The 57,671-nt window shown below is 54.8% G+C and carries 49 protein-coding genes and 6 pseudogenes (1 of these 55 running past the window's edge); 34 read left to right on the plus strand and 21 right to left on the minus strand.

What is annotated here, in order from left to right; all coding sequences use genetic code 11:
* The first annotated feature begins 46 nt into the window (after positions 1-46).
* Positions 47-586: a GGDEF domain-containing protein gene (locus tag BCA33_RS11215; RefSeq protein WP_302848223.1), complete on the plus strand. Its 540-nt coding sequence runs from the start codon at positions 47-49 to the stop codon at positions 584-586.
* Positions 587-602: 16 nt separating this feature from the next.
* On the opposite strand, the gene BCA33_RS11220 is transcribed toward BCA33_RS11215, so the two are convergent.
* Positions 603-1,517 carry an alpha/beta fold hydrolase gene (locus tag BCA33_RS11220; RefSeq protein ID WP_071265878.1) on the minus strand — a complete coding sequence of 305 codons (915 nt, stop codon included), beginning with the start codon at positions 1,515-1,517 and terminating at the stop codon, positions 603-605.
* A 252-nt stretch (positions 1,518-1,769) separates the two neighbouring features.
* On the opposite strand from BCA33_RS11220, the gene folE reads away from it, so the two are divergent.
* Entirely contained in the window at positions 1,770-2,339 is a 570-nt protein-coding gene (gene folE, locus BCA33_RS11225; protein WP_071265882.1) for a GTP cyclohydrolase I FolE, read from the plus strand.
* Between the two features lie 568 nt (positions 2,340-2,907).
* Here folE and BCA33_RS20500 read toward each other — a convergent pair.
* On the minus strand, positions 2,908-3,081 hold the full coding sequence (locus BCA33_RS20500) for a hypothetical protein (RefSeq protein WP_175469763.1): 174 nt from the start codon (positions 3,079-3,081) through the stop codon (positions 2,908-2,910).
* Between the two features lie 173 nt (positions 3,082-3,254).
* Between BCA33_RS20500 and BCA33_RS11230 the strand changes: the two genes are divergently transcribed.
* The 8 genes and pseudogenes from BCA33_RS11230 to BCA33_RS21810 all read left to right on the plus strand — a co-directional run bounded on the left by BCA33_RS11230 (position 3,255) and on the right by BCA33_RS21810 (position 12,686).
* Positions 3,255-3,692, plus strand: a complete 438-nt coding sequence (locus BCA33_RS11230; RefSeq protein ID WP_071265884.1) for a CoA-binding protein — start codon at positions 3,255-3,257, stop codon at positions 3,690-3,692.
* Positions 3,689-5,947 carry an EAL domain-containing protein gene (locus BCA33_RS11235; RefSeq protein WP_368087242.1) on the plus strand — a complete coding sequence of 753 codons (2,259 nt, stop codon included), beginning with the start codon at positions 3,689-3,691 and terminating at the stop codon, positions 5,945-5,947. Before BCA33_RS11230 ends, BCA33_RS11235 begins: the two co-directional genes overlap by 4 nt.
* 58 nt (positions 5,948-6,005) lie before the next feature.
* A complete protein-coding gene (locus tag BCA33_RS11240; protein ID WP_071265886.1) occupies positions 6,006-6,326 on the plus strand; it encodes a hypothetical protein in 321 nt (106 codons plus the stop codon).
* Between the two features lie 222 nt (positions 6,327-6,548).
* Positions 6,549-6,980, plus strand: a complete 432-nt coding sequence (locus BCA33_RS11245) for a MerR family DNA-binding protein (protein ID WP_071266024.1) — start codon at positions 6,549-6,551, stop codon at positions 6,978-6,980.
* Positions 6,981-6,986: 6 nt separating this feature from the next.
* Positions 6,987-9,607, plus strand: a pseudogene (locus tag BCA33_RS11250) (heavy metal translocating P-type ATPase).
* 141 nt (positions 9,608-9,748) lie between these two features.
* The gene (locus BCA33_RS11255; RefSeq protein ID WP_071265888.1) at positions 9,749-10,198 is read left to right on the plus strand and encodes a DUF411 domain-containing protein; all 450 of its coding nucleotides are present in this window, start codon (positions 9,749-9,751) and stop codon (positions 10,196-10,198) included.
* A 206-nt stretch (positions 10,199-10,404) separates the two neighbouring features.
* Positions 10,405-12,389: pseudogene (locus BCA33_RS11260) on the plus strand (ribonuclease R family protein).
* Between the two features lie 76 nt (positions 12,390-12,465).
* A pseudogene (locus BCA33_RS21810) lies at positions 12,466-12,686 on the plus strand (hypothetical protein).
* Between the two features lie 13 nt (positions 12,687-12,699).
* On the opposite strand, the gene BCA33_RS11265 reads toward BCA33_RS21810, so the two are convergent.
* Positions 12,700-13,593 (minus strand): acyltransferase, encoded by an 894-nt coding sequence (locus BCA33_RS11265; RefSeq protein WP_071265890.1) that lies wholly within the window; start codon positions 13,591-13,593, stop codon positions 12,700-12,702.
* A 167-nt stretch (positions 13,594-13,760) separates the two neighbouring features.
* Between BCA33_RS11265 and BCA33_RS11270 the strand changes: the two genes are divergently transcribed.
* The 5 genes from BCA33_RS11270 to BCA33_RS11290 all read left to right on the plus strand — a co-directional run bounded on the left by BCA33_RS11270 (position 13,761) and on the right by BCA33_RS11290 (position 19,217).
* Entirely contained in the window at positions 13,761-14,912 is a 1,152-nt protein-coding gene (locus tag BCA33_RS11270; protein WP_071265892.1) for an alpha/beta fold hydrolase, read from the plus strand.
* Positions 14,913-14,960: 48 nt separating this feature from the next.
* The gene (locus BCA33_RS11275; RefSeq protein WP_071266026.1) at positions 14,961-15,872 is read left to right on the plus strand and encodes a LysR family transcriptional regulator; all 912 of its coding nucleotides are present in this window, start codon (positions 14,961-14,963) and stop codon (positions 15,870-15,872) included.
* 107 nt (positions 15,873-15,979) lie between these two features.
* A complete protein-coding gene (locus BCA33_RS11280) occupies positions 15,980-17,191 on the plus strand; it encodes a Bcr/CflA family multidrug efflux MFS transporter (protein WP_071265894.1) in 1,212 nt (403 codons plus the stop codon).
* 69 nt (positions 17,192-17,260) lie between these two features.
* Complete coding sequence (gene tpx, locus BCA33_RS11285) at positions 17,261-17,758, plus strand: thiol peroxidase (RefSeq protein WP_071265896.1); 498 nt, start codon at positions 17,261-17,263, stop codon at positions 17,756-17,758.
* Positions 17,759-17,876: 118 nt separating this feature from the next.
* Positions 17,877-19,217 carry an MATE family efflux transporter gene (locus tag BCA33_RS11290; protein ID WP_254774347.1) on the plus strand — a complete coding sequence of 447 codons (1,341 nt, stop codon included), beginning with the start codon at positions 17,877-17,879 and terminating at the stop codon, positions 19,215-19,217.
* Here BCA33_RS11290 and BCA33_RS11295 read toward each other — a convergent pair.
* On the minus strand, positions 19,203-19,628 hold the full coding sequence (locus tag BCA33_RS11295) for a thioesterase family protein (protein WP_071266028.1): 426 nt from the start codon (positions 19,626-19,628) through the stop codon (positions 19,203-19,205). The two genes, BCA33_RS11290 and BCA33_RS11295, sit on opposite strands and share 15 nt — an antisense overlap.
* 164 nt (positions 19,629-19,792) lie before the next feature.
* On the opposite strand from BCA33_RS11295, the gene BCA33_RS11300 reads away from it, so the two are divergent.
* Positions 19,793-21,448 carry an MBL fold metallo-hydrolase gene (locus BCA33_RS11300; protein WP_071266032.1) on the plus strand — a complete coding sequence of 552 codons (1,656 nt, stop codon included), beginning with the start codon at positions 19,793-19,795 and terminating at the stop codon, positions 21,446-21,448.
* Between the two features lie 38 nt (positions 21,449-21,486).
* Here BCA33_RS11300 and BCA33_RS11305 read toward each other — a convergent pair.
* Positions 21,487-21,644 (minus strand): annotated as a pseudogene (locus BCA33_RS11305) (YqaE/Pmp3 family membrane protein).
* A gap of 201 nt (positions 21,645-21,845) precedes the next feature.
* Between BCA33_RS11305 and BCA33_RS11310 the strand changes: the two are divergent.
* Positions 21,846-23,198 (plus strand): succinylglutamate desuccinylase/aspartoacylase family protein, encoded by a 1,353-nt coding sequence (locus tag BCA33_RS11310; RefSeq protein ID WP_071265898.1) that lies wholly within the window; start codon positions 21,846-21,848, stop codon positions 23,196-23,198.
* Between the two features lie 54 nt (positions 23,199-23,252).
* Entirely contained in the window at positions 23,253-23,636 is a 384-nt protein-coding gene (locus tag BCA33_RS11315; protein ID WP_071265900.1) for a hypothetical protein, read from the plus strand.
* On the opposite strand, the gene BCA33_RS11320 is transcribed toward BCA33_RS11315, so the two are convergent.
* Positions 23,626-24,822: a MalY/PatB family protein gene (locus BCA33_RS11320; RefSeq protein WP_071265901.1), complete on the minus strand. Its 1,197-nt coding sequence runs from the start codon at positions 24,820-24,822 to the stop codon at positions 23,626-23,628. The two genes, BCA33_RS11315 and BCA33_RS11320, sit on opposite strands and share 11 nt — an antisense overlap.
* Positions 24,823-25,030: 208 nt before the next feature.
* Here BCA33_RS11320 and BCA33_RS11325 point away from each other — a divergent pair, with 208 nt between their 5' ends.
* The 11 genes and pseudogenes from BCA33_RS11325 to BCA33_RS11375 all read left to right on the plus strand — a co-directional run bounded on the left by BCA33_RS11325 (position 25,031) and on the right by BCA33_RS11375 (position 37,105).
* Positions 25,031-25,918: an AEC family transporter gene (locus BCA33_RS11325; protein ID WP_071265903.1), complete on the plus strand. Its 888-nt coding sequence runs from the start codon at positions 25,031-25,033 to the stop codon at positions 25,916-25,918.
* Positions 25,919-26,026: 108 nt separating this feature from the next.
* A pseudogene (locus BCA33_RS11330) lies at positions 26,027-28,527 on the plus strand (acyl-CoA dehydrogenase).
* Positions 28,528-28,752: 225 nt separating this feature from the next.
* Positions 28,753-29,526 (plus strand): ABC transporter ATP-binding protein, encoded by a 774-nt coding sequence (locus tag BCA33_RS11335; protein ID WP_071265905.1) that lies wholly within the window; start codon positions 28,753-28,755, stop codon positions 29,524-29,526.
* Complete coding sequence (locus tag BCA33_RS11340) at positions 29,523-30,506, plus strand: ABC transporter substrate-binding protein (protein WP_071265906.1); 984 nt, start codon at positions 29,523-29,525, stop codon at positions 30,504-30,506. Before BCA33_RS11335 ends, BCA33_RS11340 begins: the two co-directional genes overlap by 4 nt.
* Positions 30,507-30,508: 2 nt before the next feature.
* Positions 30,509-31,279: an ABC transporter permease gene (locus BCA33_RS11345; protein ID WP_071265908.1), complete on the plus strand. Its 771-nt coding sequence runs from the start codon at positions 30,509-30,511 to the stop codon at positions 31,277-31,279.
* A gap of 240 nt (positions 31,280-31,519) precedes the next feature.
* Positions 31,520-32,302 (plus strand): ABC transporter ATP-binding protein, encoded by a 783-nt coding sequence (locus BCA33_RS11350; RefSeq protein ID WP_071265910.1) that lies wholly within the window; start codon positions 31,520-31,522, stop codon positions 32,300-32,302.
* Entirely contained in the window at positions 32,292-33,011 is a 720-nt protein-coding gene (locus BCA33_RS11355) for an ABC transporter ATP-binding protein (RefSeq protein WP_071265912.1), read from the plus strand. The genes BCA33_RS11350 and BCA33_RS11355 overlap by 11 nt, the downstream gene beginning before the upstream one ends.
* Before the next feature lie 63 nt (positions 33,012-33,074).
* A complete protein-coding gene (locus BCA33_RS11360) occupies positions 33,075-34,295 on the plus strand; it encodes an ABC transporter substrate-binding protein (RefSeq protein ID WP_071265913.1) in 1,221 nt (406 codons plus the stop codon).
* A gap of 38 nt (positions 34,296-34,333) precedes the next feature.
* Positions 34,334-35,230: a branched-chain amino acid ABC transporter permease gene (locus BCA33_RS11365; RefSeq protein ID WP_071265915.1), complete on the plus strand. Its 897-nt coding sequence runs from the start codon at positions 34,334-34,336 to the stop codon at positions 35,228-35,230.
* Positions 35,231-35,237: 7 nt separating this feature from the next.
* Positions 35,238-36,158, plus strand: coding sequence for a branched-chain amino acid ABC transporter permease (locus BCA33_RS11370; RefSeq protein WP_071265917.1), 921 nt, complete (start codon positions 35,238-35,240; stop codon positions 36,156-36,158).
* Positions 36,159-36,163: 5 nt separating this feature from the next.
* Positions 36,164-37,105, plus strand: a complete 942-nt coding sequence (locus BCA33_RS11375; RefSeq protein ID WP_071265919.1) for an ornithine cyclodeaminase family protein — start codon at positions 36,164-36,166, stop codon at positions 37,103-37,105.
* A gap of 26 nt (positions 37,106-37,131) precedes the next feature.
* Here BCA33_RS11375 and BCA33_RS11380 read toward each other — a convergent pair whose 3' ends face one another.
* Complete coding sequence (locus BCA33_RS11380) at positions 37,132-38,079, minus strand: LysR family transcriptional regulator (protein ID WP_071265921.1); 948 nt, start codon at positions 38,077-38,079, stop codon at positions 37,132-37,134.
* Between the two features lie 123 nt (positions 38,080-38,202).
* On the opposite strand from BCA33_RS11380, the gene BCA33_RS11385 reads away from it, so the two are divergent.
* Positions 38,203-39,120: a DMT family transporter gene (locus tag BCA33_RS11385; RefSeq protein WP_071265923.1), complete on the plus strand. Its 918-nt coding sequence runs from the start codon at positions 38,203-38,205 to the stop codon at positions 39,118-39,120.
* A 15-nt stretch (positions 39,121-39,135) separates the two neighbouring features.
* Here BCA33_RS11385 and BCA33_RS11390 read toward each other — a convergent pair whose 3' ends face one another.
* From BCA33_RS11390 to BCA33_RS22810, 3 genes are read right to left on the minus strand one after another with little or no spacing between them, the layout of a single operon-like run.
* Positions 39,136-39,699: a gamma-glutamylcyclotransferase gene (locus tag BCA33_RS11390; protein WP_071265925.1), complete on the minus strand. Its 564-nt coding sequence runs from the start codon at positions 39,697-39,699 to the stop codon at positions 39,136-39,138.
* An 8-nt stretch (positions 39,700-39,707) separates the two neighbouring features.
* Positions 39,708-39,965, minus strand: a complete 258-nt coding sequence (locus BCA33_RS22805; protein ID WP_368087244.1) for a MarC family protein — start codon at positions 39,963-39,965, stop codon at positions 39,708-39,710.
* On the minus strand, positions 39,893-40,183 hold the full coding sequence (locus tag BCA33_RS22810) for a MarC family protein (protein WP_368087243.1): 291 nt from the start codon (positions 40,181-40,183) through the stop codon (positions 39,893-39,895). The genes BCA33_RS22805 and BCA33_RS22810 overlap by 73 nt, the downstream gene beginning before the upstream one ends.
* Positions 40,184-40,499: 316 nt before the next feature.
* Here BCA33_RS22810 and BCA33_RS11400 point away from each other — a divergent pair, with 316 nt between their 5' ends.
* A complete protein-coding gene (locus BCA33_RS11400; RefSeq protein WP_071265927.1) occupies positions 40,500-42,077 on the plus strand; it encodes a Re/Si-specific NAD(P)(+) transhydrogenase subunit alpha in 1,578 nt (525 codons plus the stop codon).
* A 13-nt stretch (positions 42,078-42,090) separates the two neighbouring features.
* Positions 42,091-43,487: pseudogene (pntB, locus tag BCA33_RS11405) on the plus strand (Re/Si-specific NAD(P)(+) transhydrogenase subunit beta).
* 73 nt (positions 43,488-43,560) lie between these two features.
* Here pntB and BCA33_RS11410 read toward each other — a convergent pair.
* From BCA33_RS11410 to BCA33_RS11420, 3 genes are all read right to left on the minus strand, one after another.
* Complete coding sequence (locus BCA33_RS11410; RefSeq protein WP_071265929.1) at positions 43,561-44,100, minus strand: hypothetical protein; 540 nt, start codon at positions 44,098-44,100, stop codon at positions 43,561-43,563.
* Between the two features lie 87 nt (positions 44,101-44,187).
* Positions 44,188-44,496 (minus strand): outer membrane protein assembly factor BamE, encoded by a 309-nt coding sequence (bamE, locus tag BCA33_RS11415; RefSeq protein WP_071265931.1) that lies wholly within the window; start codon positions 44,494-44,496, stop codon positions 44,188-44,190.
* A gap of 100 nt (positions 44,497-44,596) precedes the next feature.
* On the minus strand, positions 44,597-45,709 hold the full coding sequence (locus BCA33_RS11420; protein ID WP_071265933.1) for an NADH:flavin oxidoreductase: 1,113 nt from the start codon (positions 45,707-45,709) through the stop codon (positions 44,597-44,599).
* 85 nt (positions 45,710-45,794) lie between these two features.
* Here BCA33_RS11420 and BCA33_RS11425 point away from each other — a divergent pair, with 85 nt between their 5' ends.
* Positions 45,795-46,265 carry a helix-turn-helix domain-containing protein gene (locus BCA33_RS11425; protein WP_071265935.1) on the plus strand — a complete coding sequence of 157 codons (471 nt, stop codon included), beginning with the start codon at positions 45,795-45,797 and terminating at the stop codon, positions 46,263-46,265.
* A 157-nt stretch (positions 46,266-46,422) separates the two neighbouring features.
* The gene (locus BCA33_RS11430; protein WP_071265937.1) at positions 46,423-47,082 is read left to right on the plus strand and encodes an OmpW family protein; all 660 of its coding nucleotides are present in this window, start codon (positions 46,423-46,425) and stop codon (positions 47,080-47,082) included.
* Between the two features lie 69 nt (positions 47,083-47,151).
* Here the strand turns inward: BCA33_RS11430 and BCA33_RS11435 are convergent, their stop codons facing one another.
* From BCA33_RS11435 to BCA33_RS11470, 8 genes are all read right to left on the minus strand, one after another.
* Positions 47,152-48,471: a DEAD/DEAH box helicase gene (locus BCA33_RS11435; RefSeq protein ID WP_071265939.1), complete on the minus strand. Its 1,320-nt coding sequence runs from the start codon at positions 48,469-48,471 to the stop codon at positions 47,152-47,154.
* Positions 48,472-48,781: 310 nt separating this feature from the next.
* Positions 48,782-49,561, minus strand: a complete 780-nt coding sequence (locus BCA33_RS11440; RefSeq protein WP_071265941.1) for an IclR family transcriptional regulator C-terminal domain-containing protein — start codon at positions 49,559-49,561, stop codon at positions 48,782-48,784.
* A gap of 404 nt (positions 49,562-49,965) precedes the next feature.
* The gene (locus BCA33_RS11445) at positions 49,966-51,447 is read right to left on the minus strand and encodes a tripartite tricarboxylate transporter permease (protein ID WP_071265943.1); all 1,482 of its coding nucleotides are present in this window, start codon (positions 51,445-51,447) and stop codon (positions 49,966-49,968) included.
* An 82-nt stretch (positions 51,448-51,529) separates the two neighbouring features.
* Positions 51,530-52,066, minus strand: a complete 537-nt coding sequence (locus tag BCA33_RS11450) for a tripartite tricarboxylate transporter TctB family protein (protein ID WP_071265945.1) — start codon at positions 52,064-52,066, stop codon at positions 51,530-51,532.
* An 82-nt stretch (positions 52,067-52,148) separates the two neighbouring features.
* Positions 52,149-53,129, minus strand: a complete 981-nt coding sequence (locus BCA33_RS11455; protein ID WP_254774348.1) for a tripartite tricarboxylate transporter substrate binding protein — start codon at positions 53,127-53,129, stop codon at positions 52,149-52,151.
* A gap of 324 nt (positions 53,130-53,453) precedes the next feature.
* Positions 53,454-54,218 (minus strand): IclR family transcriptional regulator C-terminal domain-containing protein, encoded by a 765-nt coding sequence (locus BCA33_RS11460; protein ID WP_071265949.1) that lies wholly within the window; start codon positions 54,216-54,218, stop codon positions 53,454-53,456.
* Between the two features lie 192 nt (positions 54,219-54,410).
* Positions 54,411-56,510, minus strand: coding sequence for a 3-hydroxyacyl-CoA dehydrogenase NAD-binding domain-containing protein (locus BCA33_RS11465; protein ID WP_071265951.1), 2,100 nt, complete (start codon positions 56,508-56,510; stop codon positions 54,411-54,413).
* Between the two features lie 83 nt (positions 56,511-56,593).
* A protein-coding gene (locus BCA33_RS11470; protein ID WP_071265952.1) for a CaiB/BaiF CoA-transferase family protein crosses the window boundary here: on the minus strand, positions 56,594-57,671 show its 3' portion. The gene runs 146 nt beyond the window's last position; the window shows 1,078 of its 1,224 coding nt (coding positions 147-1,224); its start codon lies off the right edge, out of view; it ends in the stop codon at positions 56,594-56,596.

Raw genomic sequence — 57,671 nt, forward strand, 5'->3', positions numbered from 1 at the left:
ATGATTTCGCCTGGCTGGTGGAAAACTTCAGAATGAGCTGACCCGGCTGGCAACCACAGACCCACTTACCGGCTGCCTCAACCGGTCACAACTGGCCGACATCCTGAACAGCCAAATCCAGATGCGTGAACGCTATGAGCGAGTATCCAGCCTGATTCTGCTGGACCTGGATTATTTCAAGCTCATCAATGATCAGTGGGGGCACCTGGCAGGCGACAAGGTGCTGAAAGAGATGACTTTAAGGCTGCGCAAGCGTCTCAGAGAAAGCGACCAGCTTTTTCGGATTGGCGGTGAGGAGTTCATGATCGTGTTGCCTGAGACCAGTCAGCAAGAAGGCAATCTCCTGGCGCACCAGCTGCTGACCAGCATCAGTGCACGGCCGTTTCTTGAGGATATAAAGGTGACCGCCAGCGCCAGTATAGCCGAAGTAAGCAAGGGCGAAACCTGGTCGGTATGGCTGAATCGTGCGGATCAGGCGCTGTACGAAGCCAAATCACAGGGCCGTAATCAAGTGATAAGCGCTGCGGGACAACTGGAACCAGATAGCCAGGGCCTGGGCGAGCCTATGCCCCCCGTTACCAGCTGACGCGCATACCCTTACCTTATCGACGCTTGCGAAACTCCCTGTATGCGCCGAACACCTCCCAAGGGCTCTCAAAGTGCGGGTAATGCCCGACGCTTCTCAGCTGCACCACATCTGCATCTGGAATCATCTCCTGGTAGCGCTGCGCCATGGCTGCACCCGACACAGGGTCTGCGGTACCGGAAATAAGACGCATGGGTTGTCTGGCATTCTGTAGCGCCGACACCCAACGATGGCGATGGCATCTGCGTTCTTCCATAAATTGTATCAAATGATGCAGGATGCCACGGCCGTTGTTATAGGTGAGCAGATACCAAAAATTGTCCATATCCTGCTGGCTCGGGAGGTGTTTGCTGCCAAACAACTTCAAGAAACTGCGCTCAAAACTGCGTCGGGTCAAAGCCCGGCTAAGCAGCCCACCCAGCGGACTGCTCAACAATTTCTGAATCATCAAAGGGTTATGCACTTCCGGGAACAATGCTCCATTCAGGAAGCAGACACTGGCGATCTGGAAGGGCAGCACCCCCTCCTGTTCACGGGCCAGCAGTTCCTGGGCAACACTGCATCCGTAGTCATGAGCAAAAATGTGCACCGACCCAAGCCCAAGGCCTTCCAGCAGCCCCTGCATCAAATCTGCCTGGTCTTCAATGCTGTAGGCATGCCCCCGGGGCTTGTCAGAAAAGCCAAACCCCAACATATCCAGAGCCAACACATTATGACTCTGAACCAGCATGGGCCATATCCGGCTCCAGTCCCAACTTGCCGTGGGAAATCCGTGCATCAGCACCAGCGGCTCTCCTCTACCCGCCATGCGGCTGAATATCGCGTGGCCCTCGTAGCTGAACCATTTTCCGCCCTGCTGCCACTCCTCCAGCAAAGCAACCTCACCGCTGCCCACTGTTACGTCCTGGATGCCAGGTACTTGCTGTCCCATGCGCTGTCACCGATAAATCCTTCACAGCCTGCGACTGTAGAATAAACCCGGCTCTCCCGCCAGAGCTGGGTAAGAGCACTGCGTAAACTGCAAACTGGAGCGGGTCTTTTCAGAGAGCTTCATCGCAAACCGTAGAGATACGGCGCAAATTCACTTAAGCTTTAGCCCTCGCTTAACACCATTACGCCTTATCATTGCGCTTTATCATTATTCTTGATCACCCTGTACCCTTTAAAGAGACCGGAAAAGACTATGACCAAACTCCTTGACGACCTGACGGGCCACTACCGCGCCATCATCGACGGGCTGGGCGAAGACTCCAGCCGCGAAGGTCTGCAAGACACCCCCAAGCGTGCCGCTAAAGCCATGCAGTTCCTTACCCAGGGCTACCAGCAGAATCTTGGCGATCTCGTTAACAATGCGGTGTTTGAATCCGCCATGGATGAGATGGTTGTAGTACAAGATATCGAGTTGTACAGCATGTGCGAGCACCACATGCTGCCGTTTATCGGCAAATGCCACATTGCCTACTTGCCCCAGGGCCGGGTTTTGGGCTTATCGAAATTTGCCCGCATTGTGGATATGTATGCCCGTCGCCTGCAAATTCAGGAAAACCTGACGCGCCAGATCGCCGAAGCCGTAGAGAGTGTTACCGGTGCTAAAGGCGTTGCCGTGGTTATCGAAGCCCAGCACATGTGCATGATGATGCGCGGTGTCGAGAAGCAGAACTCAAAAATGAAAACCTCCATGATGCTGGGGCAGTTCCGTAAATCCCAGGCCACGCGGACTGAGTTCCTGCAACTTGTGAGCAACCGCGCCTAACGTTAAAGCGCGCGCGACTCAACCAGGCAGCTATCGCAACCGCTTTCGAATGTAAGCGCGGCGGGCCCAGCTCCGGGCTTTCCAACTCGAGCATCCATGCGTGCCCCAAGCCGGGTGACTCATTAGCTGGCGCCTCATCCTGTTTGGCCAACAATTGCACGGGGGTCTCAAACGTTCCGTTCAAGGCCAGACACCCTCTGAGGCTCATTTCGTTCAGCCAAAACATGTCATCACTGCCTCGCGTGCCAAACTCCAAGAACACAGAGCAAGCCTGCACACCACGCAAGGACACGCCCCCGGCGCCACTGAAATTACAGCCAAAAAACACACAGCTGCCGGATAGGACGGGTATCACCGCTGAACAGTAGGTGTTCGTTAATCATCAGCCCGTATGAGGGCTTGTCGGGTGTGTACTGGTTTTGAAAATGGGACAGACGCACGCCTTCAAACTCGAACGGATTGTCATCCAACTTGCCCCATCACGCCTTTCAGTGTTTGCTCCCAAAGCTCTTCGTAGACCCCAGGCGGCAAATAAAGCGTAGGCTTGAACCCATGTTGAAACCGGCACTCATAACCGATGCGCTCCAAACCAAAACAGTGATCCGCGATCTCGCAACGCAAATTTGATGGTATAACCTGCATCAATCAACAGGCGCCGGCCACCAGATTCAATCATTGCGTTGTTATTCCAATGATCCATCGCCTCGGAGTGACCTACCCCAAGCATCGTCAATACCGCCATTTATAGTTTCCCTCCCTATTCATGCATTCCACCCGTAGCGTCTTTGCGGTCAGATTTGATGATCCAACCTGGTGGGCGTATATTTCAATCACAGACCAATGTGCGCCACCATGCGCGTCATTGTGGCTAGTTGCAGACGATCAGACCACTCCTATAAAAGCAGTATCGGTAATATGCCAACTCAAGACCCAAATTGCATTCGCAACATACTCACCTCTGTCCGCACCATTGCGCTTGTGGGTGCTAGCGAGAAGACCCACCGGCCCTCCCATGAAGTCATGGTGTTCATGCAAGCGCACGGGTACCGAGTTATTCCCGTCAATCCCCGTCTGGCCGGTCAACAACTGCTGGGTGAGGCTGTATACGCCGACATCACCGCCCTGCCCGAGCCCGTCGACATGGTAGAGCTTTTCCTTGCCCCAGAGCGCACCGATGCAGTGATCGACCAAGCCATCGAGCTGAAGGTACCCATCATCTGGATGCAAATTGGCGTGATCAATGAAGAGGGTGCAGCCAGAGCCGAAGCGGCTGGAGTAACGGTTGTGATGGACCTCTGTCCGAAGCAAGAGATCCCAAGACAGGGTATACCCCCGATTGGTTCTGGAGAGTGAGCAAAAAATCAGGGCCCTTGGTTAGGCGACTGTTACATCCCGCCTTCCCAGCGGTGATATTCCTTGTTTTTCTTGCCATGGCAGCTGGGCTTCGTTATGGCCTGATCCAACAGTACACAGGCCAGATACAGGCCAATCTTGAAAACGAAGCCCGAAGCATGGCCAACTCCATGGAGCGGGAGTTTATGGTTCACGCAGATTCCATCCGGCGCATGGCCAGCCGGCTGCAAAAAAATCCGCAAATGTCGGAGCGCGAATGGCGTGAGGATGCCCGTAACTATCTTGTAGACTTCCGCATTTATCAGGCCATAGAGTGGATCGACAGCGACCTTATTATTCGTTGGCTAGAACCCCTTGAGGCCAATGAGAACGTCCTTGGCTTTAACACGGCGTTTAATCAAAACCGTCGCAGCGCACTGGAGTCCGCCAAGCAATCCGGTAACTACGACATTTCCGGCGTGCTGGATCTGCGCCAGGGTGGCAAAGGTATAGTCATCTATGCGCCGGTAGGCACTGGCCTCGACAACAGCGGTTTTATAGCCGGGGTCTTCAGAATGGAAACTCTGGCCCAACAGCTGTTGGCATCTCGGGAGCCGGCCATGTTTCGGATAGCGCTCCACAGCAAAGGTGCTCTGGTGCATACCCTGAGTGACTTTGAAGGTGCCAGCGCGCCCATGTCCCACACCGTGCCGGTGAGTCCTCCCTCGCTGGAATGGCAGATTACTGTTGAACCATCGCCCGCATGGGTCAACAAACAGCGCAGCCCCTGGCCGCGCTGGACGTTCATTACGCTTCTTTTCATGGGCCTGCTGACCAGCCTCACAACTCTTATGCTGCAGATCATATTCAAGCGCAACCAGGTTCTGCTGGCAACCCGCCAGGAACTGGATGAGGAAATTACGCAGCGCAAAACCATTCAGCAAGACCTTGAGCGGCTCGAATCCACAGACATTCTCACGGGCCTGGCGAACCGACGCTTTTTTATGGAGGATCTGGCCCATGCGCTGACCATTGCAGAGCGCATGACGCGGCAAGTCGCTCTGGTGATGCTCGATCTCGATCGCTTCCAGATGCTCAACGACTCCATGGGGCATCAGTTTGGTGACGAGCTTCTGGTCCAGGTTTCCGGGCGCTTGAACCAACTGAGTAATGAACGCATTTTGGTGGCCTATTCCGGCGGTGACGAGTTTATGATCTGCCAGCAGTATGTGGAGGATATTGACGACGTCATTTACCTGTTGGGACGGATCAAACAGTGTTTTGGCGCGCCTTATGTGGTTCAGGGTGAAGCCCACAGTGTTACCGCAACTCTGGGTGTTGCCGTGTACCCCCAAAGCGGCCAGGATGCCGATACTTTACTGCGCAACTCGGATATTGCGCTGTATCGGGCCAAAGAGCAGGGCCGCAACACTTACCAGTTTTATACCGAGGGCATGCAGGAGCGGGAGGTGCTGCGGCTAGAGCTGGAGAAAGATCTTAGTCAGGCTCTGGCCAACAACGAATTTGTACTGCATTACCAGCCGCAGCTGAACCTGGACAACGGCGAAATCACCAGCGTTGAGGCACTCATTCGCTGGCAACACCCCCGCCGGGGCCTGCTAGCACCCGGTGAATTCATACCTCTGGCTGAGGAAAGCGGTCGTATAACCGATATAGGGCAATGGGTGGTCATGGCCGCCTGCCAACAACTGGCCGCATGGAAAGGAACGCGCTTCGAAAACCTTCGGGTGGCCGTGAATCTTTCCGGGCGGGAGTTGGACGACGAAAATCTGGTTGAACGTATACGCAAGGCGCTGGAAACAGAAGGCATCCCCGCCGACCGGCTTGAGGTTGAGCTGACCGAGGAGATTTTCATTCAGAATATCGAACACAATCTTGGGCAGCTGTCGCGCCTGCATGATCTTGGGGTACATCTGGCCATTGATGATTTTGGTGTTGGCTATTCTTCTTTGGCGTACCTCAGAGACTTCCCGGTGGATCTTCTGAAGATCGATCGTTCGTTTATTACCAACGTGACGGAGCGCCACGACGATGCTGTGATTACCCGAGCGGTGATTAATCTTGCCCATAACCTTGGTTTGCGGGTCGTTGCAGAGGGCGTGGAGACCCAGGCGCAGCTGGATTTCCTCAAGAATCATCGCTGCAACATGGCTCAGGGTTATTTGATCAGCCGTCCGGTTTCGGCCGCAGACCTGGAACAAGCTCTGGGTAGCGGCGTGCCAGAAACGCTCACACTGACTGAGCCAGATTTGTAATCGGCCTCTGTCACCCCCAACACAGTAATAGCAGCAATTGATTTTCAGGTGAGACTTTATGACCACGGGTTATCTAACACCGGAACAGAACAGTAAGCTTCGTCGGTGGGAACGCTGGAATCGGAACTATTTCATTTTTGCGTTTGTGGCTCTGGTTATCATTCTGGTTTTCAGTAGCCAGCTCGGGCTTTCCAGCGGTGACGACTGGGGGCCTTTGGGGCTTTTGCTTGCGGCGCTGGTTACTCCGATTATTATTTTTCAGTTGCGCCTGGCCTGCCCAGCTTGTGGCGTGAAGATTGGCTGGCAGGCCAAGCTGATGGCGCCAGATCAGTGCAAAAGCTGCGACACCTTCCTTCGGGCCAAAGGCTCCTCCTCCTGAAAACCTTTGACCTGTGAGTAGGTCATAGGTTTTAAGCTATCCTTAATCAATACATTGTCGGCCTTTTACTTCGGTGCGGGCCGCGACGGTGTGGATGGCTTGTCCGAAAACCGCTGTGAATACGTCCATGTACGCTTGCTCTGCGCCTTCACATGGCTCCGAGCATTTTCGGACAAGCCATCCACACCGTCGCTCGTTAACAATTGGCGGATACTGCTGGATATGAAAGTTAAAGAACTTGCTACCTCTGCGGGGGTGAATCCGGACACAGTCCGTTTTTACACCCGGGAAAGACTGCTTAAACCCTCTCGGAATCCGGATAACAATTATCAGCAATACGACACTGAGGATCTTCGGCGCCTGCGTTTTGCCCGCAAGGCACGGCAGTTAGGTTTTTCATTGCCCGAGATTCGGCAGATTCTGGATCAGGCGGATGACCACCACTCGCCCTGCCCCATGGTTCGGGATGTGTTTCAGCAGCGGCTGGCCGAGGTGGAGCGGGAGATTGGCGAGTTACAGCAACTTCGCAAGCGAATGAAAACAGCGCTGGTCGCCTGGCAGGATATGCCGGACGGCACGCCGGATGGTCGTACCATCTGTCGGCTGATTGAGCACTGGGACGATAGCAAGCCCAGCAAACAGGCTGAGGAGTAAACCACTATGAACGATGCACCTTTGTTACATACCAGTCTCAGCATTTCCGGCGCCACCTGTCAGGGCTGCGCCAAAAAGATTCGCAATGCCCTGGAGCCGCTAACCGGTGATACCGACCTGGTAGAGGTAAATCTGGAAGACCAGACCGTCGCGTTGCCGGAAGGCATCGATACCACGAAAGCGGCCAGGATTGTGACGGAAGCGGGTTACCCGGCAGAGCCGGTGGCTGATTCTGTAACTGAAAAGCCCGCCAGCTGCTGCTCGCCCAAGTCACAAAAGCCGGATTCAGAACCCGATGCAGGCGAGCAGGCCACGGCTTCTGAAAACAAACCTGAAAAACCGGCAACGCCGGCCCAAAGCGACGATCAGGTGTATCTGGCAGTAACCGGTGCTACCTGTGCTTCTTGCGTCAATACCATTGAAAAAGCACTGAAGTCTGTGCCCGGCGTTACCCATGCTCACATGAACCTCGCGGACAATACCGCCACGGCAACGGGCGAGGCAGACCCGCAAGCCTTGATCCAGGCGGTGGAAAGCTCCGGTTACGGCGCCAGTGTGATTGAAGATGCGGATGCTGCAGACGACCAAAAGCAGCAAGAAGACAAAAAACGCTACAAAACCCTTCTGGTGAAAATGGCGATCAGCCTGGGCCTGGGCGTTGGCCTGATGGCCTGGGGCATGGGGTTCGGCTCCATGACGGTAACCGAGGCGAACCAGGGCATCTGGTTTGGTCTGGGCCTGCTCACTCTGGTGGTTATGGCCGGTACCGGCGGGCATTTCTACACCGGCGCCTGGAAGGCCTTCCGGCACCACAACGCCAATATGGACACCCTGATTGCTCTGGGTACCGGCACTGCATGGCTGTACTCCATAACGGTCGTGAGCATTCCCGATGCCTTACCCGAGATGGCACGGCATGTGTACTTTGAGGCCTCGGCCATGATTATCGGCCTGATCAACCTGGGCCAAGCCCTGGAACTCCGGGCCAAAGGCAAAACATCCGAGGCGGTTCGTCGGCTACTGGACTTGCGAGCGAAAACCGCACGGGTTATCCGCGATGGGCAAGAGCAGGATATCCCGGTGGAAGACGTGCGCAAAGGCGATCACATCCGGGTTCGCCCTGGCGAGAATTTACCGGTAGACGGGCGCGTCGTTGAGGGCAGCACCCGTATCGACGAAAGCATGCTCACCGGCGAGCCCATGCCCGTGAGTAAAGCGGTGGACGATGAGGTTTCCGCCGGCACGCTCAATACCCATGGAGGAATCGTCTACGAGGCAACACGGGTGGGTAGTGAAACCGCATTAGCCCAGATTATCCACTTGGTGAAGAAAGCCCAGGGCTCGAAACCTGCCATTGGGCGGCTGGCAGACAAAATATCGTCGGTGTTCGTGCCCAGCGTGATGCTGATCGCGGTAGCCGCCGCATTGGTCTGGTACAACCTCGGGCCTGAGCCTGCGGCTGTACACATGATGGTTGCGGCCACGACCATACTAATCATTGCTTGCCCCTGTGCGCTAGGCTTGGCTACGCCCATGTCGGTAATGGTAGGCGTTGGCAAGGCGGCGGAATACGGCGCTCTGATTCGCCAGGGCGATGCCCTGCAAACCGCGGGCAAGCTGGATCTGGTGATTCTGGATAAAACCGGCACCATCACCGAAGGTCACCCGGCGGTAACAAGCGTGCACGCGGTGAATGGCGATGAACAGCAATTGCTGGCCTTGGCAGCAGGCCTGGAACAACATTCCGAACACCCGCTTGCGGAAGCCATTATTAACAAGGCGAAAGAGCAAAACGCACAGCCACTCAACGTCACCGGTTTTAAAGCGCTGAACGGCAAAGGCGTGGCAGGTGAGTTTGAAGGTGAGCTGGTTCGGCTGGGCAACCGCCGGTGGCTGGAAGCCGAAGGCGTTTCGTTAAATGACATGGCCGATGCGGAAAAAGCCATTACCGAGCAGGCTGGCACCCCGCTATTCCTTGCCCGGGGCACTGAATTGCTAGGCGTTATGGGGGTTGCCGATGCCATCAAGTCAGATTCGCAGGCCGCCATCCGGCGCCTGCACGATGCCGGCATCAGGGTAATGATGGTCACTGGCGATATCGACGCCACCGCCAAAGCCATTGCCGCCAAAACCGGCATCGACGATTACCGTGCCGAAGTCCTGCCTGAAGACAAATCCGACGTAGTGAACGAAATGCGCGGCAAAGGCTACACCGTGGCTATGGTGGGTGACGGCATTAACGACGCACCGGCGCTTGCCGCCGCTGATGTGGCTTCGCCATAGGCACAGGCACCGACGTAGCCATCGAAAGCGCTGCGATCACTCTGATGCGCGGTTCCCTGCACGGCGTACCGGATGCCATCGAGATTTCCCGGGCCACCGTGTCGAATATTCACCAGAACCTTTTCGGCGCCTTTATTTACAACAGCCTGGGCATTCCCATTGCCGCAGGCCTTCTGTACCCGGTATGGGGCATACTGATGAGCCCCATTCTCGCTGGCGCTGCCATGTCGTTATCTTCGGTAACCGTTGTTACCAACGCTAACCGGCTACGTCTGTTTAAATCCAGTCACAAGCCAGCTCAATCGCCAAACCAAGGCCAAAAATCAAAACAGGAGCGGAACTGATGGAAACAATATTGGTCAATGCCGGAGGGCTTGTTCTAATGGCCGCAACCATCTGGTGGTTCTGGCTTTCTTCATCGGATAGCGACGCGCCTGCACAAGATCACAGCGATCACTGAACACGACATTAAAGAGAGCAAAACCATGAAAAAACAGATTCTCGGATTGGCCCTTGGTGCAACCCTCGGCTTCAGCACCCCACTTTTGGCGGCAGGTGCTGCTCAAAGTATCCACGTCTACAAGTCGCCCACATGCGGTTGTTGCACAGACTGGGTCGATCACCTTGAAAGCAACGGCTTTAAGGTGGAAGTTACAGACACTCAGGACATAAATCGCGTCAAAATGGAAGCCGGGCTCACCCCCAACCTGACCAGCTGTCACACCGCTTTCGTGGGTGACTACGTGATCGAGGGCCACGTGCCCGCGGATGACATTCACAGCCTCATAGCCCGCGCCCCGAAAGCCAAAGGCCTGGCCGTTCCCGGCATGCCCGCTGGCTCACCGGGCATGGAAATGGGCGACCGCAAAGACCACTACCAGGTACTGATGTTCAACGAGAAAGGCCAGACCAAGGTGTTTTCCGAACATAACTAGGCTGAACAGCCCAGCAGGGCTAGCCTCTACCTGAATATCAGACAGCCCGGTACCCCTCCCGTACCGGGCCAGGAACAATGGCTGCAACTGCGTTTGTATCACGGCCCTGAAAAATACCGCAATTAACCCCGCGTAACAGGTCTGACTCATACCGCTATAACCGTTATACTTCGCTCCATCATTCATTTTTTCAGCCAGGTTCACCCATGCTCAATGCCGACGCTATCAACCAGTTGCGCCAGCTAAAAACTGATATTGAGGAAAGCAAAGTTGTTTTCCCAGGGAAGGTTAAAGCCACCAACGGCCGCTTCGGGTTCGTCACGCTAGATGAAGGTCGGGATGTTTTTCTGCCGCCAGAAGAAATGCAAAAGGTGCTTCCAGGCGACAGGGTTAATGTGTCCGAACAGGAAGTAGACAAAGGCAAAACCCAAGGCGTTGTGGACGAGCTTCTAGAAAGCCCTCTAAGCACCTTTGTTGGGCGTTATCTGGTGAAGGGCAAAGGACATTTTGTGGTGCCGGAAACGCCGGGCATCAATCGCTGGATTTTTATCCCGCCTAAAGAGCGCATGAATGCGCAGCCCGACGATTATATTTACTGCTGCATTCACAAGCACCCGATTAAAGACGGAAAGGGCCAGGCAAAGATTCTTCGGGTTATTGGCAAGGCAGGCGAGCCAGGAATAGAGCGAGCCCTCACCCTGGCCACCTTCGATCTGGCAGATGCTTGGCCCGCGCCCGTTATAGAGCAAGCGGATAGTCTGAACGAAGCCAGCATTACGGCCTGCGAAACCAGCCGGGAAGACCGCACTGAGCGCGCTTACGTAACCATCGATAGCCCCGCCACCCAGGATATGGACGATGCACTGCTGGCGGAACCCAATGTAACTGGCTGGTCGCTATCCATTGCGATTGCCGATCCATCCGCACTCATTGGGCCCGAAAGCCCAGCGGAGGTTGAAGCTTTCAACCGGGCAACGGCTATTTATTTTCCGGGTGAACCTTTGCCCATGCTCCCTGATAGCATCAGTACCCGGCTGTGCTCGCTGATGCCAGACATGAACCGCCTAGCTCTGGTGTGCGACCTGCAGGTCAATAACGATGGCAGCCTGGGCGATTACAGTTTTCATCAAGCGGTCATCCGCTCCAAGGCCAAGCTCAGTTACGACCTTGTATCCAATCTGATTGAAGGGCGCGAAGACGAAGATATCAAAGCCTTGCCAGACTCGGTTTCCAACAGCCTGGACCAGCTCCATCAAGTGGCAACCGCTCTGCGAAAATGGCGCAGTGAACACGCACTGCTAAGTGGCGACCGGCCCGAATTCCGGCTTAGGCTGGATGAAAACCGGCGCATTCGTGCCATTGAACCGTCGATACAAAACGAGGCACACCGCCTAGTGGAAGAGTGCATGGTTGCAGCCAACCGGTGTGCTGCAGATTTTTTGGCCAAACAACCTTCTGGCCTATTCATCCAACACCCTGGGCTTCGAGATGATCGAGCGGACAATACCCGTGCTCTGATTAAAGGCTATGCGCCCCACCTTGCGGAATTTGACCCCAGCACTGCCGATGGCTTTCGGGAAATAATGAAGCAGACCTCCGAGCTGGAAGCGGAAGTACCCGTGAAAACCATCCTCTCGCGCCAACTGGCCCGGCTGAACTGGCATTTTCTGCCGCACCACACCAAGGCATGGGCCTTAGCGCCTACACCACCTTCACATCGCCCCTGCGCAAGTATTCCGACCTTTATGTTCACCGGGTTATCAAAGCAGCACTGTGGGACACCCCCATGATGGCGCTGAGCGGAGACAAGCTACTGGCACTTCAGGGCGCACAGTTCAAAGCTCGCCAAGCTGCGAACAGCCTGGAAACCTGGCTCAAAAGCGACTTTGCCAAAACCCTGAGCGAGGAACCTATGGACGGCATTATAAGCCGAACCATCCCCGCCGGCTTTTTCGTACGCTTGGAAGCAAACGGGTTGGAAGGGTTTATCAGCTGCAAAGATCTGAATGGCAAGTACAGCTTTGACCCAGTGACTCTGCGCCTGACTCACAACAAGAATGGCCGTATCTTCCAGCTGGATCAGGCAGTGAAAGTCAGTTTTTCAGGCGTGGATGACGAGCGCCGGCAGATCAACTTCAAACTGGTAGAGACAGCGGAAACCCCGGTCGCCGCCAACGCCGGAGCCGGTTGAAAAACCATCAGATCAGGCGCATCTTACTAACAGTAGAGTAGCTCAGGGTATCCCTGATCCTTAAAGGAGGTGCGCCATGCCCATCACCCCGGATGAGTTTCTGAAAAACATGGTTTCGACAAGGAAGACGAAACGCCGGATCACAGTCTTCGCCACAACGCGATAGAGCACGCCAAACACCTGCGCCGGCCCAATGCCGGCACACCTCACGATTGGGAAGATTGGGAGCGCTACCAGCGCGAGCATCCAGACGATATAGAAGGTGATGACAAGAAGAGCGACGACAGCGAACGCTGACGTCGTTCCTGCGTTACGAGCGGAGCATTTTCTCCAGGCGGGCGTCTTTGGCTTGCCACTGCTCCGCCAGCCAGTTCTTCACGTTGCGCCTGTGTTCACCATCGGTGGAATAATCCCGCCCTTTCAGGTGCTCGGGAATGGTCACGGTGTGAATCTCCATTTTCACTTCACTTATCCGTCCGCACATAAAATCCCAAAACGACGGCGCTCCGCCAGGGTAGGCAATAGTTACGTCAACGAGCGTTTGTATCGAATCACCCATGGTGTCCAGTACAAAAGCGGCGCCGCCAGCTTTTGGCGTAAGCAAGTGGGTGTAACGTGATTTCTGCTTATCGTGCTTGGCCTGGGTGAACCGCGTGCCTTCCACAAAGTTCATCACGCTCACAGGGGTGTAGCGAAACTTCTCACAGGCACGGCGGGTGGCTTTCAGGTCTTCCCCGCGTTTCTCCGGGTGCTTGATCAAGTACTCTCGGGTGTAACGCTTCATGAAGGGGAAATCCAGGCCCCACCAGGCAAGCCCGATGACCGGTACCCAAATAAGTTGCTGTTTCAGAAAAAACTTCAGAAAAGGCGCACGGCGGTTGAATTCCCGCTGCATGGCAAAGATATCTACCCAGCTTTGATGATTGCTGAGCACAAGATACCAGCTTTCACGGCGGAGATTTTCCGCGCCAGTGACATGCCATTGCGTGCCATGGGTTAGCTTCATCCAGCCGGTATTGCACGCCACCCAGGATTCCGAGATCCAGATAATGATGCGGGTACACAAAACCCGGAAGCCCTTGTGGGGGATAATGAGTTTCAACAGCGCCGGAATATAGAGCAACAGGCACCAAAAAAGTGTGTTAACTCCCAGTAAAATGGAATTGAGTACGCCGATAACGGGAGCAGGTAGGAAGCTGAGCATGCGGTTCCTGTTGTGATTATTTAGCCAGTGGTGAGCAATCATACCAATCACCGCCGGCTATGGGCAGTGGCTGATTGTGACCACATTGCCATCTAATAGTGACAGTACTGCCATAGCGCGGCCAGGCGCTGCAAGATAGCCTCCATTTTTAACCATGGAATTTTTTGATGCCCGACCTCACTCAAGCCGCGACCGAAAAAGCCGCAAAGCTGGCACGGCAGACAAAGCTTTATGCTGGCAACGCCTTTGATCGTGTATTCCGCGCCTCAAGCCTGGTGCAGGCAGGGCAAACACCCTTTGAAACACTTCATTCAGACGGGCTGGTCAGCCTGCGTTATTACCCGCCTCTCAAAGAAGATTTCATCGACCTGGATGGCAGAACCATTACAGTTGAACGAAAAAGCCATCGAACCCCTGTGGTGATTGTGCCGCCGCTGGCGGTGAATATGCTGATCTATGATCTTTTCCCCCAGCGCAGCCTGGTAAGATTTCTACGTGCCAAAGGTTTTGAGGTTTACCTCATTGACTGGGGCACACCAACCCGGGCACACAGCCATTACAACTTGCATACCTATGTAGCAGAACTCCTGCCCGCCTCCCTAAACCGGGTGCGCGAACACAGTGGCCAGCAGGAATTGTCGCTGCACGGCTGGAGCATGGGTGGCATGTTTACCCTGTTTTATTCGGCCCTGAGCAAAGACCAACATGTGCGTAACGCCATTGTGCTGGGATCGCCTATCGACAGCCATGCTTCCGGCGTTCTGGGGTTACTGAATCAGCGCCTGGCGGATGTGGCCGAATCTATCCGCAAACGTACCGGCTTCCGAATTCACGATCTCCGGCCGCACTGGTTCCACAGCCCGGGTTGGTTAAATACGATCGGCTTCAAACTGACCAACCCTGTCGGCAGTTTTATGGGTTACTGGGAGTTGATCATCCGGTTGGGAGATCGGGAGTTTGTAACCAGCCATGCCACAACATCTGCCTTCCTTGATCGCATGGTGGCCTACCCCGGCGGTGTCGTTCAGGACACGGTCGTGCGTATCTGGATCGACAACCAACTGTCCCGGGGCACAGTGCAGATTGGTGATGATCAAGTACAACTAAACAACGTCAGTGCCAACCTGTTTGCCGTAGCAGGCAGCGAGGACACCATAGTGACGCCTGCGGCGGCAGAACGGCTGATAGATCATGTCAGCTCAGAAGACACAGCCTTTCGCGTGGTCCCCGGCGGCCACATGGGCATTTTGGCGGGCAGCAAAGCGCCCCGGGAAAGCTGGCTGGACATGGCCCAGTGGCTGGCACAGCGTTCAGATTGATGGCGTGCCCGGTTCCGGGAATGGCGGTTGTGGATTACACTGCTATCCATGAACCTTATTGATACATTCAATCTTGATATTCGCGCGCTGCAGACCTTTGTCGCCGTTCTTGACGAGGGCAGTGTTTCCCGCGCGGCAGTCAAGCTTGGCGTCAGTCAGTCGGCAGTAAGCCACACGCTGGAGCGCCTACGGAACGCCCTGAGGGACCCCCTGTTCGTTAAATCCGGGCGCGGCATAACACCCACGCGCTACGCAGTACAGGCAGGCCCCCACGTTCGCCAGATTCTCGACGACATGCACTCCCTGGCCTCCGGCCCACCCTTCACGCCAGAAACCACCGAGTTCACCTTCACCATTGCCGCTAACGACTACGAACGGGACTTGCTCCTGCCCCCGCTGATGCAACGTCTGCGACAACAGGCTCCGGGCATAATGTTGCAGGTAATTGCATCAGGCATTCCCACTGCAGAGATGCTGCGCAAAGACATCTGCGACCTGATCATCTCACCTCACGCGCCGGAAGCCACCGACATTATGCAAAGAGGCCTAATGGCCGATCGCATGGTGGTTTTCTACGATCCAGGCCAGCGCGAAGCGCCAGAGACAGTCACCGAATACCTGAAAGCCGATCACATTGCCCTGGTATTTGGCAGCGGCGAGAAACCCGCCCTCGAAGCCGGACTTTCTGCCCGCGGGCTGACCCGCCGCAACGTGATTACCGTCTCCAACTTTTCCGGCCTGCCAGAATTTCTCCGAGGCAGCGACATGCTGGTTACCGCGCCTGAACGCATGAGCAAACACTTACTCCGGGATTTTGCCTGGGTGCCCTTACCCTTCAGCTTAAAGCCCTTTACCCTGCTGATGGTCTGGCACCGCCGCAACCAGAACGACCCTGCGCACCGGTGGTTACGAAACCAGGTGAACGCCGTAGCGGCCACCATGAATGGCCTCAACGAGTAACCTATCAATTTTGCTCATATATCCTATGAGCAGCACTGCCGTTATTTTTTGGCCCTTTAGCCCTAAAATCCACTCCACGCCCGCCCACCCCAAGGTATGGATGATAAATGCTCGCTTTAACCAGTATATGGACAACCATACTGCTCGCCGCCGCCGTTGCGCTGGGGCCACTGGCCACTGACATGTACCTGCCGGCACTGCCCCAAATCGGCAGCGATTTCGGCACCGGCACCAGCCAGGTTCAGCTAACCCTGAGCCTGTATATGGTCGGTTTTGCCATCGCACAACTGGTTTGTGGCCCGCTGGCGGATCGCTTTGGGCGTAAACCGATCATGATTGGCGGGTTTGTCCTGTTTGCCTTGGCCAGTATTGGCTGTGCTCTTGCCAGCAACATTGAAACTCTGATTCTGTGCCGTTTTTTGCAGGCCTTGGGCGGATCGGCCGGGCCAGTTCTGGGCCGCGCCGCCATCCGGGATATTTACACTCCCCGGGAGGCAGCAAAAATCATGGCGCTTCTTGCCAGCATCATGGCCCTGGCGCCCGCCATCGCACCCACTCTGGGCGGCCTAATGGTAGCCGGCCTGGGTTGGCACTCTATTTTTCTCGCACTAGGGGGTTATGCCCTGATCATGGCCGTGGTGGTGGCTTTCGGCATCCCCGAACCCATGCGGCCAGAGTACCGCCAGCCCCTGAGACTCTGCAGCCTGCTGAGAAACTACCGCGCCATAGGCACAGATATCAGTTTTCTCGGCTACACCCTGACCAACGCGCTGCTATTCTCCGGGCTGTTTGCGTTTCTTTCGGGCTCCTCCTTCGTGCTGATTGATTTTCTTGAAGTGCCTCCACAGCAGTTCGGCCTGTATTTCGCCGGCATTGTAGTTGGCTATGTAACCGGCAACCTCACAGCGATCCGCCTTGGCAGTCGCCTGGTGCCAGATCAAATTCTGGTTCGTGGGCTGATCATTGCCGTTGCCGCCGGCGGCCTGATGGTGGCGCTGGCACTGGCGGAGGTCTTCAGTGTGTGGGCCGTTATCCTGCCCCAAGCACTGTTTATGGCGGGCACCGGTATGGTTATGCCCCAGACCATGGCAGGCGCCATGGCCAACTTCCCCCGTATGGCCGGCTCCGCCTCAGCACTGTTCGGCTTTGCCCAAATGGCCGTCGCAGCCTTTGCTGGCATGCTCGTGGGGCACTTGCACGACGGCACCTCGCTGGTAATGTCGGCCATCATCGCCATCTGCGCCGTTGCCGCCTTAGGCAGCTACTTGCTGCTGGTGCAGCGCCACCCAGCCGCGGGGTTCGAGCCACAAGCGGGGTGAAAACTCATCCAAAATGGTCTAAACAGAGTATGCTGTTTCTGAACATTTACGGATAACAAGGAGCAACCAATGAGCACAGTAACTCTCGACGGCAACCCCATTGAAGTGAGCGGCACGTTTCCGCAGAGCGGCGACACAGTGCCGCCCTTCACGCTGACCAACAGCGGCCTGGAAGACGTAAAACTTGATAATTGGGCAGGCAAGCGCAAAATCCTGAACATCATTCCCAGCATCGACACCGGCGTGTGCGCGGCATCGACCCGCAAATTTAACGAAAAAGCCGGCGCTCTGGACAACACCGTTGTACTGGTTGTCTCCGCCGACCTGCCGTTTGCAGCAGCCCGTTTTTGCGGCGCAGAAGGCTTGGAAAACGTCATCACGCTTTCATCCTTCCGGAACTACAGCTTCCAGCAGGACTACGGAGTCAGCATTCAGACCGGTCCACTGGCCGGCCTTTGCGCCCGCGCCGTGTTGGTTCTTGATGAGGACAACAAAGTTATCCACAGCCAGCTTGTAAACGAAATCAAAGACGAGCCCGACTACGACGCAGCATTGAAGGCTCTCTGAGGCTATACCCAGGCACAAGCCTGGCGGACGGTCCGTCTGCCAGGCCACCCCCGAACTCGAACACAAAACTGTTAAACTCCAATATACAAACCCGGACCAAGGCATCACCCCATAACCCGTGAGCAATACCACCCAAAACGCCAGCCTCCCCCGCCAGCTCTACACCATGACCTGGCCCATGCTCTTTGGCGTTCTCTCGCTGATGACATTCCAGCTTGCGGATAGCGCCTTCATCGGCCAGCTTGGCCGAGATCCACTGGCGGCTCTGGGCTTCACACTCCCCATGCACCAGCTCATCATAGGGCTACAGGTGGGCTTGGGCATTGCCACCACCGCCATCATCTCGCGGACACTCGGGGTGGGCGACGAACTCCGTGCATTTCGCCTGGGCGGGCTGGTCACTACCGTTGGCAGCACGCTGGTGTTCGTGCTCTGCGTCGGTTTGTGGCTTCTGCAGAGCCCGATCATGACCGCGCTCGGCGCAGACGACACCCTGCTTCCTCTGGTACGCAGCTACTGGGTGCCCTGGCTGTTCTCCGCCTGGATCGGTGCCTTTCTCTACTTCGGCTACAGCATCTGCCGCTCCCATGGCAACACAAAACTACCCGGCTATATGATGGTGGCAACCAGCCTTTCCAATATCGCGTTGGATCCGCTATATATTTTTGTTTTCGACTGGGGGTTGCCGGGCGCTGCCTGGGCCACGGTGACTTCCTTTGGCATCGGCTGCCTGTTTATTTACCCAAAGCTGCTTAAGCGCGGTTGGATCCGCTTTGATCTGCGCGAGCTTGCGTTGGGCCGCGCCCTGAAACAACTCAATAGCATTATGGCCCCTGCCATGGTCAGCCAGCTTATGCCGCCTGTTTCAGCCATGCTGGCAACCGCCATGGTCGCCGGCTTCGGCTCGGCTGCTGTTGCAGCCTGGGGGCTTGGTACTCGCCTGGAATTTTTCTCTATTGTGGTTGTGCTCGCGCTAACCATGTCCATGCCGCCGATGATCGGCCGCATGCTGGGCGCCGGCAACATAGAACAAATTCGTAAACTGGTTCGGCTTGCGGTGCGTTTTGTAGTGGTCTGGCAATTGGCCATAGGCTTGCTCTGGCTAACCGCCTCCGGTTTAGTCTCCGAGCTGTTCAGCAGCGACCAACAGGTGCAAGAGGTTCTTGGCGCCTACCTTGTGCGGGTGCCTCTGAGCTACAGCGGTTTGGGGATATGCATGCTGATGGTGTCCATATGCAACGCCCTTGGTCTTGCCGTGAGAGCGTTGCTGATTTCAATCCTGCGGTTGTTTTTGTGCTTTTTGCCTCTGCTTTGGCTGGGCAGCCAGCTCAACGGCATTTATGGCCTGATGAGTGGTGCTCTGGTAGGCAATCTGTTTGCTGGCATCATGGCATACAGCTTTTATCGCACCGGCATGAAGCAGCTCCGCAAAAAAGGAAGCGAGTCAGGCGAAGCGTGACCGGAAACTTTCCGGCATGGGCGTTACTTTCTTTGTAGGGTAATCAAAAAACACGAACCCGTACTTTGCCAAGGCTACGGGCTGGCCGCTCTCAACCTTGGTTACCCGGAACACAAAGTCGGCACCGTATTTGTTGAAGTCCATTACCCCCACCTCAAAACGCAGCATTTCCGGAAAAAATGATTCCGACTGATACATGGTGGCCAAATCCGTCACAATGATGCCCTGGCCGCTGCTGTCACCCTCCGCAATGCCGTAGCTGATCAGAAATTGAGCGCGGGCTTCCGAGAGCATAGAAACCAAAGCATCGTTACCCAAGTGGTTGGCACCGTTAATATCGGTCGTCCGGACCTGCATGCGGGTTTCAAAGCAAAAACCGTCGTCTGGGAAGGAGAGTTCAATTCGGGCCACGCTGAGATACCTGTCTTTCAGTTTTTCTGGAAGTGTCTGGCTGCAGGTGCGGATGATACGCTGTTGGGTTAAGGCGTTCACCTCAAGATCTTGTCGCAAAAATCAGTTATCGTCATTCAAGAGTCTTTGAGCGCTGAACCCAGCGGCACGTGGAGGTTAAGAGTTTGAACAACAAAAGCCCAAAGGATATTCGTCCGGCAGCCACCCTGGCGTTGGTGCGTGATACAAAAAACGGTCTGGAAATACTCCTGATGCAACGCACCTGGGGGGCGGTATTTTTACCCGGCTATTACGTGTTCCCTGGCGGTGCGGTAGATCAGAATGACACCCAGGGGCGCGACCACACCGCCGGCCTGGCAGACACAGAAATCAGCCATACCATGAGCCTGAGCGAAGGTGGTGCAGATTACATGCTGGCTGCTGTGCGTGAGTGTTTTGAGGAAGCCGGTGTCCTGGTGGCCGTGGATTCAGACAAGCGCACCATAAGCGCGGATCACGCCGTTCATAACGACCGTGGGGCGGTGTTCCGTGGCGAGTTGTCGCTCGCCCAGTTATGCCAACGCCACCAGTTAACAATTCCCCTGGATCGGCTGGCTTATCTAAGCCACTGGATTACACCTCCCGGCCCTCCCCGCCGCTTTGACACCCGGTTTTTTGTCACCAAGGCACCCGAAGGCCAGCCGGTGCACCATGATGGCGACGAAACCATCGACCATGTATGGATCAGCCCCGCAAAAGCCCTGGAGGAAAACCGCGCTGGCCAGCGGCTGATGACGCTGCCTACCCTAAGAACCCTGCGGGTTTTGCGAGATTTTGATACTGCAGACAACCTGATGCGCTACGCTTGGGCGAACCCGCCCGAGCCTTTCCCAAGCCAGCCATGGCCCGCCACCCGGCGCAGTAAGCCAGTGATTCTGGAGCCAGGCTCGCCCGCCTATGATGAGGCCAGCAAACTGGACCCAGAGGGCGAGGGCAGCACCAACGCCGAGGTTGTTCCGGGTGAGGCCGTTGAGGTTGCAGCCGGCGTAATCCGCCTGACTGCGCCCAACCCGGGAATAATGACCGGGCCGGGAACCAACACTTATATCTTGGGGCACGAGCGTTTTACGGTCTTGGATCCTGGCCCCGACCATGCCGGGCACATTGAAAAGATTCTGGAACTGACAGGAGGGCAGATTGACTCTGTGGTGGTTACTCACACCCATCTGGATCACTCCCCTGGCACCCGCGCCCTGAAAGAAAAAACTGGGTGTCGGGTATATGGTCGATCGGCGCCTGCGGGGGCATCACAAGATCAGAAATTTGCGCCCGACGAGCAGCCCGAACACGGCAGCCTGATTCACACCGATGCCGGCACGCTCAAAGCACTGCACACCCCCGGACACGCCTCCAACCACCTTTGCTTTTTGCTGGTGGAGCAGGAGCTGCTGTTTTCAGGGGATCACATCATGCAGGGCTCAACAGTGGTCATCAATCCGCCGGATGGCGATATGAAAGCCTACATCGAGTCCCTCTACGATCTGCTGGCGGAATCTATCCGCTTCATTGCACCGGCCCATGGCTTTTTGATGGGACAGCCGGAAGCGGTCATCGATTACCTGATCACCCACCGCTTATCCCGGGAGCATAAAGTTGCCAAAGCGCTCCACAAGCTATCACCGGTAAACCTGAAAGACCTGACCAGCAAAGCCTATGACGATGTGCCAGCAGCCATACACGGCGTTGCAGCCAGATCGGCGCTGGCCCACCTGCTGAAGCTGGAAGCCGATGGTCGCGCGGCGCATAGAGACGGGCTCTGGCAGGCTACATCAAGCACGTGAGCCCACCCGGCCCCAGGTGCTACAGCGCCTGCGGGCTTCTACTTCTTGGCGATAATGTACACTGCGTGCACTATGCCCGGAATATAGCAAGAAGGGTCAGCAGTATGTTGATCCAGAAGTGCTTTCCTATGCCCACTTGCAGGAAAACCCCCAGTGGCGGTAACAAAATTGCAATAATAATTCGCAAAAAGTCCATATTCTTCACCCCTTCCGTCAGATATAACTAACACACTTGCACAATTTATCCCTGCAAGCCGGATACACCATTAATTTTACGCAAATTTGGCTAAAGTTCATGGCAACACCATGAAAATGGCATTAAACCTTTGTTATTGCCATATCCATGACCAAAGTCGACCTTTATCCTTGGGTCCTTCTTGATGACCCGTGAGGAATAATGCCGTTTTTCAAGCTGCAATCGCTGACCAACATTCCAGCCTCGCTGTGCTTAATGATGCTTACGCTCCCTGCCCTGGCACAGGCAGACCCACCTGCCGACAGCAAACAGGCGCCAGCCTCTCAAGAGATTCTGCTGGCAGAATTGGCAGAGGACGAAAGCGTAGCAGATGTGGAGCAATCAGAGCCCCGACGAAAAGCTGGCCAGGCAACTGCGCCCAAGGCAGGCTCCACACCCGAAATTGCCGCACCAAAGCCGGCGCCGAAACCAAAAAAAGTAGCCCCCAACATTGATTTGAAAGAGGTTGCGCCAGCACCAACTCCGGAGCCAGCAAGCAAACCGGGCAGTGAAGAGCCCGTAGCGCCAGAGCCGGAAGTTGAAGGCCCCAAACCCGCAAACAATCTGGCCCTGCTTGGCAGCGAAGTGTTGCCCGGCACATCCACACGCCTGGCCTGGTCATCCGGAATTCAGATTGCAGGCTTGTCGCAACCCACACCGGTGCTGGTGGTAAACGGCGTTAATGCCGGCCCGACTCTGTGCCTGACAGGTACGATCCATGGCGACGAGCTGAACGGCATCGAAATTATTCGCCAGACCATGTACGACCTTGATCCGGAAAAATTGACCGGTAGCGTGGTGGGCATTCCCATTGTAAACCTGCCGGGATTCCAGCAGGGCAGCCGTTATCTGCCAGATCGCCGCGACCTGAACCGGCATTTCCCTGGCCGCCCGAATGGCAGCCTGGCAGATCGCATTGCCCATTCACTGTTTGATAAAATTATCCGACATTGCGACATGCTGGTGGATATCCATACGGGCTCGTTGAAGCGAACCAACCTGCCACAACTCCGTGCCGACATGAACAACCCTACCGTGGCAGAATTTACCCGGGGTTTTGATCGAATGGCGGTGGTGCATAGCAGTGGATCACCAGGAATGCTGCGCACTGCGGCTGTCAATGTCGGCATTCGCACGGTAACGCTGGAGGCTGGCGAATCGCACCGCATCCAGGAGCACCAGATAGATGCTGGCGTAAACAGCCTGACCAGCCTGATGGAAAAGCAGGGTATGATTTCCCGGATGTTTGTATGGGGCGATCCCCAACCGGTGTACTACAACTCTGCCTGGGTTCGGGCAGACCACGGCGGCATTTTGTTCAGTGAAGTTAAATTGGGCGCAAAAGTTTCAGAAGGTCAGGTTCTTGGCTACATCGCCGACCCGATCACCAACGCCCAGTACCCTATTCACTCCAGCAGCAATGGCAGAATCATCGGTATGGCGGTGGATCAGGTTGTCATGGCTGGCTTTGCCGCCTACCACATAGGTACAGAGGCAAAAGTTCCCGGGGAATAGTATCCTGTCTTTTTTCCAGCTAAAACGGCCTGACACACCTTTAAGGAGCCCATTATGCTCAAGCAACCATCATTTAAATCCCGTCACCCCTTGCTGGGCTCATCCCTGCTGGCACTGCTTATTATGGCTTCAGGTTCTGCCGCCAACGCGCAAAGTGACGCAGCTGAGCAGGTGCAAATCCCTGATCAAATTGTAGATGTCGAAATAACTGGAAACAGCGCATCCCCATCGGCCAACACCTCAGGGGAAAGCGCCTCAGGGCTTTGCGAGCGACCCGAGCCGTGGCTATACGCAAAAACTTACAAAGAGGGCGAAATGGCAAGCCACGGCGGCAAGGTGTGGAAAGTTATCAAAACCACCAAAGGAGATATGCCGGGGATGAACAAGCCACCGTTCTGGGAGCAGGTAGAAGGCCATTGTTCGGCTGTTAGTCCGTAATTCTGAGGTTGCCCTGTAAGGCCGATTCAATGCGCTGAAGCACGTCGGCCAGCACGGCCTTGGGGCAGCCAATATTGAGCCGCATAAAACCGCTGCCCTGCTCACCAAACGAGAGGCCGGGGTTCATACCCACTCCGGCGTCCTGCACAAAAAACCGCTTCAGGGCGGCATCATCCAGCCCCAGATTTCGGCAATCCAGCCACATCAGGTAGGTTCCTTCCGGCGCCAGGGTCTGAATCCCGGGCAGGCGGGCAGTAACCGCCTCAACCACAAAATCCCGGTTCTTCTGCAAATACGCCATCAGATCGTTCAGCCAGGGTGCACCGTCTCGGTAGCCGGCCTCAAACCCTGCAATGCTGAACGGATTACACTGGGGCAGGTGCATGGAGTCGAACACGGCTTTCATGGCATCGCGCTGTTCCCTGTCCGCAATGACCAGGGCGGACAACCCGAGCCCGGGAATGTTAAAGCTTTTGCTCGGTGCGATAGCTGTAATCAGTGCATCATCCGGCCCAGCGAGTGTTGCCAACATGTGGTGGTGAGGCTTGTCAGAAAATGTGAGGTCGCAGTGGATTTCATCAGAAATAATCACCAGATCGTGCCGCCGTGCAATGTCCAGAACAGCTTCCAACTCCTGTTTAGACCAAATGCGCCCAACCGGGTTATGGGGTGAGCAGAGCATCAGCAAGCGGGCATCCGGGCGAGCGGCGCAAGCTTCGAGGTGTTCCAGATCCATTCGGTAATACCCGGTTTCTTCATCGCACATCAACGGGTTTTCGATAACTGCCCGGCCGCTCAGACGCACCGAGCTGAAGAACGGCGGATACACCGGAGGCTGAACAATCACGCCCTCGCCCGGATCAGCATAAGCCATGCAGGCAGCGTGCAGGGACGGCACAACTCCAGGAGCCATCAGTAGCCATTCGCGCTGAATTTCCCAGCCATGTCGCTCGCGAAACCAGTCCGTTATTGAGTCCAGCAGGCTGTCGGGAAACAAAGTGTAGCCATAAGCCGGGTGCGCGGCACGCTCAGAAAGCGCACGGGTTATGGCCTCTGGCACGGCAAAATCCATGTCCGCCACCCAAACCGGAATCACGTCCTCGCGGCCAAACACTGCTTTACGGGCATCAAACTTTACCGAACAGGTATTTTCGCGATTAAGAGGCTGATCAAACGGGTCTGTCACTGGCGAACTCCACAACCGGTTAGCTATTGGGCAATCCGGGTTATTGTGAGTGGGTATCGCCATCATCGCAACCGACGCGCCGCGCTCTGAGCGCCTGCATTCTGCTTTGGTCGAACGGGGCGCAATAATACTTGCCGAATGACCTTGATACTTGCGAACCTAACGGTTTACCTGCGCACGATCACCCCTGCGCCTGTTGGAGCCTTCGATGATTGGCCAGATTCTTTCCACCCTGTTACCAGTGTTTCTGATTGCTGGCTGCGGCGCCCTATACGGTCGGTTTCGCACCCCGGATATTCAGGGACTAAACGTTCTGAACATGGAATTGTTTGTTCCCATGCTGGTTTTTGCGGTGCTGGCCGACCAGCAAGCACCGCTACAGGATTACGCCGGGCTTGCTCTGGCGGCGACGGTTGTGGTTCTGGGGTCGGGAATTGTTCTGTACCCACTGGCCCGGGTTCTCAACCTGAACCTGAAAACCTTCCTGCCCCCGATGATGTTCAACAACTCGGGCAACATGGGCATTCCACTGCTGGTTCTGGCCTTTGGTGAGGCGGCGCTGCCGGCGGCTATCGTACTGTTTATTGTAGAAATGCTGCTGCACTTTTCCGTGGGTCTGTACATGCTTGACCCGCACACTTCCATTTTACAGCGCCTGAGACTCCCTATTGTGTTTGCCAGCATCGCCGGGCTGACCGTGAACCTTGGCGGCATGCCGCTTCCGGACTGGCTGCTGCAGGCGATGAATATGCTCGGTGAAGTCAGCATACCGCTTATGTTGTTTACCCTGGGCGTGCGCATGCTGGATATCGATTTCAGCGACTGGAAGCTGGGCATGCTCGGCGCCATTGCCTGCCCGGTCAGCGGTTTGCTGCTGGCATGGCCAATGATTGCGCTGCTGGATCTACCCGGCCTACAGGTTGCCGCACTTTGGGTGTTTGCGGCCCTGCCACCGGCGGTGCTTAACTATATGGTTGCAGAGCAATACCAACAGGAGCCCCACAAAGTGGCTTCCCTCGTATTATTAAGTAATCTGGGCAGCCTGATTGTTATGCCGATTGTGCTTGGGCTGGTTTTTGCTGCCGGCTATATCTGATAGGCAGCAATGCATGCATACCTATGCGCAAACTTGCATGTGTGGGGACTTTGGCCGAAAGTTAAGCTGAAATTCGCTGAATTTTATCCACGATATGGAGGTCTGCCCATGAGCGTCCTTTTACTGCTCATCAGTGCCCTGATTCTGATCTATGTGGGAGTTGGCGGCACCACCGCTGCTCTGGTGATGTCCATCGCAACCTTAGTAGGCCTGTTCCAAGATGAGTGGCACATTGCCAGCATTCTGTTTGGTGGTCTTTTTCTCGCTCTCGCCCTGATTCTGGTTATACCCAGCGAACTACGCCTGGATAAATTCAGCCGCCCGCTGCTGGGCTGGGTTCGAAGCCGCCTTCCCAAGCTCTCTTCAACCGAAGAAGAAGCCCTCAAATCCGGCTCTGTGGACTGGGATGGCGAGCTGTTTTCCGGCAAGCCGAAATGGTCAAAGCTTCTGGATGCAAAACCCGCGCAGCTGTCCGCCGAAGAGCAGGCGTTTCTCGATGGCCCGGTAGAAAAACTCTGCGCCATGCTGGATGACTGGAAGATTACCCACGAACACTATGACCTGCCGGAGAAAGCCTGGAAGTTTATCCGTGAGAACGGGTTTTTCGGTTTGGTGATTCCGAAAGAAGACGGCGGCATGGGCTTCTCCAACACTGCCCACTCAGAAATCGTAATGAAGATTTCCACCCGCAGCGTGTCTGCAGCCGTCACCGTAATGGTACCCAACTCCCTCGGCCCGGGTGAGTTGCTAATGCATTACGGCACTGATGAGCAGAAAAAACACTACCTGCCAAGGCTGTCCGGTGGTGAGGAAATTCCTTGCTTTGCCCTGACCTCACCTGTCGCCGGTTCCGATGCGGGCGCCATTCCCGATAAGGTATTGTGTGCAAGGGCCAGTGGAACGGCGAAGAAGTGCTGGGCCTAAAAGTAACCTGGAACAAACGCTATATTACGCTAGCCCCTGTCGCTACGCTGATTGGCTTGGCGATCAAGGTTTACGACCCGGAAAGTCTGCTGGGCGACAATGCCGATATAGGTGTGACCTGCGTTCTGGTCCCCCGGGAAACCGAGGGTGTACACGCGGGTGCAAGACACCTGCCCATGAACACCGTATTCATGAACGGGCCCACATGGGGCACCGAAGTGTTTATCCCTATGGATCAGGTTATTGGCGGCCAGGACATGCTCGGTAAGGGCTGGACCATGCTGCTGGAATGCCTGTCCATTGGCCGTTCTATTTCCCTGCCCGCACTGGGCACAGGCGCGGGCAAGGTTGCCAGCCTGGCGACCGGCTCCTACGCCTATACGCGCGAGCAGTTCGGCCGCTCTATTAGCCAATTTGAAGGTGTGCAAGAAGCCCTGGAACCTATCGCCGGCTACACTTACATGATGGACGCAGCGCGCTTGTTGACCGCCGGCATGCTGGACAGAGGCGTGCGGCCGGCTGTGCCTTCAGCGCTGCTGAAATACCGCAACACCGATCTGATGCGCATCGTAATCAACCATGCCATGGATGTGGTAGCAGGGCGCGGCGTCATTACCGGCCCCCGCAACTTCATGGCCCGCGCCTATAATGCTGTACCCATTGGCATTACGGTTGAGGGCGCAAACATTCTGACCCGCAGTTTGATGGTGTTTGGCCAGGGCGCCATTCGCTGTCACCCGTTTATTGTTGACGAAATTGCCGCCGCTGGCATGGAAGACGAAGACCAAGCCACTAAAAAGTTCGATGGTATCTTCTACCGACACCTGGCCCACACCACGCGAAACGCTCTACGGGCACTCGTTCTGGGCCTGACCGGCGGGCTGCTTGAATCGGTACCAAGACAAGGCAATATCAAGTCTTCTTACCGCCAACTTGCCCGCTTCTCGGCAGGGTTTGCGCTGATGACCGATGTCACTTTGCTCTCCGTAGGCGGTGGCCTCAAAGCCAAGCAACGTCTCTCCGGGCGAATGGCAGACAGTCTCGTACAGCTGTATTACGCCTCAGCGGTTATCAAACAGTGGCATGAAGAAGGCTACCCAAGTGACCAGCGACCGCTGGTGGACTGGTGCCTGCAGTCCTGCTTGCGGGATTTGCAGCACTCCATGCGTGAGGCGATCATTAATTTCCCGGTACCTGCCCTGCGCTGGCCGTTGCGCCTGCTGGTGTTTCCGCTGGGTGCAACTGGCCTCAACGGGCCGGATGACAAGCTAGGCACTCGCGTGGCGGCCAGCATTGTCAAGGACACGCCACTACGCCAGCGAATCAGCCGTGGTGCTTACACCACCATGGACCCAGAAGACCCTCTTGGCCGTGTTTTGAATGCCTACAAGCTGGCTAACGAAACCGCCGAAATGCGTAGCCGCCTGCACGACGCTGTTCGCAATCGTGATGAAGACGACCTGGACGGCATTTCGTTATTGATGGGCCATGAACGCAAAAAACTGGTGGACTGGGCCTGCGCGGAAGGCGTTGTGAGAGCAGATGAGTGCGAGAAACTTGAGGAAGCACTCACGGCTCTATACGACGTTATCCGGGTCGATGCCTTTGATGAAGAGGGCCTGAAGGCGCTGTCGCGATGTGCCAAGGGAAAACGCAAAGTGGTTGAAAGGCCTGCCAAGGACTAAATCACGTTATTACGAGGGCGTCTTTCGAGGCGCCCTCGCCTCGCAGCCAGACCTCGTCTGGCTAATGCTCACTATGTCTACCCCCGCACTTTTTTAGCCATGGCTTACCGCTTCAAACCCCTATTCAGAATAAAGTAGGGAAAACACTTTTTTGATTATCTATTTAGTAATAAGATATAGGTTATTTATGCACTTATAGTATATATGAATATACCGGTGAGCTATATGGAACTGACTTTCAGCGACGTAACCAAGTCGTTTGGTGATCTCAACGTCATTGAGTACTTCAGCACGACAATCAGAACCGGCGAAATTGTTGCTCTTCTCGGGCCATCTGGCTGCGGGAAATCCACGTTATTGCATATGCTCGCAGGCCTTCAAACGCCATCTACCGGCACCTTGACCGCTGGTGGCAAGCGCATTGAAAAACCATCACCCGAGCGCACGCTGGTATTCCAGGAACACGCTTTATACCCCTGGCTGACATTGGCCGGAAACGTGGCTTTGGCATTGGAGTTTCAGAACACACCAAAGCAAGTTGCTCTCGCCGAGGCCCAGAAATGGCTGACAAAAGTAGAGCTCGCGGGCTTTGAGCACTACTACCCGCATCAGGTGTCTGGTGGTATGCGGCAGCGCTGTGCACTGGCCCGGGCTTTCATCGCCCGGCCCCAAGTGCTGCTGCTGGATGAACCCTTCGGCGCACTCGATGCTCTAACACGAATGACACTGCAAAGTGTTTTGAAGGATCTGATCGAGGAAGAACGCCCTACGGTGGTGCTGGTTACACATGATGTAGACGAAGCGCTATATCTGGCCGACCGGGTGCTGGTGTTCAGCAACCGTCCCGCCACCGTGCTAAGCGAAATCGAGCTTGGCCACATGCCCAAAACCCACGATTTATCAGCCTTTGCCGATATCCGGCGCGATGTGCTGAATAAACTGGGCATCGATACTGACACAACGCCGGCTCAGGCCGAAGCAATAGGAGAAACTGTATGATTCGCTGGTTTATGACAACGGCTCTGGCACTGGTACTTGCCGGCCCTGTGTCCGCAAAAGAAGAGTTCCGGGTGGGCTATGTCCGTGTAATGGACGATGCCCAAGCCATGCTCGCACACGAAGCGGGCCTTTATGAAAAGTACGGCCTGGATGCAAAGCTGATTGAATTCAGCTCCGGCACCGATCTGATCAAGGGCATTGTTGGGGGCCAACTGGATATTGGCGTGTTGGGCTTTTCAAATGCCTTCACCTGGGCCTCTCGCGGAGCCGACCTGAAAATTGTTGGCGGCGCCCAGCGTGGTTACCACTCACTGGTTGTGCGCAACGACTCGGGCATTGAATCCGTTGAGGACCTCAAGGGCCGCAACCTCGCCTCACAGAAACAAGGCAGCACCGCCGACATCGTTCTTAAAGGCGTTATGTTAGCCAATGCTGGCTTACAGCCAGATGACCTGAACATTATGGGCGTGGCACCGGCAGTCGCGGTTCAGTCTCTGGTGGGTGGCCGTGTAGACGCCGCCTTCCTGTTTGAACCTTATGATCGAATTGCCCAGCTGGTTGCACCCGTTAAGCAGATCTATGAAATCGGTGAAGTATGGCCGTTCCCATGCATGGTGGTGATTACCTCCGGCGACACACTCAAAAATCGCAAAGATGTTATCTGGGCTGCGCTCGACGCCCAGCGCGATGCTATTAAAATGCTGGAAAACCAGCCTGAAGAAGCGGCTACCTACATCACCGATTACTTCATCAAAGAAGATGTTGTTAAATCCCTCAATGATGGCGACATCCCTTCGGAAAAGGTCATTGCTCAGGCGATTCAGACCAACGATTTCAGCTCCAAACTGACCGGCGCCGATATTGACCGAATGAAAGAACTGGCGGGCATCATGCAAAAACAGGGCATTCTTTCTGACGAAGAAGCGTTCGATGTTGACGCATTGCTGGACCTGACCTGGCAAGAGACTCGTGAGCTTTAAACATGAGCAATAGCCAGACCATGGGCGTCGCAACCAAACGGGCTTATGTTGTCGCCATCGCCGTTATCCTGTTTTTCTGGCAGGTAGCGGCGTGGTTTCTGCCCGACTTTTTGATGCCGGATGTACACACAGCCATTCTTCGATTATGGGAAGAGCTCAACAGCGCCGAGTTCTATGAAGGGCTTGGCAACAGCATGACACGGCTTGGAGCCGGATACGGAGCGGCACTGTTCTTCGGAATCCTGCTGGGGTTGGTTGGTGGCACCATCAACGCGGTACGCAGCCCCCTGAAGGCGGCCATTATTATTCTGCAATCCATTCCGTCGATTGCCTGGGTTCCCCTGTTCCTCATTCTGATGGGCTTCGGGAACCTGCCCATTATTGTTGTTGTGGCGATTGGGGCGTTTTTCCCCACCGCGCTGAGTGTAATGAACGCCACAGAAAGCGTTGAAAAAGTGCATATTTCTGCGGCTCGGGTAATGGGCGCGTCGAAAGTACAAATGCTGAGGCGCGTGTACTTTCCTGCGGTTACGCCAGAACTGATTACCGGGGCCCAGCTGGCTTTTGGTAACGCCTGGCGCGCATTGATATCCGCAGAAATGATTGTTGGTTTCAGCGCCGGACTGGGCAAATCGCTAGCCTATTCCGGCGAGATTGCGGATATGACTGGCGTAATGACGAACATTCTGGTTATTGCAATCCTGGCTGCGGTGATCGACCAAGTAATTCTTGAGCGTATTAAACACCGGCTACTTCGGTACCAGTACCTTTGATAGCATGATGACGGGCCGTTAGCGGCCCGTCATCATTTTCAAGCCATTATCCCCTGCCCTGCCCCTGCCTTTTGCCTTTATCTTGTGGCCTAACTTGACAGAATCCCGGTTCGCCATCTTTACTGTAGCTTGTACTCGGTAGATTGAGTGCAGACTCCAACGGTCGTTTTTCCCATTGCCATTGGAAGACAATAACAACAAACAATAATTGCCAGTGTCTTAACAACTGGCCATACAGGGATGCTTGCCGTGACCGATCGTGCCCAGCAACCAACCGCTATTCTGGAAACCCACGGCCTCACCAAAGACTTCAAAGGCTTTACCGCCGTAAAGGACATCAACCTCAGTGTCCAAACCGGCTCAATTCATGCCCTGATCGGCCCCAACGGCGCGGGCAAAACCACATTTTTTAATCTGCTGACCAAGTTCCTGACTCCGACATCCGGTCGAATCATCTATAACGGCAAGGACATTACTAAGGCCAAGCCCGCAGGTATCGCACAACGCGGGTTGATTCGCTCGTTTCAGATTTCTGCCGTGTTTCCTCACCTGTCGGCCAGAGAAAACGTCCGCATTGCCTTGCAACGAAAACTGCAGGTGTCCTACCAATTCTGGCGCCCACTGCGAATTCTCAACCAGCTTAACGAAGAGGCCCAGGCGACACTGGAACTGGTTGGCCTGGGCAAGCTTGCTAATGTAGAAGCCGTTGAACTGCCCTACGGACAGAAAAGGGCGCTGGAAATAGCCACCACCATAGCTCTGAAACCAAAACTGATGCTGCTGGATGAACCCACACAGGGCATGAGCGCAGAAGATGTGAGCACCGTGACCGACCTGATCAAGCGTGTGGTCGAGGGCAGGACCATTGTCATGGTTGAGCACAACCTTAATGTGGTGTCGACGCTCGCCGATAAAATCACCGTACTGAACCGGGGGGAAATCCTTGCGGAAGGCAATTATGACGAGGTTTCCAGCAACCCCGACGTGATGGAAGCCTATATGGGAACCACTGATGCCACCTGACCAGAGCCCGGAATTACTGCGGATTGAGAACCTGCACGCTTGGTACGGCGAGTCCCACGTGCTCCATGGCTTGAGCCTGACGCTCCGAGAGGGCGAGGTCATTACATTACTCGGCCGCAACGGATCCGGGCGAACAACCACCCTGAAAGCCATTCTCGGGCTGGTTAGTAAACGCACTGGCTCCATCAAAATCCACGACACCGAAATCATCAACCTGCCCACACACAAGATTGCCCACGTGGGCAAGCTGGGGTATTGCCCGGAGGAGCGGGGGATTTTTGCCTCTTTAAACGTGGATGAAAACCTCGAACTGCCTCCGATCGTCGCCAAAGGCGGGCTGTCGGTAGACGAAATCTACACCATGTTTCCCAACCTGAAAGAGCGCCGTAAAAGCCAGGGCTCCAAGCTTTCCGGGGGCGAGCAGCAAATGCTGGCGATTGCCAGAATCCTGCGCACCGGCGCCACCCTTCTGCTACTGGACGAAATCACCGAAGGGCTTGCCCCGGTCATCTTGAAATCCCTGGGTGGTGTCATTCGCAAACTGAGAGAGCGGGGTTTCACGATCATTTTGGTGGAACAAAATTTCCACTTTGCCGCACCTTTGGCCGATCGGCATTACGTGATCGAGCATGGCAAAGTCGTACAACAAATTGATGCGGCCGATCTTGAGGCCAAAAAAGAGCAATTGAACAGACACTTAAGTGTCTGAGCCAGTGGGCCAGGCCCCCTTCATGGACCCGACCCAGAACCTAAGAACAAAAAGGAAACCACTATGTTCAAGCACTGGAAACAAGGCCTGGTCAGCGCCGTGGCAACAGCGTCTCTTGCATTGCCTCTTTTAGCCTCAGCCGAGGGCTTGTCTGACGACAAGGTAAAGATTGGTGTACTCAGTGATATGTCCGGGGTCTACAAGTCCCTGGAAGGCCCTGGAGCCGTTGTCGCGGCAAAAATGGCCATCGAAGACTTTGGCGGCGAGGTGATGGGTAAAGCCATTGAGGTGATCTCTGCGGATCACCAGAATAAGCCAGATATTGGCGCCAGCACGGCCCGTGAATGGATCGATACCAAAGGCGTGGACATGATCACGGCTCTGGATAACTCCTCTGTCGGGCTTTCCGTGCAGGGTTTGGCCAAGGACAAAAAGATCATCACCATGAATACGGGCGCAGGGTCCACCGCGTTAACCGAAGAACAATGTTCGCCTTATGGCATTCATTATGTCTACGACACCCATGCCTTGCCGGTTGGCACGGCCACGGCGATGGTTAAAAACGGCGGCAAAAAGTGGTTCTTTATCACGGCAGACTACGCCTTTGGGCACTCACTTCGGGATAACACAGGTGATGTTGTGAAAAGCATGGGTGGCGAGGTCGTTGGTAATGTAAACGCGCCGCTCTCTACCAATGATTTCTCATCCTATTTGCTGCAGGCCCAATCCTCCGGTGCCGACGTAATTGGGCTGGCCAACGCCGGCCAGGATACGGTCAATGCCATCAAGCAGGCGAACCAGTTCCGTATCGTCCAGAGCGGTCAGAAACTGGCGGGCATGTTGGTGTTCATCACAGATGTGCACAGTATGGGTCTGGAGATCGCGCAGGGTCTGCAATTTACCACCGCTTTTGTCTGGAACCAGAATGAGGAAACCAAAGCATGGTCTGACCGGTTCAATAAGATCCATGGTGCCATGCCTACCATGGTTCAGGCGGGCGTTTACTCGGCAGTCACTAACTACCTGAAAGCAGTCAAGGAAGCCGGAACGGACGAGACCGAGGCCGTTCGCGCCAAGCTGGGTGAAATGACTCTGAATGACATGTTCGTGAAGGGTGGAAAAATCGCGCCCAACGGCTCCATGTTGCACGACATGTATTTGGTGGAAGCGAAAAAACCTTCGGAATCGGAAAGCGAGTGGGATCTGCTGAGGGTGATCTCAAAGATTCCCGCAGACCAAGCCTACATCTCGATGGAAGAATCCAAGTGTTCGCTGGTTAATTAATACACGACTTAACCACCACTTGAAGGGAGATAGCCAACATGTCGATACAGGTCATTCTGGCCCAGGCGCTGCTTGGGCTTAATGTCGGTGTGTTTTACGCCATGTTGAGCCTTGGGCTCGCGGTAATATTTGGGCTGCTGAATATTATCAACTTTGCCCACGGCGCCATGTACATGCTCGGCGCTTTCATCGCCTTGATTGGCTACTCTTTTTTGGAGAAGTGGCTGGGGGTCAGTATCCAGATCGGTTTCTGGGCTTCGCTGGTTATCGTGCCTCTGTTGGTTGGCCTGCTGGGGGTGCTCATTGAGCGCTTCCTGCTCCGCCGCCTGTACGAGCTGGATCACATATACGGGCTGCTGCTGACGTTCGGAATCACCTTGATTCTTCAGGGCCTGTTTTCTAACTACTTCAACGTGTCCGGCACCCCTTACCCGGGTCAGCCGGAGAGCCTCAGTGGGGTGGTGAACCTAGGCTTTATGTATTTCCCAACCTATCGCCTGTTCGCCATCGTTGTGTCTCTTATCGTATGTTTTGCAACCTGGTTTTTTATCGAGCACACCAAGCTGGGCTCGCGGCTGCGGGCCGGCGTCGAAAACCCCGATCTGACCCAGGCCTTTGGTCTCAATGTTCCGTTAATGGTCACCCTAACCTTTGCCTTCGGCGCTGGCCTTGCTGGCCTGGCGGGGGTACTGGCGGCTCCCATTTACTCGGTCAGCCCGTTGATGGGGGCCGATTTAATCATCGTGGTGTTCGCCGTGGTGGTGATCGGCGGCATGGGCTCGATCATGGGCGCCATTCTCTCTGGCCTTGCCCTGGGCCTTATTGAAGGTCTCACCAAGGTGTTCTACCCACCCGCCGCTAGCACCGTGATTTTCTTTTTGATGGTGTTGGTACTGCTGTTCCGCCCGGCGGGACTGTTTGGTAAGGAGAAGTGAGCCACTCATGACCAATCGTATCCTGTTTATGCTGATGCTCATTGGTGGCCTGACCGCACCGCTCTTCGCCTATCCAGTGTTTGTCATGGATTTGCTGTGCTTCGCGCTGTTTGCCTGCGCATTCAACCTGCTATTGGGTTACGCCGGGCTGTTGTCATTTGGCCATGCGGCCTTTTTCGGCGGGGCGGCCTACATCACCGGGTACGTCACCAAGGAATGGGGCTTTTCACCGCTGCTAGGCATATTGGCGGGCACCGGGTTCACCCTTGTTCTCGGCGGCATCTTTGGCTTTCTGGCGATTCGCCGGCAAGGCATCTATTTCGCCATGGTTACCCTGGCGCTGGCGCAGATTGTTTATTTTCTAGCGCTGCAGATGCCGTTTACCGGCGGCGAGAACGGTCTGCAGGGCATTCCCCGAGGCGAGCTGTTCGGGTTCATCGACCTCAACCACTCACTCACCATGTACTATTTTGTATTCACCATTTTCCTGATCGGGTTCGGCATTATCTACCGCACCATTCATTCACCGTTTGGTGAGGTACTCCAGGCCATTCGGGAGAACGAATCCCGCGCCCTGTCACTGGGGTACGACGTAGAACGCTTCAAGCTGCTGGCCTTTGTGATCTCCGCTACCCTTGCCGGGCTAGCCGGCGCTACCAAAGCCATCGTTTTTCAGTTTGCGGCGCTCACAAACGCCCACTGGCAAACCTCCGGCGAAGTTATTCTGATGACCCTTGTAGGTGGGCTGGGCACAGTTTTTGGCCCGGTCGTCGGCGCCATCACCGTCGGCGCCCTCAGTCACGAATTGTCTGCCTTCGGCTCTTGGGTTCAGGTGATTCTGGGCACTATTTTTGTAGTCTGTGTGATGGTGTTCCGGCGTGGCATTGTCGGTGAAGTTCTGCGCCTGGTTAACCGTAAGAAGGATTAAGCGTTATGCGTGTTATTTCTGCACAGGAGGTGGCCGGCGCACTGGCATGGCCGGCACTGATCGAACGTCTCGCCTGCACATTCCGCCAAGGTGTCGAGGCACCACCAAGGCACCATCACGCCATGCATCGCCCAGATGGCGAGGCCACCATGCTCCTCATGCCTGCCTGGGAAGCGGCGGGATATATCGGCATGAAAATGGTCAACGTGTTCCCGCAGAATGCCAACGCCGGTCTGCCCGCCATCTCCGGCCTGTATATTCTGTGCGAAGGCCAGCACGGCACCCCCTTGGCTTGCATCGACGGCGGTGCACTAACCAGCCGGCGCACAGCAGCGGCTTCTGCCCTGGCGGCCCGAGAGCTTTCGCGCCACGATGCCTCATCCCTGCTGGTGGTTGGCACCGGTAAGCTAGCGCCCATGCTCATCGAAGCCCATGCCACCGTGCGTCCCATCCGCAGGGTACGGATTTGGGGCCGTAATCCGGACAAGTCAGCAGCACTGGCTGAGCGTTTCCGTGACCGCTTTGATTGTGAGTCGGTGACTGATTTAAAAACCGCTGTCCAGGAATCCGACATCATCAGTTGTGCGACTCTATCAACCGAACCACTGGTTCGGGGGGAGTGGTTGCAGCCAGGCAGCCACCTGGATCTGGTTGGTGCGTTCCGGCCATCCATGCGGGAAACAGACGCTCGGTGCCTGGCCCGCAGCGAGGTATTTGTTGATACCTACGCCGGTGCCATGGGTGAGGCCGGAGACCTGTTACAGGCCATTGGCGAGGGCGCACTGCGTGAAACCGACTTGCGGGCAGAGCTGGCGGAACTGCTAAAAGGCTCAAAGCCCGGACGCTCTGATGACGAGGCAATTACGCTTTTCAAATCCGTGGGCGCCTCGCTGGAGGACCTTGCCGCCGCCATCGAGGTGTGGGAGACCCTGGAAGGCAAAAAATAGAGTCAAAGGTCGCAAAGTGCCGTCGGTTATTCAGACCTTAAGCCTCCTCTGATGGCCTCATCGACCAGCCACCCTCTTAGCAGTTGTATGCTTCGTTCTCTGCGCCGGCTGGTTTTCCAGGCAAAATAGAACCGGTCCCCGGTCACCAGTGGGTGGCAAGGCAAACGCACAAATTCTTCAGAATCCTTACGGGTGCTGAGCATGTAATCGTTGGTCAGCGCGATACCCTGGTGAAAGCGTGCGGCTTCCAGAGCCAACAGCATGTGGCTGAAATGCTGAATGCGAGCCCCCGAAGGCATCGTTTTATCCACTGCCTGGTACCAGGCCTCCCAATCTCCGGCCGCCTTGTCATAAATACTGTGGGTGGACAACAGGGGGAAACGGGCTACCTCGGTGGTGGTCATGGCGGGTTCGTCGCGCCCTGTTACATCGGCCTCCCGGCCTAATTCCCGGCGGATACGTTGCCAATAATCCGGGCTGCACACAGGAAAGAGCCGCTCCACGTACAGAAGCTCGTAACTGTAGGCCGGTGAATCCCGGTGAATGGTAATAAAACAATCCGCGACCCGGTCGGACAACACCGGGTTTTCGCTGCTCATTTCCAACGCCAGCTCCACTTGCGGGTGCAGCCGTTGCAATTCCGGCAACCTCGGTACCAGCCAACGCACAGCAAAGGAGCTAAATAGCGACAAACGCAGCCGTGCCCCTTCGTGGCCCAGCAGCTGCTCACTGGCCCGCTCTATTTGCAGCAAAGAGGTACTGATAACGTCCAGATATTGCCGGCCCTCATCCGTCAGCGCCAGTGTGCGCCCGCTGCGCCAAAACAGCTTTTCACCCAGGTAGGTTTCCAGCTGTTTGATTTGATGGCTCACCGCACTCTGGCTTACCGACAGCTCCTGGGCAGCCAGGGAAAAGCTGTTGAGGCGGGCGACGGCTTCAAATACGGGCAGGGCTTTGAGCGGAGGTAGCTTCATTATCTATTTTTCTAATACTTAGTGAATAAACATCATTTTATCGGATATTAAAGCGCAAGTAGACTAAGACTGCCACTTCCTACGTGGGCGTTTTATTCATATACAGTTATCAGGAAAAAGAACATGTCAGGCAAAACGGTAAACAGCGCCATTCTTCTGCTTGTGCTTGGCAACGCCATGGCATTGATATCCGACGTGTTTATCAAACTTATGGAGCCGGGCGCTCCGATTTTCCAGTTTGCGTTTCTGCGCTGTTTGATCACGCTCGTGTTCCTGGTGCCGCTGGCTCGCAAGATCGACCTGAACAACCTGTTTGCTGGCATAAAAGTACACGCGGTTCGGGCACACATTCATCTGGCGGGCCTACTGTGCATGATCGTGGCCCTGAGCAACCTGCCCCTGGCCACGGCCAACGCAGTGTTTTACGCGGCTCCGATTCTGGTGATGGTATTTTCGGTATTCTTTTTCCGTGAATCCCTCACGCCCCTGAGCGTGTTTGCAGTGTTCAGCGGCTTTGCCGGCATCATTGTTATTCTGCGCCCGGTAGAGTTCAACTGGGCAGCCATTGCAGCGCTTGGGTCCGCCCTTACACTGGCAATCAACGCTGTGATGGTACGCAAGCTGCCAAAAGGCCAAACCACGGTGCACAAGCTGTTTCTCAACTACCTGTTGGTGATTCCTGCTTCCGCCTTGCTTGCCATATGGGAGTGGCAACAAGGCGCAACCTGGCATCCAGAGATTTTGCTCACGGCAGCCGGTTCCGCACTATTTATCCTGGGATACAACATCACCGTTTTGTTGGCCTACCGCCAGGTAGATGCAAACCAGGTAACCAGCGCCGAGTACACCGGGCTAATCTGGGCGGTAGGTATTGGCTGGATCTGGTTCAACGAAGTGCCCGACTGGTGGTTCCTGGTGGGCAGCATGATGGTTGTGGTGCCGCTGGTGCTTATAGGCCTCAATCAGCGCCGGAAATCGCCTGCCAGAGGCTTCAACCCCGCCACTCGTGAGGAGCGCCAAGCGGCTACCACCGAAGTCTGACGCAACCGGAAGTACTCAGGGGCCTTTCTTCAAAAAGGTCTCTATTGCAAACGTATGGGTGCACTCATCACCAAGTGCTCTTAATGACTCTGCCAGCCTAAGTAGATACTCGGAGTTAGGCCCACTCGGCCCAGCCGCTTTCGCAATCTGGCGGGCGATATCGGCTTCCGGAGCATGACCAAGAAACGCCTCATTGTCCTCAGTCGCGATATAAACCAGCCCTTCCGCGTGACTGCCGTTTTCAAACGTCAGGGTTGTAGAAAACCGCAAATACCCGTTCTTTTCTCGCACATCCAAATGCTCAAACACATTCGGTGATACCCGAAACGCCATGCCTTTACATTTGGCTCCCGGCTGCTCGATCAACGTTGCCACACGGCCAGGCGCTCCCGGAGTGCCACGGTGATCGTGGGACCCCTGCCAGAATCGGCGAGCCCAGCCCTGAATAGACGCAGGGCGCTGTTCCAGGAACGGGAAGTCCACTTTATAGATCAGCGAGCCATAACCGAACAACCAGATCGATTCGATGCCGGAGAAATCCTGTCGGTTGCGGTTGTGCTCTGTGGTGTCGGTGGACATCGCGTTCCTTATGCTCCTGATAACCCTGTACTGGCAATAAAGCCTGTAATACCTGTAAGAACGATCTCGGCTGCCATGGCGGAGAGTACAAGGCCGCTGATTTTAGAGAGGATGTTGAGGCCAGTTTTACCGAGAGCCTTTTCCAGATATCCTGATAAGTGCAACAATATACCCAGAATAAGCAGACCGGAAATCAGGCCAAACAAACCACCGGCAACTTCCGGAACCGCCTTGAGCTCGGCACCGTATACCAGAATGGCACCGATGGTGGCCGGGCAATCATCACCGGAACCGCCAGCGGCACCACAGCGATATCGTCGCGATCTTCTTCTGGCAGGCCCGTGGCATGGTTGCGGGTGCCGCTGGTGACCAGGCTAATGGCTGTCAGAAACAGCAGCGTACCTGCACCAATGCGAAAGGAATCCAGGGTAATACCAATCGCACTGAATAGCAGCGGCCCGCCAAAGAACAGTATCACGCCCATAACGGAGGCGGCGATGCAGGCTCGGCGAATGATCGAGGCCTTTTCGGCCGCAGGCAGCCTCGGGTCAAGGCAATAAACATCGATACCGCGAAGAAAGGAGCCAACAGAAACAAAAAGCGAATCGTACTATTGATGTAGGTGCTAAAAAACATTTCAAACATCGATGGTTTCCGGTCAGTTTAAACGCCAATCATAGCGTCTAACCCGGATTTTCGCCGTACGCAACAGGACGTATTGCAAGCAAAGTCCTGAATTTACACTAGGATATAGATATCCCCTATTCGTTTCATTGGTTCAAACAGAGGGCGTTTGCGTCATGAAGATTGGCATTCCGAAGGAAATTTTTACCGACGAACGGCGGGTTGCAGCAACACCCCCCTCCGTCCACAAACTTATTGCTCTGGGCTATGAGGTCGTTATTGAGGCCGGCGCAGGCGAAGCCGCGCACTATCGCGATGAAGCCTACGAACACGTTGGCGCCACCATCGCGGCAGACACCCACTCACTATGGAGCGAAGCCGATTTCATTCTGAAAGTTCGCGCACCCATGCACAACGCAGCGCTGGACAAGCACGAAGCTGACCTGATGAAGGAAGGGGCTTTCCTGGCCAGTTATATTTGGCCCGGCCAAAACCCAGAGCTCTTGAAAAACCTTGCAGCTCGAAACATTACCACGTTTGCCATCGACAGCTTGCCGCGGATCAGCCGCGCGCAAAAAATGGATGCGCTGAGCGCCATGGCCAACATCGCCGGGTACCGCGCGGTAGTGGAAGCTGCCAATCACTTCGGGCGTTTTTTCACCGGCCAGATGACTGCAGCCGGCAAGGTGCCACCAGCCAAGGTAATGGTCATAGGCGCTGGCGTCGCCGGGCTTGCAGCGGTAGGAGCGGCAAACAGCCTGGGAGCCATTGTTCGGGCATTTGACACCCGGCTGGAAGTGAAAGAACAAATTGAAAGCATGGGTGCCGAATTTCTTCAGCTGGATTTTGATGAAGAAGAAGGCAGTGGCACCGGCGGATATGCCAAACAGATGAGCGACGAGTTCATCAAGGCAGAAATGGCCCTGTTCGCGGAACAGGCCAAAGAGGTGGATATCATCATCACCACCGCCCTGATTCCCGGCAAGCCAGCCCCGAAATTGATTACGGCAGACATGGTGAAATCCATGAAGCCAGGCAGTGTGATTGTCGATCTGGCATCCGAGCGCGGCGGTAACTGCGAGCTCACTGAGCCTGGCAAGATCGTGAATCAGCACGACGTCACGCTCATTGGTTACACAGACCTGCCCAGCCGCATGGCCAAGGTAGCCAGTGATCTGTACGCCACCAACCTGTTCCACCTGGTAACCGAGCTGACGCCCGAGAAAGACGGCCAGCCGAAGGTGAACATGGAAGACGACGTTATCCGTGGCCTTACGGTTGTGCAAAATAATGACGTAACCTGGCCACCACCACAGCCAGAGACCCCGGTTAGCCCCAAGCCGGCTCCAGGCACTGAAGAGCCCTCTGCCGAGCAAAAAGCAGCTGCACGCAAGGAATCTGAGCGCCGCAGCCTTATTGGCAAGGGTGCTGCGCTCATTCTCACCATCGCAGCGCTCTACGGCGTTGGCGCTTACGCACCGGAGAGTTTTCTACGCCACTTCACCGTGTTTGTGCTGGCCTGTTTCATTGGTTGGCAGGTCGTTTGGAACGTAACAGCCTCACTGCATACGCCCTTGATGAGTGTAACCAACGCCATCAGCGGCATAATCGTAATTGGTGCCATATTGCACTTGGCCCAAGCAGACAGCGTCGCGGTTGGGATCATGGCGTTTATGGCGGTGCTGATTGCCAGCATCAACGTAGGGGGCGGCTTCCGGGTCACCCATCGCATGCTTAAAATGTTCCGCAGATAGGAGGCGATCCCCCATGGGTACAGGACTCGTTAGTGTGGCCTACGTAGTGGCCAGCGTATTGTTTATTTTCAGTCTTGGAGGCCTGAGCCACCAGGAATCCGCACGCAGAGGCAATCTTTATGGGGTTGCCGGCATTCTCATCGCACTGGTGGCTACCATGGCCAGTGTCAGTGACAGTGGCCTCGTTGCCATTGTGATCGCAGTGTTGGTGGGGGCCAGTATTGGTGTCGCCATCGCCAATAAGGTTGAAATGACCCAAATGCCTCAACTGGTGGCCTTGCTGCACAGCTTTGTGGGTCTGGCCGCGGTGCTGGTGGGCTTTTCTGGTTACATAGATCCGCTCACCCACACCACGGGTGCTGAGCACACCATTAAACTGGTGGAAGTGTTTGTGGGTATCTTCATTGGTGCCATCACGTTCACCGGGTCACTGATAGCCTGCGGCAAGCTTGATGGCCGAATCGACAGTAAAGCCCTCACCCTGCCCGGCCGGCACCTAATGAACCTGGCCGCTCTGGCAGTATCCGTGCTACTGGGCGCCTGGTTCCTGGGCACTGACAGCATGGCGCTGGGCATACTTGCCTTGGTGCTGATGACCGTCGTTGCCGCCGTATTGGGCATTCACCTGATTATGGCCATTGGCGGTGCGGACATGCCAGTGGTGGTCTCCATGCTCAACAGTTACTCCGGCTGGGCGGCGGCCTCGATCGGCTTCATGTTAGGCAACGACCTGCTGATCGTAACCGGCGCGTTGGTGGGCAGCAGCGGCGCCATCCTCAGTTACATCATGTGCAAGGCCATGAACCGGTCGTTTATCAGCGTTATCCTTGGCGGCTTTGGCCAAACCAGCAGCAGTTCTGCCGCAGTGGGTTCTGACGACCAGGTCGCTCTGGAGACCAGTGCAGACGAAGTATGCGAGGAACTGCGCAACGCCGATTCGGTGATTATCGTGCCGGGTTACGGCATGGCCGTAGCGCAAGCCCAAAGTGGCGTCAGCGATATGACCAAACTGCTTCGGGAACGCGGTGTAACTGTGCGTTTTGGCATTCACCCGGTTGCCGGTCGACTGCCTGGGCACATGAACGTGCTTCTGGCAGAAGCCCATGTGCCTACGACATCGTTCTGGAGATGGACGAAATTAACGCAGACTTCCCGAGCACAGATGTCGTGCTGGTTATCGGTGCCAACGACACAGTGAATCCGGCAGCAGCAGAAGACCCGGGCAGCCCCATTGCCGGCATGCCGGTGCTAGAGGTTTGGAAGGCGCGGCACGTGGTCATTCTAAAACGAGGTATGGCAACAGGCTATTCCGGCGTGGAAAACCCACTGTTCTTCAAAGACAACTCACGCATGCTTTTCGGAGACGCCAAGGAAAGCATTGATAAGCTGCTAGCAGGTTTGCGGGACTGATTACTTCTTGGGCCGATAACAGGACCACAACCGGTGTGTTCCTGTTACCGGCCCAAGAAAGACCTGCCGCCAGTTACGCCTGCCGAACCCGGCTACGCTTGCCGGCAAACGGATTATTGAAACTGGAATCCTGACCCTGCAGAACCGCCTCAGGATGGTTCTTCGCCACCAGTTCCTTGACCGTGGAAATGTGATTTTTAGGCGCATCCACCATAATCAAATACTTACCTGCTTCAATATCATCGTGAAAGGGCTTGATCCGGTAGTTTTCATTCTGAATACCACCGAAGCCAGCGACCCAGCCCCCTGCAACTACCACAAAGATAAACAGAGCTATCCAGGCAGCTGCGGGCATGTCTAAAATATTCAACAGTGCCAACGGAAGCAGGAAAGCGAGCGCCAGAATAAAGCCGATGATGGCACCCCGCTCCACATAGCGGGGTAGATCCGTGCGATCCACAATCGAGGCAGAGTGAAGCTGGTGGGTATAAAGCCCGGCCTCATCCTTGCTGAAAATATGGAAGCGCCAATTGGTGATGCCGTGCTCGTGCAAGTCGTCGGAGATACCCTTTGCACTGTCAATTGAAGATACTAGATAGAACAAGCGTATCATGATGTTTCCCCCTCTATCGTCAAGTGATAAAGCGTTCCCCATAATAACAATCTAGTTCAAAATCTCCGACTTTACGTAGTCTGATATTTACTCAGTGGTGTTATAAACGTAGGAAGAGACCGTGCCGTCGGGATTGAAGCGCACAACCAGATCGGTGGTTTCCGCATCGCCGAAGGCTGACCAGCGGTATTTGCCATAGGTCCAGGTGCGCTTTCCATCTTCAACACCTGTGCGCCAAGGCTCACCAAACATTTTCTGAATCTCGGCCCGGGTGGTTTCATCAACCGTAATCTGGTCAACATTGTGCGTGGAAAAATCCTTACCTACGGTCGCACAACCGGAAAAAGCCAGCAGGCTTGCAAGCATTAATACTGAAAGACTGTTCTTCAAAGACATTGCTGTCCCTCCTGTGAATTCTTTATATAAAAAAACACCCCCATCATACCCGTAGGCAGTGGGGGTGTGCTGTTACAGAGAGGAAATACTCTACCCAGGCTCAGTAAAGCTTGGTGAGCGATTTGCGGGCAAAATCGTCTACTTCGCCTAGCCGTCCTTCCTTCATTTTGGTGAGCCATTCAGGATCCTGAAGCAGCGCCCGGCCCACAGCAATCAGTTCGAACTCATGGTTGTTCATGCGCTCTACCAACTCGTCGATACCAAACTGCTCAACCGCCTCTTGCTTGCTGGCCATCGTGCCGCTGATGAAATCCTCGGTCAGACCCACGCTGCCAACCGACATGGTGGGCTTGCCAGACAACTTTTGAGTCCAGCCCGCGAGGTTGAGGTTAGACCCCTCAAACTCCGGCTCCCAGAAGCGCCGGGTTGAGGCGTGAAAAATATCCACACCGGCTTCAACCAGCGGCTTGAGAAACTGCTCGAGCTCTTCCGGGCTGTTGACCAATTTTGCGCTGTAATCCTGCTGCTTCCACTGAGAGAAGCGCAGCATGATGGGAAACTCCGGACCCACCCGGTGGCGAATTGCTTCCACAATTTCCACCACAAAGCGCAGTCGGTTTTCCATGCTGCCGCCGTACTCATCATCCCTCTGGTTCGTGCCTTCCCACAAGAACTGATCAAGCAAATAACCGTGGGCGCCATGAATCTCTACGCCATCAAAACCCAGGGCTTTTGCGTCCTGTGCCGCATCGGCAAATGCAGTTACAACATCGCTGATGTCTTCTTTGCTCATGGCCTTGCCGTTTGGCTTACCCGGGGCGAACAAACCAGATGGACTGTAACCGGGAACCGATGTGTCCAGCCCTGTCCCTGCCTTGCGCACCGAACCCACGTGCCAAAGCTGCGGGAAAATAGCCCCGCCAGCTTCGTGCACAGCATCCACTACGTGTTTCCATCCCTCCAGTGCATCGGTACCGTGAAACGCAGGCACATCGGGGTAACCACTGGCCGCAGGATGATTCACCGTGGTGCCTTCAGTAATGATCAGGCCTACGCCAGCCTCGGCCCGGCGCCGGTAATAGGCAACGACGTTTTCACCAGGGACACCCTTGGGCGAAAAGTTCCGGGTCATAGGCGCCATGGCAACGCGGTTGCGAAGCGTCAGGTTGTGCATGTCGAAAGGTTGAAACATTGGGCCCAGGTTCATGGTCATTAGTTGCTACTCCTAATTTGGTCTCTTAACGCAACTCTATTTAATCTGGTTTTAATATGCAACTCTATTATGTACACTTCAACGTATGGCTAGAAAACGTTTTGACGACTCCAATTGCTCCGTTGCCCGCGCCCTGAACCAGGTAGGCGACTGGTGGTCCCTACTGATTGTGCTGCACGCCATGTACGGCACCCGGCGCTTTGTGGATTTTCAACAGGAGCTGGGTATCGCCAAAAACATCCTGTGCGATCGTCTGGCACGGCTGGTGGATAACGGTGTGTTGAAGAGAGTTGAGGTGGGCGAACACGGCTCGCGCTTCGAATACCGGCTTACCGAAAAAGGCCGGGACCTGTTCCCCGTAGTGATTGCCCTGCGCCAATGGGGCGACAAGTGGAACCCGTCGCCAGACGAGGCTCCGTTAGATCTGCGAGACAGGGTAACCGGGCAATCTATTCAGCCGGTTCAAGTACAGAATGCAGAAGGTGAGCCAGTCACTGTGCGGGATGTGTTTGTATCTAAAGAACCTATGCCCGGCAGCAAAAAAGACTCCGCCTGACAACCAGCAAATATACGTTCCCAGCCCCTTTCTTGAGTTGCGTCAATCTGGCGTGTTAACACAAATCATCTGTTGGCGCTTATTGCGCTATATCAAGTTTCTTATCTCCGCGACCTTTAATCTGATCACAACAACGATTCAGGTTAAGGAGATGGATATGTCCCGTACGTTCAAACTCAGCGTTATGGCAGCTGCCGTTATGGCCATTGCGCCCGCGGCCCAGGCTTTCGAAGCCGGTGATTTTATTCTGCGCGCAGGTGCTGTGCATGTGGCGCCGGATGATTCCAGTGATGCAATTACTGTTGGCGGGCTACCTGCGCTGGGATCCGACGCACGTGTGGCGGTAGATACGAACACGCAGCTCGGTATTCGTGCAACTTATATGTTCACAAGCAACATAGGTTTGGGCCTGCTGGGTGCGACCCCGTTCAAGCACAACATCACCGGTGCCGGAGATCTTGCGGCTGCCGGCAAGCTTGCTGAAACCAAGCACCTGCCACCAACACTGACACTGCAGTATTTCCCAATGCACAGCTCTTCAGCACTGCAGCCTTTCGTAGGCGTGGGCGTTAACTACACGACCTTTTTTGAAGAGAAAACAACGGGCGCGCTTTCCGGTCTGGATATCGAACTGGATGACAGCGTAGGCGTGGCCGCTGAAATTGGCCTGGACTACATGCTCAGCGAAAACTTCGGCTTGAATGCCGCAGTGTGGTGGGCAGACATAGACACCACAGCAAAAGTGCAAACTCTGGATGAATTCGACGTTGAAATCGACCCGATGGTCTACATGGTAGGCTTCACTTACAAATTCTGATACCCGAAAACAACAATGCGGAGCCGAGGCTCCGCATTGTTTAATCAGTTACCTGGGGCCTAAAAGGCTTCAGGCATCCTGGCTTTGACTTGAACGTCCACGTTGGCCATTGCCACCCTGACTGCGGCCACCACTGCGCCCGCCAGGCTTGTCGCCAAAGCTGCGAGGCTTGCCACCAGGGCGGCCATTGCCATTTCCACCGCTACGATTTCGAGCCTTGCTCGGATCCGCCTTGGCTTTGGGCTTGAGCGCCAGATTGTTCGTGGGCTCAAAACCTTCTACTTCCTTGCGGGGCAGCTGCTTCTTAATCAGCTTTTCAATACCGACCAACATCTTCAGTTCATCAGCGCTTACCAGCGACAACGCATGGCCACTCTCGCCCGCCCGACCGGTACGCCCGATGCGGTGCACGTAGTCTTCCGGCACGTTTGGCAGTTCAAAGTTAACCACCTGGGGCAATTGCTTGATGTCCAGGCCTCGGGCCGCGATATCAGTGGCAACCAGCACTCGTACCTGGCCCTGTTTGAAATCTGCCAGTGCCCGGGTGCGAGCACCTTGAGATTTATTTCCGTGTATGGCTGCTGCGGTAATGCCGTCTTTTTCAAGCTTCTGAGTCAGGCGGTTAGCACCGTGCTTAGTGCGGGTAAACACCAACACCTGCTCCCAGCTGTTATCACGCACCAACTTGCTCAACAGAGCGGTTTTCTGGCTCTGATCAACCGAGTACACCGACTGCTTCACGCTCTCAGCGGTAGTGTTTCTCACTGCCACATCAATCTGCACGGGGTTATTCAGCAAGCCTTGAGCCAGCGCACGAATCTCACCGGAGAAGGTTGCTGAGAACAACAGGTTCTGACGCTTCGCTGGCAACAAGTCCAGAATTTTACGGATATCGCGAATAAAGCCCATATCCAGCATACGGTCGGCTTCGTCCAACACCAGAATTTCCACTTCGTTGAAGCGCACAGCGTTCTGCTGGTACAGATCCATGAGGCGGCCTGGTGTTGCAACCAGTACGTCAACGCCTTTGCGCAGCTTCATCATCTGCGGATTGATTTTCACACCACCAAAAACCACAGCGGCCTTGGTAGGAACGTATTTACTGTAAAGGTTTACGCTGTCGTGAACCTGCGCGGCCAGCTCCCGTGTCGGCGCCAAAATCAGTACGCGGGGACCTTTACCTGTGCGGGGGTTCTCAGCCAGGCGCTGCAGCAATGGCAGTGTAAAGCCGGCTGTTTTGCCTGTACCCGTCTGGGCTGCAGCCATAACATCCTTGCCAGAAAGTACGGCAGGAATAGCCTGAAGCTGAATGGGAGACGGGATTTCATAACCCTGGTCGGTAGTTGCACGGACCAGTTGCTCGGACAAACCGAGTGAAGAAAAACTCATATATGATTAACTCTTGATTGTTCTGCCTCCACGAACACCGTTCTCGGCGAATGCGGGCAGATGCATGAAGATTCATGGAATAAAAGACGACTACAGTCACGCGCCGATAATCGGGGTGACGTCCTCTGACAGGTCGTATGGATGGTTCGCAACACGGCTGTAAGCCGGAAACTGCAGAATCCTTAGAGGCAGGATGGCGCGAACAGTAACAGAGGCCTCAGCAATTAGCTATAAGGAATTATAGTGGTACGAGCACGAAAGGAACCCAAGAAAACTTAGGTTGCAGCGTTTATCGCCGTAATCATCACGATCACTGGGCAATCAGCTGCACCTTCTTAGCGACGCTCTGCAAACGTGGTAAATAGACGCCCATCAGCATACCCATATCGACCCGGGTGGAATTTGTGCTGATGTTAAGTGCACCGAGTAACACCTGGTTGCCCGCGTATACCGGCACAGCAACTGAGCGCAGGCCGGAATCCAGCTCCTGGTCGACAATAGCAAACCCCTGAGTCCGGACCTTTAGAATTTCCTTTTTTAGCGCTGCAACATTCGTGATTGAGGATGCCGTAAAAGCCTTCAGCTCCACGCCCTCCAGGGTGTTCTCCAATGCCTGCTCCGATAACTGGCTCAGTAAAACTCTTCCCATAGAGGTATAAGCCGCCGGCAGCCGCGTACCTACGGAGAGCGTGATGGCCATCAACCGATGACGGGCCGACGAGCGGACCACATAAACCACCTCATCACCATCAAGTACCGCCAGCGAGGAAGACTCCCCCAGCTCCGCCGTGATCTCTTCGAGGTATTGTTCAATCACCGCGCGATACTGATTTGAGGACTGATAAGCATAACCTAGCTGTAACACCCGGGGCGTCAGCTCAAACTGGCGTCCGATCCGTTTCACAAACCCCAGTGCATGCAAGGTCAACACAAAACGTCTGGCCTTGGCACGATCCACGTCTACACGGGCGGCTACCTCGCTCAAGGTCATTCGCGGATGTTCAGCATCAAAAGCCTGCAAAACTTGCAACCCCGAAGCCAGTGCACCCACGAAATCACGGTCTCCGGGCTTAAGACTTGTTTCGTCCATATTGACTCCTTCAGCTTTTCACACGGCGGGCTTACATAATATCAGACTGTTCGGACTACGATCATCGGGATGGCCGTCATATCAACTGCACATTTGTTCTTGACGATACAAAACGAACCAAGCAATTCATGTTCGCATATAAAATATATGCTCACATACCGAACATTAAAGAGCAAATTGGAGATACTTCGATGGCTGAATTTCTCTCTCTCCGTGAAGCGGTGAAACAATATAATCCCAAGCCCATGGCCAAGGTTCTAGGTACGGCCACCGCCAGCGTCGAGCGTGTCTAGAACAAGATTTTTATAAGTTTCAAACACAACGAACCCCGGATATACCGGGGTTCGTTGGTAACAACAGTAAGTGCGCTCACACTTTGTTAGGTTCTGATCACTCCAACCGACTTACGCCATCGCCTCTTTCCTGGACATCCAGTAGCGACGAATCGCAAACAGCAGCGAAGCGACAGTAAGCAGAATGAAAACCCAGGTAATAGGGCCACGAACGAAAATCGAAAGATCCCCCTTACTGATAAGTATGGTCCGTCTCAAGTTGTCTTCAAACATAGGCCCTAGAATAAAGCCGATCAAGAAGGGCGCCGCTGCGATACCCGTTCGATTGAAGATAAATCCCATAATACCGAATACCAGCATCAAGCCAATATCAAAGGTACTGTTGTTGACCGCATAGGCTCCGTAAATACAGAACATCAATACGATGGGCAACAGTATGGTTTTGGGAATATCGGCGATGATGGAAAAATAACGAATGGCTGCATTACCAACGAACACCAGCACGAAAGAGCTGACCATAATCCCACAAAACAATGCGTAGACCAGCGTCAGATTTTCCTGGAACAAAACTGGGCCAGGCGTCAGGCCGTGAATCATGAATGCGCCCAAAATAATGGCCGTGATCACATCTCCCGGAATACCCAGGGATAACAGTGGAATCAACGTCGCACCAGCCACACCGTTGTTACCAGACTCTGCCGCAGCAACACCTTCAATCTCACCTTTACCAAAGTTGGCTTTACGAGGTGACGTGCGTTTGGCTTCGCTGTATGAGATGAACGCCGCTGAAGTTGCACCAGTACCGGGAATCGCGCCGATAATAACGCCGATTAGACTGCCGCGAACAATGGTTTTCAAGAGTCCTTTAAACTCTTTCCAGGTCAACGATGCGCCGCTGACGGCGGTACGAATGTGGGGAGCCACCTTTGAGGTATAAAACTCAATAACCTCGGGAATAGCGAACAAACCAATCAGCAAAGGGATGAACGAGACCCTGTCCATCAGATTATAGTCGTCAAACGTCAGCCGCTGAGTTCCATATACCGCATCCAGGCCAACAGTTGAAACAATAATACCCAGACTAGCTCCAATCAGCCCCTTGATAACCGAATCACCGGAGACAGAGACAATGATGGTCAACGAGAAACAGATAAGCCAGAAATACTCAGGGGGACCAAAGTTCAGCGCAATTTTTGCGAGATAGGAGGCGAAAAAAATCAGCGCGACGTTGGAGATCATGTCCGCCACCACGGATGAATACAGGGCCGTTTTCAACGCCTTTTTTGCTTTGCCCTGCTGCGCCATGGGATAGCCATCCAGCAGCGTACAGGCCGACGCCGGGGATCCTGGTGTGCGAATCAGAATAGCGGTGATTGAACCACCGTACATGCCCCCTTTATAAATACCAACCAGTAGCAGAATAGCCGTCACCGGCTCCATTGAAAATGTAAACGGCAAAGCCAACGCCACTGCCATGGTTGCCGTTAACCCTGGAATTGCACCAACAACGACACCGACGATAACGCCCACGGCAATGGCAAGGAAGTTATCGACGCTCAGGAAAAGAGCCATGACTTCTGAAAAATTTTCCATTTTGAGTAACCCAAAAACGTATTGTCTGATAACAGACGGAAACCTTGTTTCTGTGTGCGCTTCTCTCAATCAGCCACGCAGCTCAGATCTGGAAGAACGACTCCCAAAGTGTTCCGACAGGAAGAGGGACATTAAGCAAGTAGATAAACAATAGAGTTACGACCACTGGAAAGATAATCGTCAATGCATACAACCAGATACTGCGAAGTCCGCTGGCCAGGAACAGCAAAACACAGGCGAAAATACCGCTGCCGATAGCTCCCAGTTGCTCAAAGAAGAATGCATAAACGATACCTGCGGCCAGCATCAGAACCTGGCGCATGACAGGAACACCGCGTCGAAGCTCTTCTGGCTCCCCTCGCTTCGGTGGATTGATCAAACCGTCAACCATCAGAAGAGCCGACAGTACAAATACTAACCAACCCGCCAGCTGGGGAAGAAACTGCGGTGAGAGTAGCGGATGCTGCATAGAAAACGGCATCTCGATATAACGAGGTATGACGTAAAATAGAAAACTCACTGCCAAAATTGAAAAAACGCCCCCCAGAACCGAATTGGGGTTCCATCGCCCATAATGGGCCTCGCTGGCCTCGACGAATTGCTTTTCAGAAGTTTCCATGATTAGGCCCTGTGTGCCGATCTGATTCAAATAAAAGAGCGGGCAATCTCATGGACAAGCCCCGCCCTGAACACAGCCGCTATTAACGTTTCAGATTTGCCTTTTCCGCGACATCAGACCATTTCTCCAGGTCTTTCTGAACAAACTCACGAAAATCTTCACCCACAACGGTTCCAGCTTCTGCACCAAACTGCGGCAGGAACTTTTTAAACTCTTCACTCGCCATAACATTATCCAAAGCCGCTTGCAGCTTCACCATGGCTTCTGCCGGGAAGGACTTATGAGCAATGAAGCCAAACCATGCATAAGTTTCATAGGTCTCAAGCCCATACTCTTTACCCGCTTCTTGAAGCGTGGGAACACCCGGCAAAAACTCGGACTCCGTCGGTGAAGTTACCGCCAGCGCTCGGAGCTTACCCGACTTAATATGGGGGTAAACCGTAGGCATGTTTTCGAAGGCCACATCCACGTCACCAGACAGCAGAGCCGGAAGAGCCTCACCGGAACCACGGAAAGGCACATGAACCAGATTGCTGTCGGTCATGCTTTTGAACAGTTCGCCCGACATGTGAATAGAACTACCAATTCCCGGCGAGCTGAATGAAAACTCTTGCGTACGAGCTGCCTCTATAAACTCAGCCACAGTGGTATAAGGGCTGCTGCTTGGCACTACCATAACGTTTGGAATATTGATCATATTCCGTACAAAGGCGAAGTCTTCCAACGGGTCGTAACGCAAACTTGGATAAATCGATGCACCAATAGTATGGCCAGGCGAGGCCATCAGCAGCATATGGTCTGAACCGCGTCCACCGCGTGCCAGTTGAGCCGTCGCGATAGTAGAGCCGGCACCAGGGCGGTTCTCAACAACAACAGTTGTGAGCTCTTTTTGCAGCAGGTCTGCCATCTTCCGAGACAGTAGATCCGTGGTACCACCCGCAGAATAGGGAACCACTAAGCGAATGTTGTCTTCCGGCCACTCATCAGCCTGTACCAGCCCACCATAGGTCAGTGATACAGCGGCTAAGGCGCATAAAATACGACCCTTCACACGAGTCTTCATTAGTTTCATCATTTTTGTAGTTACCCTATTCCTTGATTATCTGGTTCGCTTATCGAACATATGTTCGCATATTGCGCGGGTACGTAATCTAACATATTCATTGGGAAGGTGCAAGATTTTTCTCCCTTCAGACTCCGCATTTTGACAAAGGGGAAAAACTAACAAAGAGAGGCCATCGTAAATATGCACCAACACCAAAACATGGCGCTTGCTTATAACTTACGACTCAAGAAGGGGAGGTGATTCCAGGGATGGAGACAGCAAACAGAAAAACTGAGTACGACTTTCCCCTCAGGAGCAGCCGTACCTTTGATAAACCCGATGTCAGGGCAAAACTTCGGTAATTTTCCGCGCGGCCTCCTGCATAATGGGCACATACTCTTGAATGATCCGATCCATAGACACCGTACTGACATGGCTACTGGAGTTAAGCGCGAATTTTGCTGTTCCACTACGGTCTAGCACAGGCACCGCTAGCGCTCTCATACCCAGCTCCAACTCCTGATCCACAATAGCGTAGCCATCTAAGCGTATCTTGCTCAGCTCTGCCCTTAGCTCATCCGGCCCCATGGTGTAAGCCGTCAGCTTTTCAAAGCACGTTTTCTCCAACAGATTTTCCAACTCCGGCTCCTGAAGCGCAGCCAGCAAAACTCGTCCACCGGACGTCGCGTAAGCTGGCAAGCGGGCGCCAATTTGGAGATTGATGGGGATCAGGCCACGACGAGGGATTCGGGCCACGTAAACAACGTTGGCCCCATCAAGCACCAAAGCGGAGCAGGATTCCTCAAGCTTATAGGAAACTTGCTCCATAAAGGGCGTAATGGTCTCAGTGAAATTCAGAGATGCCAGATAGGGATACCCCAGCTCAAGAACCTTGGCCGTCAAACGGAATTTTTTGTCATCCTGCGACACATAGCCCAGCTTCTGTAAGGTAAGCAAAAAACGACGCGCTGAAGCTCTGGATAGATTGTTTTTTTGCGCCAGCGTCGACAGGCTCATCGAGGGCGTATCAGTGTCAAAGGATCTTATTACCTCAAGCCCGCGCGCAAACGTGGACAAAAACTCCTTGTCTAGACTAGCAGCATCCATATTCTGGTGACCCACCCTAATTTATCCCCACAGTATAAACATCGTCAGCCGTTCGATAATCGGCCATTTTTTTCGGATAGTGGATAATGACAGTGAGGAATGGGCTATGCAAGCCAGCTTCACACACCAAACCACAAGGGCCGGAATCTACGTTCCGGCCCTTGTTTAGTGGTTTAGATAACAGCTTAAAGCTCAGCCTTTGTTGGCCATCCAGTCTTCAAGTGTCTGGTTGCTCTCAACAAGCTTTGTCAACAAGGGTGCGGGGCTCCAATGGGCTTCACCGGTGCGGTTATAAAGATTCTCTACGCATTCATACACCGCTTTCAGGCCGCGACGACTTGCGTAGAACATCGGCCCACCCCGATAAGAAGGGAAGCCATAGCCATGCACGTAAACCGCGTCGATATCACTCGGGCGCTGGGCAATGCCTTCTTCAAGAATGCGGAAGCCTTCATTGATCAACGCCATCAGGTGCCGATCAATGATTTCCTCATCGCTCAACTCGCGGCGCTTCACGCCATACTTACTCGCTTGTTCTTCGATGACCGCAAGTACTTCAGGGTCAGTAGAGCGGGCACGGGTTTTCGGGTCATAACGGTAATAGCCGGCACCGGTTTTTTGGCCCAGCCGCCCCATTTCAACCAGTGTGTCAGCGATCACATAGCTGCGAGGATCGCCCTTTTGTGCAACCGTCAGTGCCTGTCGCGACTTGTAGCCAATATCCAGCCCTGACAGATCACCCACTGCCAAGGGGCCCATGGCCATACCAAAGTAGGTCAGCACACCATCAACTTGCTCAGGCTCAGCGCCCTCAATCATGCAAAGCTGGGCTTCGCGCGCATACTGCCGCAGCATCCGATTGCCAATGAACCCGAAACAGACCCCTGCCAGCACCGGCACCTTGCCCATGCGTTTGCCCAGGGCCATGGCGGTGGCGATAACGTCGTCAGCGGTCTTATCGGCACGAACAACTTCCAGCAATCGCATAACGTTCGCTGGACTGAAGAAATGCAGCCCCACCACATCCTGAGGACGTGAGGTCACCGCCGCAATCTCGTCGATATCCAGATACGAGGTGTTGGACGCCAGAATCGCACCGGCTTTGCAGACCTGATCCAAATGGCCAAACACCTGTCGTTTCACATCCATACTTTCAAACACCGCCTCAATCACCAGATCGGCACTGGCCAGGGCTTCATAATCGGTGGTGCCCGAAATCAACGCCTGACGCGCGGCCGCTTGTTCCTGTGACAGCTTGCCTTTGCTAACAGTGATCCCGTAATTCTTGCCAATCAGCGTCAAGCCCGCGTCCAAACCATCCTGATTGAGTTCCAGCAGAGTCACGGGGATACCTGCATTGGCAAACGACATCGCAATCCCGCCGCCCATGGTGCCGCCACCAATCACTGCCACCCGTTCAATACTTCGCGGCACAGTGGTTTTGTTCAGCCCCAGAACCTTCGGTGCCTGACGCTCGGCAAAGAAAATGTGCCGTAACGCAGCCGATTGCTCTGACTGTGTACGCTCGACGAAACAGGCGCGCTCATACACCAAGCCTTCATCGAACGGCTTCGCCATAGCGGCCTCAACACAGTCGACGATTATCTGGGGCGATTCCTGCCCCCGCTTGCGCTTACCAAGCATGGAGCGATAGGCCGCAAAGGCTTCGCCATCAAAGCTGTCTGCCGGAATCGACATATCCCGGATGCGCCGAGGCCCCGTGCCACCGGCTACCAGCTCACGGGCATACGCCAGCGCCGCCTCTTCAACAGGTTCCTCAAGGATTCGGTCGATCAGCCCTAGTGACAGAGCCTTCCGGGCGGTAATTTTCTGCCCGCCGGTCATCATATCCAGAGCCGCCTGTGCACCAATCAATCGGGGTACCCGCTGGGTACCACCGGCGCCAGGTATCAGCCCAAGCGTCACTTCGGGCAGCCCGACCGTCGCCGATGCCAGCGCACAGCGGTAATGACAACTCAGCGTCAGTTCAAAACCACCGCCCAGAGCTGTGCCATGGATGGCGGCAATCACCGGCTTTTCCGAGGCCTCAATCGCCGCATTTACCTGGGGCAAAGAGGGGGCTTCGATCGGCTTACCGAATTCACTGATATCCGACCCGGCAACAAAAGTACGTCCTTCGCACAGAATAACAACGGCTTGGGAATCGTCTGCCTGCGCCTTGGTGATGGCCTCCAGCAGGCCATTACGAACACCGTGAGAAAGCGCGTTCACCGGCGGATTATTGATCGTAATAACACCCAGCTCGTCGACTCGATGATAAGAAACCAACATAAATAAGGCTCTCCTGTGGGGTAAAATGGCAAGCGCCGCGCTTTAGGTCTCGGCGCCTGTCCATGGAGAAAAAATTGGGTGAACTATAGGACACCGCCGGCGCGGAGCAATGCGATATCTTCCGGCGACTTGTTCAGCAAACGCTGAAGAACAGACTCGGTGTCTTCGCCCAGCAGCGGGGGCGCTTTGCGATAGGTTTGCTGGGTTTTGGAAAATTTAATCGGATTGGCAATACCCGGCACTTTCCCCAACTGCGGATGCTCCAACTCAATCTTCATATCGCGGGCTTTCACCTGCGGGTCGTCAAAAACTTCCGCAATGTTTTGAATGGGGCCGCAGGGGACATGAACACTCACCAAATCGTCCATCCATTCCCGACTGCTTCGGGCGCGGGTGCGCTCGCAGATTTTGCCAACCATCTCTTCCCGATGCAGCACACGCTGAGGATTGGTAGCAAAGCGAACATCCTCGGCCATTTCCGGACAGCCCAGTGCTTTGCACAAACGCTGAAATTGGCCGTCGTTGCCGACCGCGATAATCACTTGGCCGTCCTCGGTGGGAAACGGCTGATAAGGCGCAAGATTCGGGTGATATTCCCCGGTACGCCCAGGCACTTTGCCACTGCAAAAATAATTCAGCGCCTGATTTGCCAGCCAGCTGACCTGTACATCCAACAACGCCATATCGATGTGCTGGCCCTCGCCGGTTTTGGTCCGGTGATGAATGGCCGACAAAATCGCAATGACTGCGTTCATGCCCGTGGTTAGATCGGCTACCGCCATGCCGACCCTCTGGGGCCCGGCTCCGGGCTGCCCATCGGCGACACCGGTAATGCTCATCAGCCCGGATTGCGCCTGGATCAAATAATCGTAGCCGGCGTCGTTGGCCATTGGGCCGGTGTGGCCAAAGCCGGTAACAGAGCAGTACACCAGACCGGGGTTTATCTTGGCCATATCGGCATAACCCAGGCCTTTTTTATCCAGACCACCGGTTTTAAAGTTCTCGACCAACACGTCACACTCAACAGCCAACTCCCGTATCAGGGTCTGCCCTTCCTGGCTTCCGATATCCACCGTCACCGAGTGTTTACCCCGGTTGGCAGACAGGTAGTAGGCTGACTGTTTGGTGGGGTTGCCCTGCTCATCCTTTAGCCACGGAGGC

Source organism: Marinobacter sp. AC-23, from assembly GCF_001858325.1.
Classification (GTDB): Bacteria; Pseudomonadota; Gammaproteobacteria; order Pseudomonadales; family Oleiphilaceae; genus Marinobacter.

Excerpts from the sequence above, each read along its gene's own strand:
- BCA33_RS11220 (WP_071265878.1), bottom strand. The coding sequence starts at position 1,517 with ATGGGACAGCAAGTACCTGGCATCCAGGACGTAACAGTGGGCAGCGGT.
- folE (WP_071265882.1), top strand. The coding sequence starts at position 1,770 with ATGACCAAACTCCTTGACGACCTGACGGGCCACTACCGCGCCATCATC.
- BCA33_RS20500 (WP_175469763.1), bottom strand. The coding sequence starts at position 3,081 with ATGGCGGTATTGACGATGCTTGGGGTAGGTCACTCCGAGGCGATGGAT.
- BCA33_RS11230 (WP_071265884.1), top strand. The coding sequence starts at position 3,255 with ATGCCAACTCAAGACCCAAATTGCATTCGCAACATACTCACCTCTGTC.
- BCA33_RS11240 (WP_071265886.1), top strand. The coding sequence starts at position 6,006 with ATGACCACGGGTTATCTAACACCGGAACAGAACAGTAAGCTTCGTCGG.
- BCA33_RS11245 (WP_071266024.1), top strand. The coding sequence starts at position 6,549 with ATGAAAGTTAAAGAACTTGCTACCTCTGCGGGGGTGAATCCGGACACA.
- BCA33_RS11255 (WP_071265888.1), top strand. The coding sequence starts at position 9,749 with ATGAAAAAACAGATTCTCGGATTGGCCCTTGGTGCAACCCTCGGCTTC.
- BCA33_RS11265 (WP_071265890.1), bottom strand. The coding sequence starts at position 13,593 with ATGCTCAGCTTCCTACCTGCTCCCGTTATCGGCGTACTCAATTCCATT.
- BCA33_RS11270 (WP_071265892.1), top strand. The coding sequence starts at position 13,761 with ATGCCCGACCTCACTCAAGCCGCGACCGAAAAAGCCGCAAAGCTGGCA.
- BCA33_RS11275 (WP_071266026.1), top strand. The coding sequence starts at position 14,961 with ATGAACCTTATTGATACATTCAATCTTGATATTCGCGCGCTGCAGACC.
- BCA33_RS11280 (WP_071265894.1), top strand. The coding sequence starts at position 15,980 with ATGCTCGCTTTAACCAGTATATGGACAACCATACTGCTCGCCGCCGCC.
- tpx (WP_071265896.1), top strand. The coding sequence starts at position 17,261 with ATGAGCACAGTAACTCTCGACGGCAACCCCATTGAAGTGAGCGGCACG.
- BCA33_RS11310 (WP_071265898.1), top strand. The coding sequence starts at position 21,846 with ATGCCGTTTTTCAAGCTGCAATCGCTGACCAACATTCCAGCCTCGCTG.
- BCA33_RS11315 (WP_071265900.1), top strand. The coding sequence starts at position 23,253 with ATGCTCAAGCAACCATCATTTAAATCCCGTCACCCCTTGCTGGGCTCA.
- BCA33_RS11325 (WP_071265903.1), top strand. The coding sequence starts at position 25,031 with ATGATTGGCCAGATTCTTTCCACCCTGTTACCAGTGTTTCTGATTGCT.
- BCA33_RS11335 (WP_071265905.1), top strand. The coding sequence starts at position 28,753 with ATGGAACTGACTTTCAGCGACGTAACCAAGTCGTTTGGTGATCTCAAC.
- BCA33_RS11340 (WP_071265906.1), top strand. The coding sequence starts at position 29,523 with ATGATTCGCTGGTTTATGACAACGGCTCTGGCACTGGTACTTGCCGGC.
- BCA33_RS11345 (WP_071265908.1), top strand. The coding sequence starts at position 30,509 with ATGAGCAATAGCCAGACCATGGGCGTCGCAACCAAACGGGCTTATGTT.
- BCA33_RS11350 (WP_071265910.1), top strand. The coding sequence starts at position 31,520 with ATGCTTGCCGTGACCGATCGTGCCCAGCAACCAACCGCTATTCTGGAA.
- BCA33_RS11355 (WP_071265912.1), top strand. The coding sequence starts at position 32,292 with ATGCCACCTGACCAGAGCCCGGAATTACTGCGGATTGAGAACCTGCAC.
- BCA33_RS11360 (WP_071265913.1), top strand. The coding sequence starts at position 33,075 with ATGTTCAAGCACTGGAAACAAGGCCTGGTCAGCGCCGTGGCAACAGCG.
- BCA33_RS11365 (WP_071265915.1), top strand. The coding sequence starts at position 34,334 with ATGTCGATACAGGTCATTCTGGCCCAGGCGCTGCTTGGGCTTAATGTC.
- BCA33_RS11370 (WP_071265917.1), top strand. The coding sequence starts at position 35,238 with ATGACCAATCGTATCCTGTTTATGCTGATGCTCATTGGTGGCCTGACC.
- BCA33_RS11375 (WP_071265919.1), top strand. The coding sequence starts at position 36,164 with ATGCGTGTTATTTCTGCACAGGAGGTGGCCGGCGCACTGGCATGGCCG.
- BCA33_RS11380 (WP_071265921.1), bottom strand. The coding sequence starts at position 38,079 with ATGAAGCTACCTCCGCTCAAAGCCCTGCCCGTATTTGAAGCCGTCGCC.
- BCA33_RS11385 (WP_071265923.1), top strand. The coding sequence starts at position 38,203 with ATGTCAGGCAAAACGGTAAACAGCGCCATTCTTCTGCTTGTGCTTGGC.
- BCA33_RS11390 (WP_071265925.1), bottom strand. The coding sequence starts at position 39,699 with ATGTCCACCGACACCACAGAGCACAACCGCAACCGACAGGATTTCTCC.
- BCA33_RS22810 (WP_368087243.1), bottom strand. The coding sequence starts at position 40,183 with ATGGGCGTGATACTGTTCTTTGGCGGGCCGCTGCTATTCAGTGCGATT.
- BCA33_RS11400 (WP_071265927.1), top strand. The coding sequence starts at position 40,500 with ATGAAGATTGGCATTCCGAAGGAAATTTTTACCGACGAACGGCGGGTT.
- BCA33_RS11410 (WP_071265929.1), bottom strand. The coding sequence starts at position 44,100 with ATGATACGCTTGTTCTATCTAGTATCTTCAATTGACAGTGCAAAGGGT.
- bamE (WP_071265931.1), bottom strand. The coding sequence starts at position 44,496 with ATGTCTTTGAAGAACAGTCTTTCAGTATTAATGCTTGCAAGCCTGCTG.
- BCA33_RS11420 (WP_071265933.1), bottom strand. The coding sequence starts at position 45,709 with ATGACCATGAACCTGGGCCCAATGTTTCAACCTTTCGACATGCACAAC.
- BCA33_RS11425 (WP_071265935.1), top strand. The coding sequence starts at position 45,795 with ATGGCTAGAAAACGTTTTGACGACTCCAATTGCTCCGTTGCCCGCGCC.
- BCA33_RS11430 (WP_071265937.1), top strand. The coding sequence starts at position 46,423 with ATGTCCCGTACGTTCAAACTCAGCGTTATGGCAGCTGCCGTTATGGCC.
- BCA33_RS11435 (WP_071265939.1), bottom strand. The coding sequence starts at position 48,471 with ATGAGTTTTTCTTCACTCGGTTTGTCCGAGCAACTGGTCCGTGCAACT.
- BCA33_RS11440 (WP_071265941.1), bottom strand. The coding sequence starts at position 49,561 with ATGGACGAAACAAGTCTTAAGCCCGGAGACCGTGATTTCGTGGGTGCA.
- BCA33_RS11445 (WP_071265943.1), bottom strand. The coding sequence starts at position 51,447 with ATGGAAAATTTTTCAGAAGTCATGGCTCTTTTCCTGAGCGTCGATAAC.
- BCA33_RS11450 (WP_071265945.1), bottom strand. The coding sequence starts at position 52,066 with ATGGAAACTTCTGAAAAGCAATTCGTCGAGGCCAGCGAGGCCCATTAT.
- BCA33_RS11455 (WP_254774348.1), bottom strand. The coding sequence starts at position 53,129 with ATGAAGACTCGTGTGAAGGGTCGTATTTTATGCGCCTTAGCCGCTGTA.
- BCA33_RS11460 (WP_071265949.1), bottom strand. The coding sequence starts at position 54,218 with ATGGATGCTGCTAGTCTAGACAAGGAGTTTTTGTCCACGTTTGCGCGC.
- BCA33_RS11465 (WP_071265951.1), bottom strand. The coding sequence starts at position 56,510 with ATGTTGGTTTCTTATCATCGAGTCGACGAGCTGGGTGTTATTACGATC.